Raw genomic sequence first — 56058 nt, 5'->3', positions numbered from 1 at the left:
AGCGCCGCCAGGATCCCGACGGTGATCGAGTAGCCCTTCTCCACGACGAGCACCGCCATCACGGCGGCGGCGAAGCCGCTCGTGGAGCCGACGGAGAGGTCGATCTCCCCCAGGAGCAGCACCAGCACGATGCCCAGGGAGATGACCCCCACCGGAGCCGCGAACTGGGTGATGCTCACCAGGTTGCGCGAGGAGAGGAAGACCGGCTCCATCGCATAGAAGACCAGGCTGATCAGGATCAGGCCGAGCACGACGGGCAGCACGCCGAGCTCGCCGGTGCGCAGCTTGCTCAGCGACGACCGCGCGTAGCCCGCGAAGCCCTTGTCCTGGATCAGCCGCTCGTCGGCCAGGTCTGCCGCGACGGGTGAGGATTCGGTCAGCTGGTCAGCCATGGTCTTCTCCGGGGGTACGGCGGTGGGCGCGAGTGGCGACGACGTTGTCCGAGGCCCCGGTGATCGCTGCGACCAGCTTCTCGGTCGTGACGTCCTCCGTGCGGAACTCGGCCGCGTTGCGGCCCAGTCGCAGGACGACGATCCGGTCGGCGACGGCCTGGACGTCGGCCATGTTGTGGCTGACGAGGATGACGCCGAGCCCGGTCTCGCGCAGGCGCTCGACGAGGTTGAGCACCTCCGCCGTCTGGGCGACGCCCAGGGCGGCGGTCGGCTCGTCGAGGATGACCACCTGGGGCTTACCGACCAGACTGCGCGCGATGGCGACGGTCTGGCGCTGGCCACCGGACAGCGAGGCGATCGGGATTCGGACCGAGGGGATCTTGGCGGAGAGGGTGCGCAGCAGGCGCCACGCCTCCTTCTCCATCTCCACCTCGTCGAGCAGGCCGGCTGCGGAGCGCTCCTGCCCGAGGAACAGGTTGGCCACGACGTCGAGGTTGTCGCACAGGGCCAGGTCCTGGAAGACGGTGGCGATGCCGAGGGCCTGGGCCTGGCTGGGCCCCGAGACGTGCACCGGCTTGCCACCGAAGACCATCTGGCCCTCGTCGGCCTGGTAGACCCCGGCGATCACCTTGACGAGCGTGGACTTGCCGGCCCCGTTGTCGCCGACCAGGGCGACGACCTCGCCCGCGGCGACGTCGAAGTCGACGTCGGTCAGTGCTTGGACGGCCCCGAACCGCTTGTGCACCCCGGTCAGGGAGAGAACCGACTCCCTGACCGGAGCGCCCGCGGCGCCACCCTTGGTGAGCGACGTCATCACTGGAGGCCGGCGGCCTTGCATGCCTCGGCGTAGTCGGCGGTGCAGATGTCCTCGACCGAGTAGAACCCGTCAGCGATGATCGTGTCGTTGACGTTGTCCTGGGTCACGGCGATCGGGTCGAAGATGAACGACGCGACGCCCTCGTAGTCCGTGGTCTCCCCCACGTCCTCGCCGTTGACGAGCGCTACCGCGACCTCGGCGGCCTTCTCGGCCTCGACGGGGATGGGCTTGTAGATCGTCATCGACTGCTGGCCGGCCACGATCCGCTGGATCGCGGCGAGCTCGGCGTCCTGACCGGTGATCGGCGGCAGGGCGTCCTCGGCGACACCGGCACCGGTCAGCGCGGCGACCACGCCGCCGGCCTGGCCGTCGTTGGCGGCGTAGACGCCGGCGACCTTGTCGGCCCCGAGCTTGGTGAGCTGGTCGGTGGTGAACTTCTGCGCGTTCTCCGGGCTCCAGTCGGGGTTGTCGTACTCCGCCAGGATCTGCACGCCGCTCTCGTCGAGCACGCTGTGCGCGCCGGCCTTGAACTGCGCCGCGTTGGGGTCGGTGGGCGAGCCGTTGAGCATCAGGATGCCGCCCTTGTCGCCGACGGCCTCGACGAGCGCCTCGGCCTGCATCTTGCCGACGGTCTCGTTGTCGAAGGACATGTAGTAGTCCGCGCCGTCGATGAAGCGGTCGTAGGCGATGACCGGGATGTCGGCGTCCTGCGCGTCGCGCACCGAGCTGGCGGCCGCCTCGCCGTCGGCGGGGTCGAGGACGATGACGTCGGCCTCCTGCGTGATCGCCGAGTCGACCTGCTGGGCCTGCTTGTCCTTGTCCTGGTCGGCGTTGAAGTAGATGACCTCGCAGTCGTCGCACAGCTCGGCGACCTTCGCCTCGAACAGCGGCTTGTCGAAGGCCTCGTAGCGCGTGGTCTGGGACTCGGGGAGCAGCAGCGCGATGGTCTTGCCGCCGCTGCCCTCCTCGCCGTCGTCGCCGGAGGTGCTGTCGTTGGCGCCGCAGGCAGACAGGCCGGCGGTGCCCACGAGTGCCGCGACGGCGAGTGCCGCGAAGCGGTAGCGAGTGATGGCCATGGGGATCTCCTCGGTCAAGATGGCGCGCGGGCGACGACCCGTGCTGGTAACTCGAGTGTGATCACCGCCGCACGTTGCAGTCAAGTGTTGAACGTAAACCTGTCTAGTTCGCTACCAAACGTGAGGTAATCGCTATTGCTTGACGAATGTTCACCGCATCCACGATGGTTCTCCCATGCCAGCACTTCGGCAGGGCGACCGGCGTGAGCGGGCCCCTGGGTCCACCGGCGCCCTGCGGGCCGCCAACCAGAAGCGGGTGCTCTCCGTGCTCCGCCAGATCCGCGCGCCCGGCGACGACGACGTCACCCAGGCCGAGCTGGCCCGTCTCACCGGCCTGGCACCCGCCACCGTGTCCAACATCGTCCGCGAGCTCACCGCGGCGGGCGTGCTCGACGTCTCCCCCGGCAGCGGTCGCCGCGGCGCCGTCGTCTCCCTCGCCCATTCGGCCGGCCTCGTCGTCGGCATCGACGTCGGCCACAGCCACGTGGCAGTGGCGATCGGCGACCTGCGCGGCGAGCTCGTCATCGAGACCCGCCGCCCCCTCGACCCCTCCACCGGCTATGACGCGGGCCTGGACTTCGCCGCCGAGCTCGCGGAGCGGATGGTCGAGCTGCACGAGGGGCCCGGCGCCGAGATCCGGACGGTCGCGCTGGGGCTGCCCGCCCCCATCACCGACGACGTCGTCCGCTCCTCCGCGATCCTGCCGGGGTGGGTCGGCATCGACGCCCGCAAGGCAGCCTCCGCCCGCTTCGGCGTGCCTGCCCACGTCGAGAACGACGCCAACCTCGGTGCCCTCGCGGAGCACCGCTACGGCGTCGCCCGCGGGCTGGGCACCTCGGTGTTCGTGAAGATCTCCTCCGGTGTCGGCGCCGGGATCATCATCGACAACCGGCTGTTCCACGGCAGCGCGGGGACCGCGGGCGAGCTCGGTCACCTCACCCTCGACGACCAGGGGCCGGTGTGCCGCTGCGGGAGCCGCGGCTGCCTCGAGGCCTACGTCTCCACCGAGACGGTGCTGGCGATGATGTCCGGCCAGCTGCCCGGCGCCTCGCTCGACGACGTCCTGGCGGCGGCCCGCGACGGCAACATGGCCGCCCTGCGCACGCTCGAGGACGCCGGCCTGCACCTGGGCTGGGGCCTCGCCTCGGTCGTCAACCTGCTCAACCCCGACGTGGTGGTGGTGGGCGGCGACCTGGCCCGGGCCGGCGCCCTGCTGCTCGAGTCGGTGCGGATCGGGATGCGGCGCCACGCCCTCGACGCGGTCGCCGCGACCCCCGTCCTGCCGAGCGCGCTGCGTGAGCGTGCCTCGCTCGTCGGCGCGGTGCTGCTCGCCGCCGAGCGCACCGAGCTGCTCCCCGCGGTGGACTGAACGGTCGGCTGAGGCGCCCTGCGGGACCCAGGGCCAGGTGCTGGGCCATGTGGGATGCTGCACGGCATGTCGACCCCTGCGCCGGCGAGCGCCCCGCGTCGCCGCGGACGGCCCGGCCACGACCCCGACACGGTTCTCGCTCAGGCCGTCGCCCTGTTCAACCGCCAGGGCTACGACGCGACCTCGATGAGCGACCTGGCCCGCGAGCTCGGCCTCTCCAAGGCCACGATCTATCACCACGTCCCGAGCAAGACCCATCTGCTCGCCCGCGCGCTCGACGAGGCCCTGGACGCCGTCGAGACCGTGCTCGCCGAGGCGACCGACCCGTCCCACCCGCACCACGATCCCGCCGCCACGGCGTACGAGCGGCTGCGCACCGCGGTGACCCGCAGCGTCGAGACACTGGCCGACCACCTGCCCGCCGTCACCCTCCTGCTGCGGGTGCGCGGCAACAGCGAGGTGGAGCTCGAGGCGCTGCGGCGACGACGTGAGATCGACGAGCGGCTCGCCCGGCTGGTGAGCGACGCGGTCGCCGAGGGGGCACTGCGCGACGACATCGCACCGCTGATGATCAGCCGCCTGCTCTTCGGCACCGTCAACTCCCTGGTGGAGTGGTACCGCCCGCGCGGCGACCGCGAGGACGTCGCGGCGCTGGCCGCGACGGTGACGACGCTGGTCTTCGACGGCCTCACCCACCCCTGAGCGCACCACCTGCTACACCGCCACCTGATTCCCACCACGAGGAGCCGCACCGCATGTATCGACTCACGATCCAGTACTCCGTGCCGACCGACCCCGAGTCGTTCGACAGCTACTACCTCGACAAGCACCTGCCGCTGGTGACGCCGATCGAGGGCCTGCGCAAGCTCACGGTGACCCGCCCACGCCCGCTGGGCGGCGAGAAGACCGTGCACCTGGTCTGCGAGCTCGACTTCGACGACGCCGAGGCGATGAGGGCGGGCCTGGCGTCCCCCGAGATGCAGGCGGCCGCCGTCGACGGGGTCAACCTGGCGACCCCGGCGATCCTGTTCGCCGGCGAGGTCGAGGTCATCGACCTGCCCTAGGTTCGGTGTCCCGTCGTCCTGGGCCGGCGGGTCACGCGTCGAAGTCGACCGTGACCCGCCCGGTCCGGGGACGGGACTGACAGGTCAGCACGAAGCCGGCCCCCAGCTCTTCGGCGGAGAGCGCGTAGTTGCGCGCCATCTCCACCTCACCCTCGACGAGCCGCGCCCGGCAGGTCCCGCACACGCCGCCGCGACAGGCGAACGGCAGGTCGGCCCGGACCAGCTGCGACGCCTCGAGCACCGTCGCCCCGGCAGGCACGGCGACCGTGGTGCGCCGGCCGTCGAGGACCACCTCGACCTCGCTGCCCCCTGCGTCGGTCGCCGGCCCCGCGTCGCGTCGTACGGCGGGAGGGGGCTCGTCGACGAAGAACAGCTCCGAGTGGACGCGCCCGGGCGCCAGCCACGCTCCCCTGCCCGCCCCCTTGCCCGGTGCCGTCAGCACGGCGCGGGCGGACTCCACCATCTCCAGCGGACCGCACAGCCACGCGTCCTCCACCGCCTGCGGCCCGACCAGCACCTCGAGCAGCCGTCGCAGCCGGGCCTCGTCGAGGCGTCCCGAGAAGAGCTCGACCTCCCGGGGCTCGCGGGAGAGGACGTGCACGAGCTCGAAGCGAGGACCGTGCCGGTCCTTGAGGTCGGCGAGCTCCTCGGCGAACATCACCGACGCCGTCGTGCGGTTGCCGTAGAGCAGCGTCGCACTGCCGCCGTTGCGCAGCAGCGTGGTGAGGATCGCCAGCACGGGGGTGATCCCCGAGCCGGCCGCGACGAAGAGGTGCCGCCCGGAGAGGTCGGCGTCGGCCCGGAAGCTGCCGGTGGGCGTCGCGACCTCGACCGCGTCGCCGGGGGCGAGGTCGTGGACCAGCCAGCGGGAGAAGAGGCCGTCGGGGATCTCGCGGACCCCGATCCGCAGGGGCTCGCCGGGGGCGCTGCAGATCGAGTAGCTGCGGCGCTCCTCGCTCCCCTGTCCGTGTCGGCCCTGAACGTGTCGGCCCTGAACGAGCCGGCGCAGGGTCAGCGACTCACCGGGGGCGAAGGCATAGTCGTCGGCGAGCTCGGGCGGCACGTCGAAGGTGACCGCCGCCGCGTCGTCGCACAGCCGGGTGACCTCGGCGACGCGCAGGGTGTGGAACCGGCCCCGTGCCCGCCACGGTCCCACCACGGGTGAGCGCGTCGGCGTCGCGGTCATCAGCGCTCCTTCATGTGCTCGAACACCTCGAGGCAGTGGGTGCACCGCCGCAGCGAGGTGCACGGGGTGGGCCCGAACTCCGAGAGCGCCTCCGTCCGTGCCTCACCGCAGCGTGGGCAGGCCGCGTCGCGCCGAGGGGCGCTCAGCACGAGCGGCACCGGGCCCCCGCCTGCGGATGCGCTGGAGGACGCCCGGCCGGGCGGAGCCACGCCGTGCTCGGCCAGCCGGCGCCGCCCCTCCTCGCTGATCTCGTCGGTCGACCAGGGCGGGTCCAGCACCAGCCGCACCTCCACGTCGCCGAAGCCGGCCGCGCGCAGCACGCGCACCAGGTCGTCGCGCATCGTGTCGGTCGCCGGGCACCCGCTCCAGGTCGGCGCGAGCGAGATCACGACCCGCCCCGAGGCGGTGGCCTCGACGGCTCGCAGCACGCCCAGGTCGGCGAGCGTCAGCATCGGGAGCTCGGGGTCGACCACGGTGCGCGCCGCGGCGACCGCGCGCTCGAGGTCCTCCCCGATCGTCGTCGTCATGCTCACCACCTCCCCCTCGGATGGGCCCGGGCCACGGACTGCATCTCGGCCAGCATCAGCCCGAGCGCCTCGGTGTGGGCTCCGTCGCGCCCTCTCCGGCCCCCGGCGCCGACGCGCTCCCCGGTGGCCGGCCGCTCCACCTCGGCAGCGCGCAGCACCTCGTCGAGCACAGCGTGCACCTCCTCAGCCAGGTCGGCGGGGTCGACACCGACGCCGGCGGCGGCCACGCGAGCCTCGACCGGGTGCGTGGTGAGCAACTCGCCGAGGGCCGGCCAGACCTCCGCCACAGCGTCAAGGAGCCGGCGGCGCGACTCGTCGGTGCCGAGGGCGAGCGTGACGCACCAGCGCGCGGCGTACCCCCGGTGGTAGGCGACCTCGTGCACGCCCTTGGCCGCCACCGCCGCGAGCACCGGGTCGGCGCTCGCGCGCAGCCGCTGCAGCAGCGCCAGCCGCCAGGTCGACAGCACCACCAGCCGGACCACGGTGGCTGCGAAGTCGCCGTTGGGCGCCTCGGCGAGCTGCACGTTGCGGAAGGCCGACGGGTCGCGGAAGAACGCCAGCGCGTCCTCCGCCGGCACGGGCGAGGCGGCCGGCAGGCCGGGTGCGAGGTCGGGCACGATCCCAGGGGCAGCGGCGCAGGCGCGGCTGAGCAGGAGCCTGGCCTGGCCGAGCAGGTCGAGCGCGATGTTGGCCAGCGCGACGTCCTCCTCCAGGTCGGGCGCGCGGCTGCACCACTGCGAGAGCCGGTGCGCGTGGACCAGCGCGTCGTCGCCGAGCATCAGCGCATAGGTCGCCAGGTCGCCCGGGTCCACCCCGTCCGGCACGGTCGTGTCGACGCCGTCCAGGGGGTCGCTGAACCCGGTGCCGAAGGCCCAGTGGGCGGAGTCGGCCAATGAGGAGTCGGCCAATGAGGAGTCGGCCGGCGAGTCGACGTGCCCCGGGGCACCGGCGACGAGCCCGTCGTACACCGAGTCCGCGACCGGCTGGCGTCCTGCCACCTCGACGTCGTCCATCGTCGGCCTCACAGGTGCGGGACGTCTGCGGGGACGTCGTAGAACGTCGGGTGCCGATAGGCCTTGTCCCCGCTCGGAGCGAAGAACGGGTCCTTCTCGTCCGGGCTCGACGCGGTCACGTCGCTCGCCAGCACCACCCACACGCTGACCCCCTCGTTGCGCCGCGTGTAGACGTCGCGCGCGTGCCGCAGCGCCATCTCCGCGTCGGCGGCATGAAGCGACCCCACGTGCACGTGGTTCAGCCCCCGCTTCGCCCGCACGAACACCTCGTACAAGGCCCACTCACCCACGACCCGTCACTCCCTCGACCATTTCCTCGGTGTGTCGCGGAGCCGGTGACGGCTCGGCGACCTGGGCTGTACGGCGGGCGAAGGCGCTCGCCGCCTCCCGCACCCATGCCCCCTCGTCGTGGGCGTGTTGGCGGTGCGCGATGCGCTGCGCGTTGCAGGGCCCGTTGCCGGAGACGACGGCGCGGAACTCGTCCCAGTCGGGCTGGCCGAAGTCGTGCGCGCCGCGCTCGTCGTTCCACCGCAGGTCGGGGTCGGGCAGCGTGACGCCCAGCGCGGCGGCCTGCGGGACGGTCATGTCGACGAACCGCTGGCGCAGGTCGTCGTTGGTGTCGCGCTTGATCCCCCACGCCATCGACTGCGCGGTGTTGGGCGAGTCCGCATCCGGGGGCCCGAACATCATCAGCGCCGGCCACCAGAACCGGTCCACCGACTCCTGCACCATCGCGCGCTGATCGTCGGTCCCGCCCATCATCGTCATCAAGAGCTCGAAGCCCTGCCGCTGGTGGAACGACTCCTCCTTGCAGATCCGCACCATCGCCCGGCCGTAGGGCCCGTACGACGTGCGGCACAGGGGCACCTGGTTGCAGATCGCCGCGCCGTCCACCAGCCAGCCGATCGTGCCGACGTCGGCATAGGACAGCGCCGGGTAGTTGAAGATGGAGGAGTACTTCTGCCGTCCGTCGAGCAGCATCTGCGTGAGCTCTGCCCGCGAGACGCCCAGCGTCTCGCACGCGGAGTAGAGGTAGAGCCCGTGTCCCGCCTCGTCCTGCACCTTGGCGAGCAGGATCGCCTTGCGGCGCAGCGACGGCGCCCTGGTCAGCCAGTTGCCCTCCGGCTGCATCCCGATGATCTCGGAGTGCGCGTGCTGGGCCATCTGGCGCACCAGCGTGCGGCGATAGCCGTCGGGCATCCAGTCGCGGGGCTCGATGCGCTCGGCGCGCGCGATGATCGCGTCGAAGTCAGCCTGCAGCCCTGCTGCGTCGGCCTGGCGAGGCTCGGCCTGTGTCCCTGCGCTCATGCACCCCTCCTGCATTACCGACCGCTCGGTCGGTAATCAGTGTGGCACGCGTCACAACAGCGGGCAAGGCGGCGGCGGCCCTGTCAGATTTCCCGGTCAACACACGAAACCCCCACTTCCCACGCGAAGGATCACGTGGGAAGTGGGGGTTCTGTGTGGTCAGTACGACGCGCGGACGGCGCGCGTCACTCCCACTCGATCGTGCCCGGCGGCTTCGACGTGACGTCCAGCGTCACCCGGTTGACCTCGGCCACCTCGTTGGTGATCCGGGTCGAGATCCGCTCCAGCACGTCGTACGGCAGCCGCGCCCAGTCGGCGGTCATCGCGTCCTCGGACGTCACCGGGCGGATCACCACGGGGTGGCCGTAGGTGCGGCCGTCGCCCTGGACGCCGACCGAGCGGACGTCGGCGAGGAGCACGACGGGCATCTGCCAGATGTCGCGGTCGAGGCCGGCGCGGGTGAGCTCCTCGCGGGCGATGGCGTCGGCGTCGCGCAGGATCTCGAGACGGTCCTGGGTGACCTCGCCGATGATCCGGATGCCCAGGCCGGGGCCGGGGAACGGCTGGCGCCACACGATCTCGGACGGCAGTCCGAGCTGCTCGCCGACGAGGCGGACCTCGTCCTTGAAGAGCGTGCGCAGCGGCTCGATCAGCTCGAACTCGAGGTCGTCGGGCAGGCCGCCGACGTTGTGGTGGGACTTGATGTTGGAGGTGCCGGCACCGCCGCCGGACTCCACGACGTCGGGGTAGAGCGTGCCCTGCACCAGGAAGGCGACCTTGTCGCCGGCCTCCGCCGCATCACCCAGCACGGCCGCCTCGGCGCCCTCGAAGGCGCGGATGAACTCCCGGCCGATGATCTTGCGCTTCTCCTCGGGGTCGGTGACCCCGGCGAGCGCCCGCAGGAACGTCTCCGCGGCATCGACGACGTGCAGCGAGACGCCGGTGGCGGCGACGAAGTCGCGCTCGACCTGCTCGGCCTCGCCCTTGCGCAGCAGCCCGTGGTCGACGAAGACGCAGGTCAGCTGGTCGCCGATCGCGCGCTGCACCATCGCCGCGGCGACCGCGGAGTCGACGCCCCCGGAGAGGCCGCAGATGGCGCGGCCGGCGTCGCCGACCTGCGCACGGATGGACTCGATCTGCTCCTCGACGATGTTGACCATCGTCCAGGTGGGCCGGCAGCCGGCGATGTCGAGGAGGAAGCGCTCCAGCACCTGCTGGCCGTGCTCGCTGTGCAGCACCTCCGGGTGCCACTGCACGCCGGCCAGGCCGCGCGAGGTGTCCTCGAAGGCGGCGACCGGGGTGACGTCGGTCGAGGCGAGTACGTCGAAGCCGGCGGGCGCCGCGGTCACGGAGTCGCCGTGCGACATCCAGACCCGGTGCGCTGCCGGGATGTCGGCGAGCAGCGTGCCGCCGTCGCCGATGGTGACCTCGGTGCGGCCGTACTCCCGCACACCGGTCGGCGAGACCTCGCCGCCCAGGCCCTTGGCCATCAGCTGGAAGCCGTAGCACATCCCGAACGCCGGGACCCCGGAGGTGAAGATGGCCGGGTCGATCGACGGCGCGCCCTCGGCGTACACCGACGACGGGCCACCGCTCAGGATGATCGCCTTCGGCTCACGGGCGAGCATCTCGGCCACCGGCATCGTGTGCGGCACGATCTCGGAGTAGACCTTCGCCTCGCGCACCCGGCGGGCGATGAGCTGGGCGTACTGCGCCCCGAAGTCCACGACGAGGACGAGGTCATGGTCGTGCGGTGTCACGGTGGACATCGACAAGGCGCCCTTTCGACGGCGTACGGCGGTCGGGCGAGTCTATCGAGCAACGGCCCCGGAAAGCGCATCAGGGCCCGGCCGGGGAGGGAGGGTGGCCGGGCCCTGACGGTCCACGCCACTGAGGACAGGGCTTGGACAGCGGACCCGGCTTGTGGGAGGGAGCATGACTGCCGGGTCCGACTGCTCAACGAGGTCTGGAAACCCGGGTTACGGGGCGGGCAGAAATACTTTGCCCGGGGCGGGATCGGCCCCGATCACACCGTCCTCAGGCGTCCTCCGCCGGCTCCTTCATGCCCTCCGAGCACTGCCAGCCCGTGCTCTTCCCGTGCTCGTTCTCGGCGCTCACGCAGTAGCCCTTGCGATCCCCCACCACGACCCGCAGCCGGACCCCGTCGGAGGTGGTGAAGTCCTTGTCGGCCACCGTCACGCTCTCGCCGGGGTCGAGCGAGACGGGCTCGCCCTCGCCGTACAGGACGACGTGGCGCGCCTGGCGCTCCATCATCAGGTTGACGTCCTCGTACATCGGGCGGTCGCGGTCGGTGCGATCGTCCAGCATCATCGCCAGGGGCGTCAGAGCGGCGAGCAGGGCGAACGCCCCCACCAGCGCGAGGAGGAAGCCCTTGTCGGTGTGCGGAGCGGTGCGCATGGGGACATCCTGCCGCGCCGCGCCCGCCGACCCGTCACCGCCTCCGCGACACACCGCGGAAATGGTCGAGGCAGTGACGGGTCGCGATCAGCTGACGCCGACGATGGGGAGCCGCAGGGCGCCGGGGGCGGTGGGCGGTACGGCGGGCGAGCGCGGCTCGACGGCGTCGACGCGCTGGTAGGCCGCCCCGGGCTCGGGGCGGGGGTCGGCCTCGCCCTTGTTGGGCCAGAACGCCATCGCCCGCTCGGCCTGGGCGGTGATCGTCAGCGACGGGTTCACGCCGAGGTTGGCCGAGATCGTCGAGCCGTCCACGATGTGCAGCCCGGGATAGTTGTGCATCCGCTGGTAGGGGTCCACGACTCCCGTGCGCGGCGTCGCGCCGATCGTGCAGCCGCCGATGAAGTGCGCGGTCATCGGCCGGTTGAAGGGCTCCCCGATGGTGCCGCCCGGCGTCCCCTTGAGGATCCGCGCCATCCGCCGGACGGCCTCGTTGGCCGCCGGGATCCAGGTCGGGTTGGGCGCGCCGTGCCCCTGCTCGGAGGTCAGGCGCCAGCCGATCGGCGTCCGGCGGATGGTGGTGCTGATGGAGTTGTCGAGGGTCTGCATGACCAGCGCGATCACCGTGCGCTCCGACCAGTGCTTGAGGTCGTAGAGACCCAGCACGTTGCGCTTCTCCTTCCACAGCTCCTTGAGCCAGACCCGCCAGCGCGGCAGCGGGCCGTCGCCGTCGGTGAGCACGGTCTGCAGCAGCGCCATCGCGTTGGAGCCCTTGCCGTAGCGCACCGGCTCGATGTGGGTGTCGGCGTCGGGGTGGAACGACGAGGTGATCGCCACGCCCTGGCTGTAGTCGGTCGACAGGTCCGGTGCGAGCGCCCCGAGGATCGCCTCGGAGTTGGTGCGGGTCAGCAGCCCCAGCCGGTCGGAGATCTCCGGGAGGTCGCCGGTCGCCTTGAGCTTGTGCAGCAGCTTCTGGGTGCCGAGCGCGGCCGCGGAGAAGATCACCTGCTCCGCGGTGAAGGTGCGTACGGCGCGGCGCCGCGAGGCCTTCGCCTTGGTCCAGCGCGCGTCGACGCGATAGCCGCCGCCGGCCATCGGGCGAACCCGGGTGACCGTGGTCAGCGGGTGGACGACCGCGCCGGCCTGCTCGGCGAGGTAGAGGTAGTTCTTCACCAGGGTGTTCTTGGCGTTGTGGCGACAGCCGGTCATGCACTCGCCGCAGCCGATGCACGCCGTACGCTCCGGACCGGCGCCGCCGAAGTAGGGGTCGGCCACCGTGTCACCCGACGCCTCGGCCGCCGACTCGCCACCGGGGCCGTCCGGACCCGACGGGCCGCCGAAGAAGACCCCGACCGGCGTCGGGGTGAACGTGTCGGCCACGCCCATCTCCTCGGCGACCTGCAGCATCACCTCGTCCGACGGCGTGTGGAGCGGGTTCTGCACCACACCGAGCATCCGCTTGGCCTGGTCGTAGAAGGGCGCCAGCTCGGACTTCCAGTCGGTGATGCCGGCCCAGGCCGGGTCGTTGAAGAAGCGGTCGCGGGGCTCGTAGAGCGTGTTGGCATAGACCAGAGAGCCACCCCCGACCCCGGCGCCGGCCAGGATCACGCAGTCCTTGACCGCGTCGATGCGCTGGATGCCGTAGCAGCCCGCCTCGGGGAGGTAGAGCCAGCGCTTGAGGTCCCACGAGTTGCGGGCGAAGTCCTTGTCCTCGAAGCGCGCGCCGGCCTCGAGCACCGCGACCCTGTAGCCCTTCTCGGTGAGCCGCAGCGCCGAGACCGAGCCGCCGAAGCCCGAGCCGATGATCAGGACGTCGTAGTCGAACTTCTGGTGCTTGCTCACGCCCTACCCAGCTTCTTCATCAGCCGCAGGTTGGCCGTCATCACCTTGGCGTAGGTGCTGTCGGACATCCCGAGCATCGGCGCGAAGCGGATCAGCCGCTGCACCGCCACCGACTGGGTCTCGGTGTAGCGCAGGATGCCCTCGCTGCCCTGGCGGCGGCCCATGCCGGACTGGCGCATGCCGCCCATCGGGGCGTCGATGCTGGCGAACGTGGCTCCGAAGGCCTCGTTGATGTTGACCGTGCCGCACTTGATGTGGCGCGCGATCGCCCGGGCCCGCTTGGTGTCCCGGCTGTAGACCGAGGCGTTGAGGCCGTACTCCCCCGCGTTGGCGCGCGCGACGGCGTCGGCCTCGTCGTGGAAGCGGTAGAGCGCGATGACCGGCCCGAAGGTCTCGTCACCGAAGCAGGTCATCTCGGGGGTGACGCCCTCGAGGATGGTCGGCTCGAAGAAGAAGGGGCCGAGGTCGGGGCGGGCCCGGCCGCCGGCGAGCACCCGAGCGCCCTTGGCCACCGCGTCGTTCACGTGCGCCTGGACGACGTCGAGCTGCTCCTGCGAGATCAGCGAGCCCATGTCGACGCCCCACTCGAGGCTCGCGCCGAGCGTCATCGCCTCGGTGCGCGCGACGAACCGCTCCACGAAGCGGTCGTAGACCTGGTCGGCGACGAACATCCGCTCCATCGAGACGCACAGCTGCCCCGCGTTGGAGAAGCTGGCGCGCACCGCGCCCTCGGCGGCCTTCTCGAGGTCGGCGTCGCGCAGCACCAGCAGCGGGTTCTTGCCGCCGAGCTCGAGCGAGCAGCCGATCAGCCGCTCGGCGCACTGGGCGGCGACGCGCTTGCCGGTCGCGGTGGAGCCGGTGAAGCAGACGTAGTCGGCGCGTCCGATGATCCCGGTGCCGACCCGGGAGCCGGGACCGGCCACGACCTGCCACAGGTCCGGCGGGAAGCCCGCCTCCTCCAGGAGCTGGGCGGCCAGCAGAGCGGAGAGCATCGTCTGCGCGTCGGGCTTGGAGACGACGGCGTTGCCGGCCATCAGCGCGGGGAGGCCGTCGCACAGCGCCATCGTGAAGGGGTAGTTCCACGGCGAGATGATGCCGACGACACCCTTGGCGACGTGGTTGACCTCGACCCGGGTGAGCCCGGGCACGACGCCGAGGCGACGCTCGGTGCCGAGGTGCTCGGAGGAGGTGCGGGCGTAGTAGCGCGCGGTCAGCGCGATGTGCATCGGCTCGTCGAAGGCGTGCTTGCGGGCCTTGCCGGACTCCAGCACGATCAGGTCGACGATCTCGTCCTGGCGATCGAGCACCAGGTCGTGCAGCCGCATCAGCGCCGCCTCCCGGTCCTCCACCGAGGTGCGCGACCAGGCCGCCTGGGCCCGGCGGGCACGCACGAACGCCTCCTCGACGTCCGCGTCGCTCGACTGCGGGATGTGCGCCAGCGGCTGACCGCTCAGCGGGGAGCTGACCGGCTTGGTCTCTCCGGAGGTGGAGAGGATGCGCCGGGTCAGCGCGTTGACGTAGTCGGGCTCGAGGGCGTACGCCGCCGTCGGGTCGTGCTCGGGGTCGGCCGGTCCGTGCAGCAGCGGGTCGTTTCCCCGGGGGCTCTGGGCGCTCATGTACCGAGAGTATGTGACGCCCGTCTCCGAAACTACCCTCGGGTAGCCCCCAGGGGCCGAGTGTCGGGTTTGACACACTGTCTGGACTTGTAAAGCCGTTTCGCTCTAGGGGCGCCGCCGCCGCGGGCCTACATCGCCGGCGCCGCCGGATAGATCGTCTTGAGCTCGGTGTACGTCGCCAGCCCCTCCGGCCCGAACTCCCGCCCGATGCCGGAGGCCTTGTGCCCGCCGAAGGGCGCGGCGAAGTCCATCGTGTAGGTGTTCACGCCGTAGGTCCCGGCTCGCACCCGGCGCGCCACGTCGAGGCCGGCGGCCTGGTCCCCGGTCCACACGGTCCCGGCGAGCCCGTAGTCGGAGTCGTTGGCGATCCGGACCGCGTCGTCCACGTCGTCGTAGGCGATCACCGAGAGCACCGGCCCGAAGATCTCCTCCTGGGCGATCCGCATCCCGTTGTCGACGTCGGCGAAGACCGTGGGCCGGACATACCAGCCGCGGTCCAGCCCGTCGGGCATGCCGTTGCCGCCGACGACCAGGCGGGCCCCCTCCTCCTGGCCGAGCGCGACGTACTTCTCGACCCGCTCCTGCTGGCGCTGTGCGACCATCGGGCCCACCTCGGTGGCCGGGTCGGTCGGGTCGCCGACGACCATCCCGGACACGGTCTCGGCGAGTGCGTCCACCACCGCCGCGTAGTTGCGGCGACTGGCCAGGATCCGGGTCTGGGCGACGCAGGCCTGGCCGCTGTTCATCAGCGCGGTGAACTTCAGCCCCTCCATCGTCGCGGCGAGGTCGGCGTCGTCGAGGACGATCGCGGCCGACTTGCCACCGAGCTCGAGGCTGACCCGCTTGAGCTGCTGGCCACACACCGACGCGATGCTGCGCCCCGCCGCCGTCGAGCCGGTGAACGCGACCTTGTCGATGCCGGGGTGCGCGACCAGGTGCTCCCCCACCTCGCGGCCGGCGGCCACGAAGTTGACGACGCCTGCGGGCACTCCCGCCTCGTGGAGCAGCTCGGCCATCAGGTAGGTGTCGAGCGGCGACTCCGGAGCCGGCTTCACCACCACCGTGCAGCCGGCCAGCAGCGCCGGGGCCACCTTGGACATCGTGGTGAACTGCGGGACGTTCCACGGCGGGATCGCCGCCACCACGCCGACCGGCTCGCGCCGTACGATCACGTCGCCGCCGAGGGCGCCGGCGCGGGTCTCCTCCCAGGGGAAGTCGCGGGCGATGCCGATGAAGGTCTCGAGCATCATCCACGGGGCGGGCGACTGCGCGAGGTTGGCGAACGACGTGGGCGAGCCCATCTCGAGCGTGATCAGGTCGGCCATCTCGGCCAGCCGCGCGGCGTAGAGGTTCGAGAAGCGCTGCATCACCTCGATCCGCTCCTCCGGCGCCAGCCGGGGCCACGGGCCCTCGTCGAAGGCGCGCCGCGCGGCCGCAACCGCCCGGTCGACGTCGGCCGGAGCGCCGGCGGGCACCCGCGCGACGACCTGCTCGGTGTGCGGCGAGACGACCTCGAGGGTCGCGCCGGTCGACGGGGCGACCCACGCGCCGTCGATGTAGAAGGTGTCGCGGTCGAAGCTCAAGGCAGTGCCTTCCTCAGGATGCGGTCAGGGGGGTACGGCGCGTCAGGGGGCGGTCGTGAACCAGTCGGTGAAGCCGCTGGGGTCGTGGCGCCCGATGGCGAAGTGCTCCATCAGCCCCCAGCCCTCGACCGTGCGTCCGCCCTCGTGCAGCAGGGCGCGCCCGACGTGGTCGATGCAGCCGAACATCAGCCGCCCGACGACGGCCTCGTCGGTCATGTCGTAGGTCACCCGCTCGACGTGCTTCTCGCCCTTCCACATGCCGTGCAGCCAGTCGGGGTCGCCGCCGTAGCCACCGCCGACGTGCAGCGGGGCGGCCAGCAGCGCGGAGACCTCGAGCTCGAGGGTCTCGCCCGCCGGCGTGGTGCAGGTGATGGTCGCGCCGGTCGGCATCCGGGTGCCGGAGGTGTAGTGCACCTGCACCCGCGGCCAGCCGAGCTGCTCGATGCGGCCATCGGCGTGGACGCGGTGGCAGTCGTTGAGCGTGCGGTAGCCCGACGGGTCCTCCTGGAGGATCAGCACCACCGCGAAGTCGTCGAAGCGCATCGGCACGTAGAGCCACCACATGCCGTCGAACGGCGGATCGGCCGGCGCGCCCGCGGGCTCGCTCTCCCCGACCGGCCGGATCCCCCAGGACCGGTCGCGGGTGCCGACCCAGCGGTCGGGCGTCACGTCGATGCGCTCCCCGTCGACGTCGACGTGGCCCGACCAGGTGCCGACCTGGGCGAAGCGCTGCGCGTCGAGCGTCACCCGCGCCCCGGAGCGCAGCACGTGCGGCTGCTCCTGGATGACCGGGAAGGATCCCTCCCAGGTCAGGTCGGCGGCGATGCCCTCGGTCTCCTCGACCGTGATCCGCAGCCGCTGCAGGGGCTCGGCGACCTCGAGGCGATAGCCGCCGACGTGCTGGTTGAGCCGGTCGCCGTCGATCAGGTCGCCGAAGTGCAGGGCGGTCTGCTTCCCGCCCCGGTTCAGGAGCAGGAAGGCGTCCTTGGTGCCGAGGTTGGGGTAGTAGCCCAGGCCCGTGATCAGGAACAGGTCCCCGCTGCGGTCGTGGGCGTTGAAGTAGCAGCGGTCGTAGAAGTTGCGGTCGCTGCTGGCCGGCCAGGCCATCGGCAGCGGCGCCTGGTGCAGCGGGTATTCATCCAGCGGTCCGACCATCACTGCTCACCTGCCTCGTCGAGCAGGCGCTCGAGCAGCCCGCGGTGGTGGAAGAGCGCGTCGACCTCGTCGGGCATCTCGATCTCCCCGAAGTGCACCTGCCGGGCCCCTGTGCGCATGAACACCACGCCCCACTGCACGGCGGCGTAGACGTGGAACCAGGTGAGATCGCCGGTCTCGACGCCGGTGAGGTCGGTGTACGTCGCGCGCACGTCCTCCTCGCGCAGGAAGTGCGGCATGCCCGGCATCTCCAGCATCCCGGTGATGTGCTCGAAGACCTGGTGGCAGAAGACCATCCAGCCCAGGTCGAGCTCACGCGGGCCGATCGCCGCCAGCTCCCAGTCGAGCACGCCCACCGGGGTGAAGTCGTCGTAGAGCACGTTGCCGATCCGCGAGTCGCCCCAGCACAGCACGGTGTCCCCGCGGTCCTCGGGCCAGTTGCGCAGCAGCCACGCCAGGCCGCGCTCCACGAGCGGCGAGGGACCGATGTCGCGGGCGGCGAACTCGTACCACTCCCGGGTCCGCGCCACGTGCCGGTGCAGCGGCGTCTCCCCGGGCTGGTCGGGGTCGAGGAAGGCGAAGGTCGTCGCGGCGTCGGGGATCGCGTGCAGCTGTGCGACCACGGCCACGGTGGCGTCCTGGACCTGGCGCTGGCGCTCCTCGCCGGCGTCGAAGAGCCAGTTGTCACCGAAGTTGTAGGGCAGCACGTCGGGTGGGACGACACCGTCCACGCGGTCCATCAGGAAGAACGGCGTGCCGAGCACGTCGCCGGTCGGCTCCAGCCAGCGCACGCGGGGCACGGGGACCTCGGTGAGCTCCCCCGCGAGCCGCATCGCGTCGTACTGGTGGTCGAGGCGATAGCTGGCGAAGACCGGGTAGTCCTCCTGGCGCGGGGCGACGCGGGCGACGAAGCCGTGGGTACGACGCTCCCTGCCGCCCGCCTCATCGGTCTCGGTCCAGTCGACGTCGACGACCAGGGTCTCGCTCGACATGCCGTTGGCGTCGATCCCGTCCCCGATCCGCACGGCCGGGTCGGCGCCCGGGGGCAGCAGCGTCGCGAGCCAGTCGGCGAGGAGACCGGGCACCGCCTCGGCGTCGCGGGCGCTGCGGCGCAGCTTCATATCGGCGGGTGGTGGCGTCTGCGTCATGCACGCATCCCTTGCTCCGGATGTGACCTGCGTCTCAGGCACCGCCTCAGCATCGGATAGAACACGTTCTAGTGTCAACGCTCGACTGTGACGCACCAGCCACCGGATCAGACAACCGGGCGACCCTTCGCGCCGTCTCATAGGTGTGAGCGCACGAGCACGCCGGGGCGCGGCCACCATCGGCCTGGTGGCAGTGCTGGCCGGCGCGCTGAGTGTGGGCCACGTGCCGGCACCGCAGGGGGCGGACGGGACGAAGGGTGCCGGCCGCGTGGTGGTCGTCGACCCGCAGGCGGACTCCACGCCTCGGCTCTCGCACACCCCGCGGCCCACGCCCGCCCCCGCTGCTGCTCGCGCGAGATCGGCGAGCATCGTGCTGAGCGGCGACCTGCTGTGGCACGACACCGTCTGGATGAGCGCCGCCGAGGACCACCGGCGCACCGGACGCGGTCGCCGCCTCGACCTGGACCCGATGTTCGGCGCGCTGCGTCCGGTGGTCGCCGGAGCCGACGTCGCGGTCTGCCACGAGGAGGTGCCGTTCGCCGGCCCCGGCGAGCCCTGGCGCAGCTATCCGGTCTTCGCCGCACCTCCCGAGATCGCCGGCTGGATCGCCACGATGGGCTGGGACGCGTGCGTCACCGCCTCGAACCACAGCATCGACCAGGGGTACGACGGGCTGGTGCGCACCGCGGACCTCCTCGGCGCTGCGGGAGTGCGGCACGTCGGCACCTTCCGGAGCCCCGCCGAGCGGCGTCGGCCGGTCATCGTGACGACCGACGACGGCGTGCGGGTCGGGCTCGTCGCCGGCACCTACGGGCTCAACGGCTTCACGCTGCCCGACGACAAGCAGTGGGCGGTGTCGTCGTGGGACACCGACCAGCTCCTCGCCCAGGCTCGGCGGGCGCGCCGAGCTGGCGCCGACGTGGTGGTGGTCAAGCTGCACGCCGGCGACGAGTACTCCCCGCTCCCCAACGCCGAGCAGATCGCCCGGGTCCGGCGGCTGACGGCGTCGCCCCACGTCGACCTGGTCGTCGGTGATCACGCGCACGTCGTCCAGCCGATCACGAGGGTCAACGGGAAGTGGGTCGTCTACGGCATGGGCAACATGGTGGCCCAGCAGGAGACCTCGCGGCCGCGCACATACGAGGGCATCACGGTCCGGTTCACGTTCACCGAGCGCGTGGACGGCTTCCGGGTGACGCGGGCGGAGTACCTGCCGACCATGTGGAGCCACTACGCCGCGGGACGTCCGATCCGGATCCTGCGGGTGGTGCGGATGCTGGCGAGCGACGCCGGCGACACGGCGCGACTCCGCGAGGCGCGGCGCGAGGTGCGGGCCGCGGTCGACGGGCTGGGTGCGACACCCGGGCTGCTGGAGCGCTGAGCGCCCCGCCGACATCGCTCAGCCGCGCACGCGGGGGCCGAGATCGGTGCGGTGATCGTGGTGCATCGAGTGGGTCGCCCGCGTCGAGGCCACCTCCGCCGGGTCGAGGTCGGCGATCGCCAGCCCCTCCTCCCCGCCGAGCCGGGCCAGCGGCCGGCCCTCGGGGTCGTAGACCGCGGAGCCGCCGATGAACTCCGCGGACCCGCAGCGCCCGGTCAGCCCGGAGAACACGACGTACATCCCGTTCTCCAGGGCCCGGGCGGGGTAGTAGAGGTCGCGGCGGTGCGCTCCGCCGGGGAAGTACGCCGCGGAGTTGAGGTAGCCCAGCGCGCCGTCGTCGGCCGCGGCCCGGGCGTGCTCGGGGAAGCAGCCGTCGTAGCAGACGCTCAAGCCCAGCTCGACGCCGTCGACGGTGATCGAGGCGCCGTGGCCGCCGGGGACGAAGAAGTCGCGCTCGAGGGCGTCGAGGTGCTGCTTGTCGTACGGCGCGGTGACGGCGCCGTCGGGGCGGACGACCAGCTGGGCGAGGGTGCGGTGGCCACCGGTTCGCTGCAGCGCCGTACTCACCACCACGACGCAGTCCGCAGCGCCGGCGGCCGAGCGCAGCGGGTCGAGCCAGGCGCCGCCGAGCTCGTCGTCACCGGGCACCCGACCCGCGAACGCCTCGACGTCGTAGCCGGTGAGGAACGCCTCGGGCAGCACCAGCAGGCGCACGCCCTGGCCACCGGCGAGTTCGGTCAGCCGGGCGGCCGTCGCTATGTTGCGCGCGACGTCGCCCGCGACCGAGACGGCCTGCCCGGCCGCGACCCGCAGCGGCCCCAGCCGGGTCACCCGACGACGACCTCGATGCGCTGGAACTCCTTGAGGTCGGTGTAGCCGGTGGTGGCCATCGCCCGCTTGAGCGCGCCGACGAGGTTCATCGTGCCGTCGGCCGTGCGAGAGGGACCGAAGAGGATCTCCTGCAGGGTGCCGACCGGCTCGAACTCGACGCGCTCGCCGCGCGGCAGCTCGCTGTGCCAGGCCTCGGCGCCCCAGTGGAAGCTGCGACCGGGCGCGTCGGTCGCGCGCGCGAACGGCGAGCCGACCATCACCGCGTCGGCGCCGCAGGCGACGGCCTTGGTCAGGTCGCCGGAGCGGCCGATCGAGCCGTCGGCGATGACGTGGACGTAGCGCCCGCCGGACTCGTCGAGGTAGTCGCGGCGCGCGGCCGCGACGTCGGCGACGGCCGAGGCCATCGGGACGGCCACGCCGAGCACGGTGCGGGTGGTGTGGGCCGCTCCCCCGCCGAAGCCGACGAGCACGCCCGCGGCACCGGTGCGCATCAGGTGCAGCGCCGCCTGGTAGGTCGCGCAGCCCCCGACGATGACCGGGACGTCGAGCTCGTAGATGAACTCCTTGAGGTTCAGCGGCTCGGCCTGCGAGGAGACGTGCTCGGCCGAGACCGTGGTCCCGCGGATCACGAACATGTCGACGCCCGCGTCGACGACGGTCTTGGCGAACTCCTTGGTGTGCTGCGGGGAGAGCGCGCCGGCCACCGTCACGCCGGCGTCGCGGATCTGCTGGAGGCGGGCGGTGATCAGCTCGGCCTTGATCGGCTCGGCATACATCTGCTGCATCCGGCGGGTGGCGTCGATGCCGCGCAGGCCCGAGACCTCCTCGAGCAGCGGCAGCGGGTCCTCGTAGCGCGTCCACAGCCCCTCGAGGTTGAGCACGCCGAGCCCGCCGTACTCACCGAAGGCGATCGCGGTCTCCGGCGACATCACCGAGTCCATCGGCGCGGCCATGATCGGCAGGTCGAAGCGGTAGGCGTCGATCTGCCAGGCGATGCTCACCTCCTCGGGGTCACGGGTACGCCGCGAGGGGACGATCGCGATGTCGTCGAAGGAGTAGGCGCGCCGGCCGCGCTTGGCCCGGCCGATCTCGATGTCGGTCATGTGATTCCTTCGGTGGTCGAGCCTGTCGAGACTCGGTGGTCGAGCCTGTCGAGACTCGGTGGTCGAGCCTGTCGAGACTCAGATTCCGTGGTAGTTGGGCGACTCGACGGTCATCTGCACGTCGTGGGGGTGGCTCTCCTTGAGCGAGGCCGCGGTGATGCGCACGAAGCGGCCCTTCTCCTGCAGCTCCGGCACGGTGCGCGCACCGACGTAGAACATCGACTGCGTCAGCCCACCCACGAGCTGGTGGGCGACGGCGCCGAGCTGGCCGCGGTAGGCGACCTGGCCCTCGATGCCCTCGGGGATGATCTTGTCGTCGCTGACGACCTCGGCCTGGAAGTAGCGGTCCTTGGAGTAGGACTTCTTGCTCCGGCTCGACATCGCGCCGAGCGAGCCCATGCCGCGGTAGGCCTTGAACTGCTTGCCGTTGACGAAGACCAGCTCGCCCGGCGACTCGTCGCAGCCGGCGAGCATCGAGCCCAGCATCACCGCGTCGGCCCCGGCGACCAGGGCCTTCGCGATCTCACCGGAGTGCTTCATGCCGCCGTCGGCGATGACCGGGACGCCGGCCGGCTTGCAGGCCAGCGACGCCTCGTAGACGGCCGTGACCTGGGGGGCGCCCACGCCGGTGACCACGCGCGTCGTACAGATCGAGCCGGGTCCGACGCCGACCTTGACGGCGTCCACGCCCGCGTCGACGAACGCCTGGGCGCCGGCGCGGGTGGCGACGTTGCCGCCGATCACCTGCACGTGGCGGGTGGCCGGGTCGGTCTTGAGGCGCCGGACCATGTCGAGCAGCATCCGGACGTGGCCGTGGGCGGTGTCGGCGACCAGCACGTCGGCGCCGGCCTCGATCAGGCGGGTGGCCCGCTCCCAGGCGTCGCCGAAGTAGCCGATCGCGGCGCCGACCATCAGCCGGCCGTCCGCGTCGTTGCTGGCGTGCGGGAACTGCTCGGACTTCACGAAGTCCTTGACCGTGATCAGTCCGGCGAGGCGACCCTGGTCGTCGACCAGCGGCAGCCGCTCCTTCTTGTGGCGGCGCAGCAGCAGGGTCGCGTCGTCGCGCGAGATCCCGATCGGGCCGGTGACCAGGCCCTCGCTGGTCATCACCTCGGCGACCTTGGTGGTCGCCCACTCCGCGACGGGCGTGAAGCGCAGGTCGCGGTTGGTGATGATGCCGAGCAGGCGCTGGCCCGCGTCGACGACCGGCAGCCCGGAGACCCGGAACTCGCCGCAGATCTTGTCGAGCTCCTCCAGCGTCGCGTCGGGGCCGATGGTGATCGGGTTGGAGATGATCCCGGTCTGGGTCCGCTTGACCAGGTCCACCTGGTAGGCCTGGTCCTCGATCGAGAGGTTGCGGTGCAGCACCCCCAGGCCGCCCTGGCGGGCCATCGCGATGGCCATCCGGGACTCGGTCACGGTGTCCATCGCGGCGGAGACCAGCGGCACCTTCAGGCTGATCTCGCGGGTGAGCCGCGAGGTGGTGTCGATCTCGGAGGGCGCCAGGTCGGACTCACCGGGCAGCAGCAGGACGTCGTCGTAGGTCAGGCCGAGCGCCGCGAACTTCTCGGGGACACCGTCGGTTGCGCCAGCGGGAGCAGAGGTCAAGGTGGCACGAGCCTTTCGTGTGGCGGAAGCCCCCAGTCTATCGGCGCCCGGGCTCAGAGCCCCAACGGCTTGAGGTCGCGGACCGGCACGCGGACGGTCAGCACGTCGGCGGCCATCCGGATCCGGCCGCGCAGGCCCGCCGCGAGCACCATCGGCAGCACCGCCTGGTTGTCCGCGCGGGTCGCCAGCACGATCTCCGAGGCGCCCTGGGCACAGGCCAGCCGGGCGGCGTCGGTGAGGAGCCGGGTCCCGATCCCGCGGCGCTGCCAGGCGGGGTCCACGCGCAGGCTGACCTCGCGCACACCGGGCTCGTCCTTCTCGGCCTGCACCTGCGCCATCCCCACGACGGCCTGCTCGACGATCGCGGAGACGGTGTCGCCCACCACGTCGTACGACGCAGTGGCGCCGGTGCCGAGCCGCCGGGTCAGGTTGGGGACCATCGCGGCCTCCCGACTGCGGTGCAGCACGTCGGTGACCAGGTCGGCCATCGCCGCGCCACGGGCGTGCTCGGTCGCGGTGAACGGGGCCGTCCGCCGGACCTGGACCTGGATGTCGCCGACGGTCAGGTCCATCACGTCCTGGACCGGGGCGTCCGGCCCGGCCGGGTCGGCCTCGGCGTCGAAGAGCTGCGCCACCACCTCGGGGAAGCCCGCGGGGTTGGCCAGGATCGTGCGAGCTGCCTGCACGTAGCGCGCAGGCTGGTCGACCAGCGCCGCCTCGGTGCACGCCAGGACCTGCACCATGGTGGCCCCCGATCCCTCGACCAGGCCGGTCAGGTCCGCGATCCCCCAGTCGTCGGGCGTGCGGAGCACCAGCTCGTCGGTCACCGACCCCACGCCAGGGAAGATCTGCAGTCCCAGGATGTTGACGCCCGCGTCCCCGCAGCTGCGGGCCAGCACCGCCAGGGCCCCGGGCCGGTCGGGCATGTTCGTACGGACTCTCCAGAGCATCGTGTCCCTTTCCCCTCCACCGACGACAGGCGCCCAGCCTCCGCCCGTGGCGTTGCCGACCCGGGTCCCCCGTGTTTCAGCGGCGTGACGGGTGGCGTGAGCGTGCGCACACCGCTGTTCGCCGTACGGCTGGGGCAGGCGCCGGGAGGGCCGCCGTTTGGTCCCCAACGGCGGCATTTTCAGGCGGAGACATGTCGTCTCTGCCCAATCGGCGAGGTCCGCAGCGACGTACGGCGCGCCGCGGGCGGGCGGCGGGCCGGTCGGGGGTAGTGAGGGTCGCCGATTGGTCAGAGACGACAGGTCCAGGACGCTTTTCGCTTCCGTTGGGGACCAAACGGCGGCCGTTGCTCCCCGCCGCCGCACGCCGACCGAAATGCAGCACTCCCCGGCCGATACCCGGCCGGGGAGTGCTGGTGGTGCTCAGTGCGAGGTGCGGATCAGTGGCCGTGGCCGTGCCCGTGGCCAGCGGCCGGGGCGTCGTCCTCTTCCTCGGGCTTCTCGACGACCAGGGTCTCGGTCGTGAGGAGCATGGCGGCGATCGAGGTCGCGTTGACCAGCGCCGAGCGGGTGACCTTGACCGGGTCCAGGACGCCCTGCGCGACGAGGTCGCCGTACTCACCGGTGGCGGCGTTGTAGCCGTTGCCGATGCCGAGCTCGCGGACCTTGGTGGTCACGACGTAGCCGTTCTCGCCACCGTTCTCGGCGATCCAGCGCAGCGGCTCGTCGGCAGCCTTGCGTACGACGCGCACGCCGGCCGCCTCGTCGCCGGTGAGGCCGAGGTTGTCCTCGAGGACCTTGACCGCGTGGATGAGGGCGGAGCCGCCACCGGCGACGATGCCCTCCTCGATCGCGGCGCGCGTCGCGGAGACGGCGTCCTCGATGCGGTGCTTCTTCTCCTTCAGCTCCACCTCGGTGGCGGCGCCGACCTTGATCACGCAGACACCGCCGGCCAGCTTCGCGAGGCGCTCCTGGAGCTTCTCACGGTCCCAGTCGGAGTCGGTGTTCTCGATCTCGGCCTTGATCTGGTTGACGCGACCCTCGACCTCGGCGGCGTCACCGGCGCCGTCGACGATCGTGGTGTTGTCCTTGGTGATCACGACGCGACGGGCCTTGCCCAGCACCTCGAGACCGACCTGGTCGAGCTTGAGCCCGACCTCGGGGGCGATGACCTGGCCACCGGTGAGGGTGGCGATGTCCTGCATCATCGCCTTGCGGCGGTCACCGAAGGCGGGAGCCTTGACGGCGACGGCGTTGAACGTGCCGCGGATCTTGTTGACCACCAGCGTCGACAGGGCCTCGCCCTCGACGTCCTCGGCGAGGATGAAGAGCGGCTTGCCGGACTGGATGACCTTCTCCAGCAGCGGGAGGATCTCGGCGACGGCCGAGATCTTGCCCTGGTGCAGCAGGATGTAGGGGTCGTCGAGGACGGCCTCCATCCGCTCGGGGTCGGTGACGAAGTACTGCGAGATGTAGCCCTTGTCGAACTGCATCCCCTCGGTGAACTCCAGCTCGGTGCCCATGGTGTTGGACTCCTCGACGGTGATCACGCCGTCCTTGCCGACCTTGTCGAACGCCTCGGCGAGCAGCTCGCCGATCACGCTGTCGCGCGAGGAGATCGTGGCGACCGAGGCCATGTCCTCCTTGGACTCGACCTCGCGGGCGGCGTCGCGCAGCGCGTCGCCGACGGCCTCGGCCGCGGCGTCCATGCCGCGCTTGAGGCCCATCGGGTTGACGCCGGCGGCCACGGCGCGCAGGCCCTCGTGCACCATCGCCTGGGCGAGGACCGTCGCGGTCGTCGTACCGTCACCGGCGATGTCGTTGGTCTTGGTGGCGACCTCCTTGCACAGCTGTGCACCGAGGTTCTCGAACGGGTCGTCCAGCTCGATCTCACGAGCGACGGTCACACCGTCGTTGGTGATGGTCGGGGCGCCCCACTTCTTGTCGAGGACGACGTAGCGGCCCTTCGGGCCGAGCGTCACCTTGACGGCGTTGGCGAGAGCGTCGACGCCGCGCTCGAGCGCGCGGCGGGCGTTCTCGTCGAACTCCAGGATCTTGGGCATGGCTCTCCTCGTGAAAGCGATCGGGCCGTGTGCCCGAGGCCGCGCGTCAGCACGTCCTCAGGCACACGACCCAGGGAAAATCAGGAAACGATGGCGAGGACGTCGCGCCCGGAGAGGATGAGGAACTCCTCGCCGGCGTACTTGACCTCGGTGCCGCCGTACTTGCTGTAGATGACCTTGTCGCCCACGGAGATGTCCATGGGGATGCGCTCGTCGCCGTCCTCGTTGAAGCGGCCGGGGCCAACGGCCACGACCTCGCCCTCCTGGGGCTTCTCCTTGGCGGTGTCGGGGATGACCAGGCCGGAAGCCGTGGTCTGCTCGGCGTCGAGGGGCTTGACGACGATGCGGTCCTCGAGAGGCTTGATGTTGACCGACACGATGTCGACCTCCACTTTCTCCACTAGGTCTGACTCGAAAGTGGGAGCGCTCTTCAATCGAGACCGCTCCCGGCACGTGTTGAGCCTGCTCGGAGGTACGCCGTCGCGGGGGTCGCACCACGTTGCAAGCACTGGCACCCTCATGGTGAGAGTGCCAGAACAGACGTTAGCACTCGACCCAACGGAGTGCCAGAACACCTCCAGTCCAGTAGCCCGTGACAGGATCCCCGCGTGGACCTCGACGACTTCCGCTGGCTGCTCACCGACCCCGGACAGCGGGTCCTGGAGCAGGCCACGCATGCCTATGCCGACGCGCTGGGCGACCCCGTCCGCTCCGCCTCCGCCGTACGACGCCTCGAGGCCAACCCGGCCCACGCCGCGGCGGCGCTCACCCAGGTCCAGCTGCGCGCCCGCGCCGTGGCGAAGTTCGGCGAGCGGGCGGTGCGGATGTACTTCACCCCCGACGCGCTCGAGCAGGCCACCCGGCACCGGGTCGCCCAGCACCGCGCCGCCCGGATCGCCGCGGCCGCCCCGTCCTCGGTCATCGACCTGGGCTGCGGGATCGGCGGCGACCTGATCGCGTTCTGCGAGGCGGGCCTGACCGCCGCGGGGATCGACCAGGACCCGGTCCGCGTGGCGGTGGCCGAGGCCAACCTCGCCGCGCTCGGACTCGAGGGCGCGGTGATGGTGGCCGACGTCACCGCCGTCGACACCGAGGCGTTCGGCGTGGCCTTCGCCGACCCGGCGCGCCGCTCGGCCCGGGGCCGGGTCTTCGACGTCGAGGGCTGGACCCCGCCCTGGTCGTTCGTGACCTCGCTGCTCGCGCGGCGCTCCGTGGTCAAGGTCGCCCCCGGGATCCCCCACGAGCTGGTCCCCGACGGCGTCGAGGCGGAGTGGGTCAGCGACGCCGGCGACGTGAAGGAGGCCGCACTGTGGTCGCCGTACCTCGCCACCGCCGCGCGGCGCGCGACCGTGATCGGCGACGGCGGGCTGGCCACGCTGACCGAGGAGGACGACCCGTTCCAGGGTCACGACCGGCCGGTGCGGGAGCTGGGCCGCTACCTCTACGAGCCGGACGGGGCGGTGATCCGTGCGGGCCTGGTCACAGCGGTGGCCGCGCTCGTCGGCGGCGGGCTGCTCGACGAGCACATCGCCTACGTCACCGGCGACGATGCGTTCCGCACGCCGTTCGCGCGGGGCTACGAGGTCCTCGAGGAGCTGCCCTACCGCGAGAAGCCGCTCAAGGCGGCGCTGCGCGAGCGGGGCGTGGGACGGCTGACGATCAAGAAGCGCGGCGTCGACATCGTCCCCGAGCAGCTGCGCAAGCGCTTGGCGCTCGCGGGCGACCACGAGGCGACGCTGGTGCTGACCCGGCTCGACGGCAAGGGCGTGGCGCTGCTCGTGCGCCCCCTGTAGGAGAGATGCCGAACGGCCGGACGGTGATCGCTCACCGCCCGGCCGTTCGTGTGTTGCTGGAGCTGCTGGTGCTGCCGCTGGATCAGACCCCGGCGGGGGCCGCCCGGCGAGCCGGGGGAAGGTCGGCGTTCTTGACCTTCTTGGCGTGCCACATGCCGAGCCCGGCGAGGATCAGCAGGGCGGCGCCACCGACGAAGGCGGCGATCGCGGCGTAGCCGGCGATGGTGCCCATCGTGGCGAAGGCGAAGCCGTAGAGCAGCAGGCCGCGCAGCGTGTTGCCCATGAACAGGCTCTGACGCAGGGCGCCGAGCTCCTCGACCTGGGCCGGGTCGGCGTCGGGGTTGGCCTTGAGGGCCATGAACTCGCCGCTGACCTCTTCGTAGGTGCGACCGTCGCTGGAGGCGTTCATGTGGACCAGGATGTAGTGGTCGGCGAAGGCGCGGGCCTGGTCACCGGTGGTGAGCTGCTGGCCGGCGTACTGGTCGAGAGCCTCGTGCTGCTCCTCGGTCTCCAGCGCCTCCTTCTCCGGCATCGTGATGTCCTGCATCGCCAGCTGGTCGTGCACCTGGTCGCCGATGAAGACGTTGGCCCAGGTGAGCAGACCGCCGGCGGCGATCAGGACGACGGCCAGCAGGACGCCGGTCCACGAGATGAGCTTGTCGAGGGTGGAGCGCATGGGTTTCTCCTTAGCGAGATGCAGGGAACCCAACGTCCCTGCGGTGATGAGTTGAACGCTAAACGGGTTTCGCGGCCGCTCTCAGGGCCATGGGGACCCACCTGGAACGGCAGCAAGACCCCCACCGGTCGGGACAATCCGGGCCCGACAGGCCCCCCGATTAGGGACCGAAAGACCCTATTGAGCGTGGCGCCAGGGCGCGTGCGCCAGGGCTCAGCAGCGCGGGGGCCGCAGGCCGGCGACGCGCACCGGCGGCCGGCCGATCGCCCGCATCCGCCCCGTCAGCACGTCGACCAGCGCCCGCATCGCGCCGTCGGTCACGCCGTACGTCGCCAGCCGGACCCGTGCGCTCGACCGCGCCAGGACGTACGGCGTGTCCAGCGCGACCGCGACGTGGCTGCCCGCGCGGGGACGGTCGCCGTACCCCAGCAGGTCGACGCGCGTGCCTCCCCGCCCCACCCGCAGACCGGCGCGCCGCGCCGCGCGGACCAGCACCGGCCGAGCCCCCGCGTCGCCGACGAGGGTGATGGTGCGTCCCACCAGCCGACCCCGACAGGGCCCGCGCAGGAGGGTCACGGCAGCCCGCGACAGGGCCGCGGACGCCCGGGCGTCGGGCACGCGACCGGGCGCCGGCGGGTGATCCGACTGGTGGCGCAGCAGCGCGACCTGCCGGGCTGCCGCTTGCTGCAGACGGCCCCGCGTGAGACGGCCACTGCGCACCGCACGGACCAGCCCCGCGCGGGCCGCGGCGGGATCGGGCGGCATCAGCACGACGTCGGCGCCGGCGCGCACCGCGGCCACGGCGGCGGCGGCGCTGTCGTGAGTGGCGGCGACGCCGGCCATGTCCAGGGCGTCGGTGACGACCAGTCCGTCGAAGCCCAGCCGCTCGCGCAGCAGCCCGGTGATCACCGGCCGCGAGAGCGACGACGGGACTCCAGGGTCGACCGCGCGCACGTCCAGGTGGGCGATCATCACCGACGAGGCGCCGGCGGCCACGAGTCGGCGGAACGGCACCAGGTCGACCGCGGCGAGCCGACGCAGGGATCGACGCTGGACCGGGAGCACCTGATGGCTGTTGGCGCTCACCGAGCCGTGGCCGGGGAAGTGCTTGGCGACGGGCACGACGCCGCCGGCGCTCAGTCCTTCGACGCCGGCGAGCACCTGGCGGGCCACCACCTCGGGGTCGGACCCGGCCGAGCGGGAGCCGATCGTCGGGTCCTGGGGGCCGACCGTCACGTCGGCGACCGGGGCCAGGTCGACGGTGAAGCCGAGGCCGCGCAGCTGCCGGCCGAGCACCTCGTGGGCCGCGGCGGTGAGCGAGACGTCACGGGCGGCCCCCGTCGACATGAACGCCGGCAGCGGGGTGACGCCGTGGCGCAGCCGAGCGACCAGGCCGCCCTCCTGGTCGACAGCGACGAACAGCGGCCAGCCGCGCGAGCGCGCCGAGCTGTGCAGCGTCCGGTTGGCGGTGCGGATCGCGGCGGCGGAGGCGACGTTCTCCTCGAACGCCACGACCCCGCCGAGATGGAGCCGGCGCACCAGGTCGACCGGCGCGCGTGTGCCGTCGTACCTCGCCACGATCAGCTGGCCGGCGAGCGCCGGCAGCGGCAGGCGACGTACGTCGCGCGCGGCGCGGTCGAGCTCCTCGGCGGTCGGCCCCCAGCCGGCACGCAGACCGAGGGCCGCTGCGGGCGAGGTCGGCGCCGACCGGGTCCCGTCGGTGTCGGTCACCGCCGACTCGTCCGTGGTCGGGCGCTCTCCCGCACCGTCCCCCGGCGTCGCCGAGCAGCCTGCGAGCAGCAGGAGCGAGGCGAGGAGGAGTCCGGTGCGGGAGCGCATCACCCGTCAGCCGAGGAGGGCCTTCTCCGCCCCGATCGTGGTGTCGTCGCCGTGGCCGGTGTGGACGACCGTCTCCTCGGGCAGGCCGTAGAGCTTGGCCCGGATCGAGGACTCCAGCGTCGGCCGGTCCGAGTGGCTGCGCCCGGTGGCACCCGGCCCACCCTGGAAGAGGGTGTCGCCGGTGAAGACGCAGTCGAGCTCGGGGGCATAGAGGCACACCGCGCCCGGCGCGTGGCCGGGCGTGTGCAGCACCCGGAGCGTGGTGCCGGCCACCTCGATGTCCTGGCCGTCGGCCATGTCCACGTCCCACAGCTCGTCGGTGTGGGTCAGCTCCCACAGCACCCGGTCGTCGGGGTGCAGCAGGATCGGCGCGACCACGCGCTCGCGCAGCGCGGGCGCGACGCGGACGTGGTCGTCGTGCGCGTGGGTGCACACGATCGCGCGGACCTTGCGCTCCCCCACCACCGCGAGGATCGCCTCGACGTCGTGGGGCGCGTCGATGACCACGCACTCGCGGTCGTCGCCCACCACCCAGATGTTGTTGTCGACCTGGTGGGTCTCGCCGTCGAGGCTGAAGGTGCCAGAGACGACCGCGTGGTCGACGCGCAGCGAGCCGGTGCTCTGGTCGCTCATCAGAGGATCACCACCGAGCGCAGCACGTCGCCGTGGTGCATCCGCTCGAACGCCGCCTCGACGCCGTCGATCGCGATCTCCTCGGTGACGAAGCCGTCGAGGTCGAGGCGCCCCTGCTGGTAGAGGTCCACGAGCATCGGGAAGTCGCGGCTGGGCAGGCAGTCGCCGTACCAGCTGGACTTGAGCGAGCCGCCGCGACCGAACACGTCGATGAGCGGGATCTCGGGGATCTGCATGTCGGGCGTGGGGACGCCCACGAGGACGACGGTGCCGGCGAGGTCGCGGGCGTAGAACGCCTGCTTCCAGGTCTCCGGACGACCAACGGCCTCGATCACGACGTCGGCGCCGTCGGCACCGTCGTAGGTCTCCGCGGCGATCCGCTTGATCTCCTCGACCGGGTCGACCTTCGAGGAGTCGACGGTGTGCGTCGCGCCCATCGCCTTGGCCTTCTCGAGCTTCTTGGCGTCGATGTCCACCGCGATGATCGGGCTCGCACCGGCCAGCGCGGAGCCGGCGATCGCGGCCACGCCGACGCCGCCACAGCCGATGACGGCGACGGACTTGCCGCGGGTGACGGCGCCGGTGTTGATCGCCGCACCGATGCCGGCCATCACGCCGCAGCCGAGCAGGCCGACGGCCGCGGGGCGGGCCTCGGGGTCGACCTTGGTGCACTGACCGGCGGCGACCAGGGTCTTCTCCGCGAACGCGCCGATGCCCAGCGCCGGGGAGAGCTCGGTGCCGTCCTCGAGGGTCATCTTCTGGGTGGCGTTGTGGGTGTTGAAGCAGTACTGCAGGTCGCCGCGCTTGCAGGCCCGGCACTCGCCGCATACCGCGCGCCAGTTGAGGACGACGAAGTCGCCCGGCGCGACGTCGGTGACGTCGTCGCCGACCGCCTCGACGATGCCTGCGGCCTCGTGGCCGAGCAGGAACGGGAACTCGTCGTTGATGCCGCCCTCGCGGTAGTGCAGGTCGGTGTGGCAGACCCCGCAGGCCTGGATCTTGACCAGCGCCTCGCCCGGGCCCGGGTCCGGGACCAGGATCGTCTCGAGGCTGACCGGCTGTCCCTTGGCGCGCGCGACGACGCCCTTGACCTTGTGCATGGTGTCTCCTTCGTGAAAGTCGTGTGCCCCCACGCTAATCAGCGGCACAATGCAACCTGCTGCTGCCCGGTCGCGTCTTGGTCGCGAAAGGGTGGTAGGAGACATGCACTTCGTCGCTGACACGGGGCCTGAGAGGCCCGATGTGGGAGTGGGGGTGGCCGTGGCCGAGCGGGCCCGACCGCAGGACGCCGAGTTCTCGGCGTACATGGCCGCGCGCCAGCCCAGCCTGCTGCGCACGGCCTACCTGCTGACCGGGGACCGGCACACGGCCGAGGACCTCGTCCAGACCGCTCTCGCCAAGCTGTACCTGTCGTGGGACAAGGTCCAGCACCGCGAGCTGATCGACGGCTACGTCCGACGGATCATGGTCAACGAGCACAACTCCCTGTGGCGCCGGGCGTGGAAGCGCCGCGAGTTCGCCACCGACGAGGTGCCCGAGACCTACCACGTCGTCGACGAGTACGACGACGGGCGCGGCTCGGCGCTGTGGGAGTTCGTGCAGACGCTGCCCCGCAAGCAGCGCGCGGTCGTCGTCCTGCGCTACTACGAGGAGCTGAGCGAGGCCGAGACCGCCGACATCCTGGGCATCTCCGTGGGGACCGTGAAGTCCCAGGCGAGCCGGGCCCTGGCCGCCCTGCGCACCCGCGCACCCCAGGCCCTGGACCCGCGCCACTTCGAGGAGGGGCGATGAGCCCGATGAACGACGACCGAATCGCCGAGCTGCTCGGCGACGACCTGCACCGCCAGGTCGCGGGGATGCACGAGGCCCCGCTGACCCTTGGCGACGTGCGGGGGCGGGCCGGGCGGATCCGGCGCAACCGGCGGATCGCTGCTGGGGCGGGGGCGCTCGCGGCGCTGGCCGTGGTCGCACCGACCGTGCTGCTGCTCGGCGGCAACGGGACGCAGTCGAAGGAGATCGACCCGGTGACGCCGACCGAGGTGGTCGAGCGGGAGCCGGTGCGGACGACGCTGACGTCCGAGACCCTGGAGGGGCTGGAGCGCGGCGAGGACCCGGCGATCGAGTACTTCACGCCGGAGGGGGTGGTGCTGCCCGGGGAGGGGCTGGTCGAGCTCGACCAGAGCTATCAGGCGATGGTCTGGAGCGAGGCCGACGGCCAGTGGTGGGCGCTGAGCCCGTCGCGCGACGAGGTGCGCTACCTCTCGGAGGACTTCTCGCCGCAGGGCGGGTCGGCGACGAACCAGGACCTCGTCACCAGCGACGACCGGTCGACGGCGGCGTGGACCGCCACCGAGGCTGGTGGGCAGACGCTGTACCTGCGCTCGCTGACGGAGGCCGGGCAGGGGTCCGCGAGGGGCTTCCCTGTGTCGCCGCTCGTGCAGGCGCTCGGAGTGCTGGGCGACGACCGGGTCGTCTATGCCCGCGGCGAAGGCGAGGACGTCGACTTCGCGATCGCGGGCCCGGGCGAGTCCGACACGACGCTCGACGGGGTGGTGGCCGTGCAGGCGACCGCGTCGGCCGAGGACCTGGTCGCCGTCCAGACGGCGGTGCCCGGCGAGGACGGCGAGGGCGCCTGCTTCGGGGTCATCGACGTCGCAGCCGACCCGGGGGTGCCCGCGTGGGACCAGTGCACCTACAAGCTCCGCAGCTTCAGCCCCGACGGGCGCTACGTCCTGGCCGACTCGGTCTACAGCGAGGGGCTGGGCTCCCGGGAGCTCTATGTCCTCGACGCCCGCAGCGGCGAGCTCGTCGCGTCGTACGAGCAGCCCCGGAACGGACAGCTGACGCTCGTCCAGGCCGCCTGGGAGCCGGAGGGCACGGTGCTGGCTACCGTGATCGACGGCGACCAGCACCGGCTGGTGCGCCTGGGCACCGACGGTCTCGTCGAGCAGGCCGCCGACACCGCCACCGGCCCCTACGAGGACCTGTACTACTACCTGGGTGCAGACCGCAGTCCGTGACTGCGGCTCCGCCGTCGGCGACTGGCGTGCGTCGATTGGTCAGAGACGACGGGGGCGGGCCGGAAATCGTCGCCGTTTGGTCCCCAACGGCATGCGTCGGCGCCACCCGGCCAGGAGACCCCGCCGATTGGTCAGAGACGACATGCCATCTCCCGAAATCACTGCCGTTGGGGACCAAACGGCAGGGCCGAGCCTGCGAGGACTACGCCACCACCGTGGTGATCGGCTGGGAGGAGTCGGCGGGGAGGTCGAGGGCCGAGGGGGGCCGGCCGCGGGTGACCAGCTCGGCGCCGAGGGCGGCGACCATGGCGCCGTTGTCGGTGCACAGGCCGGGGCGCGGGACGCGGACGCGGATGCCCTTGGCGGCGGCGCGCTCCTCGGCCATGGCGCGCAGACGGGAGTTGGCGGCCACCCCGCCGCCGATGAGGATGTCCTCGATGCCCTCGCTCACCGCGGCGTCGAGGGCCTTGCGGACCAGCACGTCGCAGACGGCCTCCTGGAACGACGCGGCGACGTCGGCGACGGGGACCGGCTGGCCGGAGCGCTCGCGGGCCTCGACCCAGCGGGCGACCGAGGTCTTGAGGCCGGAGAACGAGAAGTCGAAGCGGTGCCGCTCCAGGTCGCGGCGGGCGGTCAGTCCGCGGGGGAAGTCGATGTAGACGCTGTCGCCCTCGCGGGCGGCCCGGTCGATGTGCGGCCCGCCGGGGAAAGGCAGGCCCAGCAGCCGCGCCACCTTGTCGAAGGCCTCGCCCGCGGCGTCGTCGATGGTGGATCCCATTGGCTCGACGCCCACCGTGACGTCCTCGACGCGCAGCAGGCTCGAGTGCCCTCCGGAGACCAGCATCGCCAGGCACGGCTCGGGCAGCGGGCCGTGCTCGAGCTGGTCGACCGCGACGTGGGCGGCGAGGTGGTTGACGCCGTAGATCGGCTTGCCCAGCCCCAGCGCCAGGGCCTTCGCGGCGGCGACGCCGACCAGCAGCGCCCCCGCCAGCCCCGGACCGCTCGTCACCGCGATCGCATCGACGTCACGCAGCTGGATCCCGGCGGTCTCGCAGGCCCGCTCGATCGTCGGCACCATCGCCTCGAGGTGCGCCCGGCTGGCCACCTCGGGCACCACGCCGCCGAAGCGGGCATGCTCCTCGACGCTGCTCGCGACCGCGTCGGCGAGCAGCGTGTGGCCGCGGACGATGCCCACGCCGGTCTCGTCGCAGGAGGTCTCGATGCCGAGGACGAGGGGCTGGTCACTGGCAGGCATGGTGCCCATTGTGCCGGGAGCCGGACCGAGAGACGGACGAGGCCGGTGTTAGGCCCCACGGCTGAGGGGTAACGCACTCCTGGCGAGGGAGGGAGCCCCCATGACCGTCATCGGATTCCACGCGTCCCACGAGCAGGTGTCCCCACGCCAGCTGCTCCACGACGTACGACGAGCCGAGCAGGCCGGCTTCTCCGCCGCCATGAGCTCGGACCACTTCAGCCCCTGGAGCGCGCGCCAGGGCCAGTCCGGGTTCGCCTGGTCGTGGCTGGGCGCGGCCCTGGCGACGACCGACCTGCCGTTCGGCGTGGTCAACGCGCCGGGTCAGCGCTACCACCCGGCGATCATCGCGCAGGCGATCAGCACGCTCGGCGGCATGTTCCCGGGCCGGTTCTGGACCGCCCTGGGCTCCGGGGAGGCCTCCAATGAGCACATCACCGGTGACGCGTGGCCCGCCAAGGGGGTCCGCGACGCCCGGCTGCGCGAGTGCGTCGACGTGATCCGCCGGCTGCTCGCCGGCGAGGAGGTGACCCATCACGGCCTGGTCGTCGTCGACCGGGCGCGGCTGTGGGATCCGCCGGAGCCGGCCCCGCACCTGGTCACGGCGGCGGTGAGCGTCGAGACGGCGCAGCGCGGAGCGGAGTGGGCCGACGGGCTGCTCACGCTCAACCAGCCGCACCAGCACCTGCGCCGGATGGTCGACGCCTACCGCGACGCCGGCGGCAGCGGGCCGCTGCGGCTGCAGGTGCACCTGTCCTGGGCGGCCACCGAGGCGGAGGCCGAGGCGCTGGCTCACGACCAGTGGCGCAGCAACGTGTTCGCACCGCCCGCCACGTGGGACATCGACACCGCGGAGGTCTTCGACGTGGTCAGCGAGCACGTGCCGCTCGCCGCCGTCCGGGACGCGGTGCACATCTCCGCCGACCTGGGGCAGCAGACGGCGTGGCTGCAGGAGTACCTCGACCTCGGCTTCGACGAGCTCTACCTGCACCACGTGGGGCAGGACCAGGCCGCCTTCATCGACGCGTTCGGCGAGCACGTGCTCCCGCAGCTGGGCGGCTGAGCGCCGTGCGGCTCGCGGAGACCAGCGACCTGTGGTGGAAGACCGCGGTCGTCTACTGCCTCGACGTGCAGACGTTCATGGACTGGGACGACGACGGCAACGGCGACCTCGTCGGCCTGACCGAGCGCGTCGACTACCTCGCCGAGCTCGGCGTCACCTGCCTGTGGCTGATGCCGTTCTACCCGACCACCGACCGCGACGACGGCTACGACATCACCGACTACTACGGCGTCGACCCGCGTCTGGGCACGCACGGGGACCTCGTCGAGGCGATCCGCACGGCCAAGGACCGCGGGATGCGGGTGATCGTCGACCTCGTCGTCAACCACACCTCCGACCAGCACCCGTGGTTCCTCTCGGCGCGCGCGAGCAAGGACTCGCCGTACCGCGACTTCTACGTCTGGCGCTCCGACCCGCCGCCCGACACCTCCGACCAGGTGGTCTTCCCCGACCAGGAGGACTCGATCTGGGAGTACGACGAGACGACCGGCGAGTGGTACCTCCACCACTTCTACGCCCACCAGCCCGACCTCAACGTCAGCAACGAGGCGGTCCGCGACGAGATCGCGAAGATGATGGGCTTCTGGCTGCAGCTCGGCGTCTCCGGCTTCCGGGTCGACGCGGTGCCGTTCCTCATCGACAACGACGGCGGCCAGGGCGCGGACGGTGCCGGCGGCCCAGGGGGTAAGGACGACGGGGAGCTGCCCGACCCGCACGACTACCTGCGCGCGCTGCGGGCGTTCCTGAGCCGCCGCGCCGGGGAGGCGATCCTCCTGGGCGAGGTCAACCTGCCACACAAGGAGCAGGTTGCGTTCTTCGGGGAGGGTGACGGCGACCAGCTGACGATGATGTTCGACTTCGTCGTGATGCAGCAGCTCTACCTCTCCCTGGCCCGTGGCGACGCCCGCCCGCTGGCGCAGGCGCTGGCCGCACGACCACCGCTGCCGGTCCACTCGCAGTGGGGCACCTTCCTGCGCAACCACGACGAGCTCACCCTCGACCAGCTCACCGACGACGAGCGCCAAGAGGTCTTCGCCGCCTTCGGCCCGGAGAAGTCCATGCAGCTCTTCGACCGCGGCCTGCGGCGCCGGCTGCCGCCGATGCTCGACGGCGACCCCGACCGGCTGCGGCTGGCCTACAGCCTGCTGTTCTCGCTGCCGGGCACGCCGGTGCTGTTCTACGGCGAGGAGATCGGGATGGGCGAGAACCTCGACATCCCGGGCCGGCTGGCGGTGCGCTCCCCGATGCAGTGGAGCGACGAGGCCAACGCCGGCTTCTCCCGCGCGCCCGCCGACCAGCTGCCGCGCCCGGTCACCGCCGGACGGTTCGGCCCCGAGCACGTCAACGTGGCCGCCCAGCGCAAGGACCCCGACTCGTTGCTCAACTTCCTGCGGCTGATGATCCACACCTACCGGCAGTCGCCCGAGCTGGGCTGGGCCGACCTGGAGATCCTCGATCAGCCCTGTCCCGCGGTCCTCGCGCACGAGTGCCGGTGGGGAGACCGACGGCTGGTGGCGGTGCACAACCTGGGCGCCCAGCCGCAGCAGGTCCCGCTGCAGCTGGCGGACTGCGAGGGGCTCCAGCTGGTGGACGTGCTCGGCGAGGACGACGCCGACCTCGACGGAGACCGCACGACCGTCGCCCTGCCGGCATACGGCTACCGCTGGCTGCGACTCACCCCGCCGGACGGCAAGCGGCTGGTCTAGGCGCTGACCGAGGGCCAGACGTTGCCCCACGCGTCGACGCGCAGCCGCACCCGGTCGTCGGTGCGGCTCAGCGCGTTGACGAGCCAGCCGATCCCCCAGAGCCCGCCGGTGATCAGGGTGAGCAGGGCGTGCAGCACGTGCGAGACCGGGCGGCGTACGGCGATGATCACGGAGTCGTGGTCCTGGCGCAGGATCACCGCGCCCTTGAGGACGAGGTCGTCGATCGCCTTGCCGAGGATGACCGTGCGCTGCTGGTCGGTGAGCTGCGGGTCGCGGTCGAGCAGCTCGGGTGACTCCAGGCGCTGAGGCCGTACGGCGTAGACGGCGCGGGCCCAGCGCTTGCCGTTCCAGGCCGTCCATCGACCGCGGCGCCAGCGTAGGGTCCCCGTCGCCGTCCTGGTTCTGGCCATGGGGCGAAGATACGCGAGGCGCGCTCAGCCCAGCGGCCGGGCCAGCACCAGCGCGTCGGAGCCGTCGCGGTAGTAGCGCCGGCGTCGGTCCAGCTCGCTGAAGCCGCGGTCCGCATAGAACGCCCGCGCACCTGCGTTGGCCTCGCTGACCTCGAGCAGCATCCGGTCCGCGCCGCGGCTTCGCGCTGCCTCGAGCCCCGCGTCGAGCAGCGACGCAGCGACGCCGCCGCGCTGGAGGTCCGGGCGCACGCCGATCCGCTGGAGGTCGGCGACGTCGCCCAGCACCATCACCACCGCATAGCCGGCCAGCTCTCCGTCCCGCTCGTCGACGAGCGCATGGCGGGTCTCGCCGGTGAGCTCGTCGCGGACCTGGTCGACGCTCCACGCCTCCGTGCCGAAGAGGTCCGCCTCGAGGGCGGCCACCGCCCGAGCGTCGGCGGCCACGGCCGACCTGATCACGAGAGGGGCCTGATCACGAGACCGGCTTGCGTGCCGCCATCTCGACGGCGTCGGGACGGCGCAGGTAGAGCGGCTCCGGGTCGTGCAGTTCGGCCAGCTCCTCGGCGACGGCGCGGGCCAGCCAGCCGGCGGACGGCCGGGTCGGTCCGACGGCGTGCGGGAACGCGTCGGGGTAGAGCACCGCGCCCTCCCCCACGCACGGCTGCTCGCTCGCGGCGTCGGCGGGCCGCACCACCTGCGGCTCATCGAGGCGCACCCCGTGCTCGTCGTACGACGCGAGGTAGACCTCCTTGCGACGGGCGTCGGTCGTCACCACGAACGGCCCCTCGACGGCGCCGGTGTGCGCGGCCTCGACGGCGAGCACGTCGAGCGAGCACACGCCGTACACCGGGATCTCGAGGACCATCGCGAGCGTGCGGGCGGTGACCAGGCCGACGCGCAGACCGGTGAAGGGGCCGGGGCCGACCCCGACGGCGATCGCGGTGAGGTCCTCGCGGACCAGGCCGGCGTCGGCGAGGACCTGCTCGATCAGCGGCGCCAGCTGCTCGCCGTGCTTCATCGGGCGCTCCGAGACGCGCTCGGCGACGACGTCCTCGCCGTCGTGGAGCGCGACGGTGACGAGCGGGGTGGCGGTGTCGAAGGCGAGCAGCACGGGGACGAGGCTACTGACCGCGCTCGTGGGGGTGGACTCCAGTGGGCCAGGAGACGCCGGTCCAGCGCTCGCCGACCGGGTGCAGGTCGACGCGCCGCGGGTCGAGGGCATCGGGGTCAAGGTCGTCGGGGTCCGGCATCGTCGGCGCGTCGCCGGTGGCGCGGTGGATGCGGATCTCGAGGCGGTCCTCGGCCAGCACCTCCGCGAGCCCCTCGCCCCACTCGACCACCGTGACGGCGTCGTCGAGCGAGGTGTCGAGGTCGAGGTCGTCGAGCTCGGCGATCCCGCCGAGACGGTAGGCGTCGACGTGCACCAGGTCGGGCCCCTCGGCCAGCGAGGGGTGCACCCGGGCGATCACGAACGTCGGCGAGGTGACCCCGCCGCGCACGCCGAGCCCCGCGCCGAGCCCCTGGGTGAACGTCGTCTTGCCTGCGCCGAGCCCACCGCTGAGCACGAGGAGGTCGCCCGCCCGCAGCAGCCGACCGATCCGCTCGCCGAGGGCCTGCATCGTCGCCGCGTCGGGCACGTCGTACGACGCGTCCGGGCCGCTCATGTCGCCACCTCCAAGGTCCGCTCCAGCTCGACGTACGGCGTGCGGCGGCCGCGCTCCACGAAGCCGTGATCGGCCCAGAACCCGACGGTGCGGGGCAGCTCCTCGCGGGCCAGGACGGCGAGCGCGCGTGCTCCGTCGGCGGTGGCCAGGCCGGCGGCCGCCTCCACGAGCGCGGTCGCGACGCCGCGGTGCTGCATGGCCGGCAGCACCCCGAAGCGGCGCAGGAACACCACGTCCGCGACGGGGTCGAAGAGCAGCGAGCCCACCGCCTCGCCGCCGATCTCGGCCAGCATGCCCCCGTGCGCCTCCAGCACGAGCGCCAGCGACTCGCGGGTCTCGTGCAGGGCGTCGGCGGGCGGGTCGAGCGGCGGACGGGCACCGAAGGCGGCGCGCACCACGTGCAGCATCGCGTCGCTTGCCTCCATCCCGACCCGGCGAACGGTCATCGCCACCTCGGCGTCGGTGGCGGTCATCGCGACGCCACCTTCGCGGCCTCGGCGAGCAGCTGGTCGAGCGCCGCGTTGACCTGCTCGTGGCGCTCGAGGATCACCATGTGGCCGGCGCCCTCACACTCGACGAGCGTGGAGCTCTCGATGCGCGAGTGCAGCTTGCGGCTGTGTCCGATCGAGGTCATCTTGTCGCGGGTGCCGCCGATGATCGTGGTGGGCACCACCGACAGCGCGTGCACGGTCTCGAACTTGTCGAGGCTGCCGAAGTTGGGGAAGAACTCGGCCAGCACCTCGAAGGGCGTGGCCGCCAGCATCTCGTCGACGAAGCGGACATAGGTGTCGGGGACGTCGTCGCCGAACGCGAAGGCATCGGTGGTGACGGTCGCGATCCGCTTCGCCAGGCCCCGCGCCCAATCGACGGTGCGGTGCCCGCGGGCCAGGAACGCGACCGCGCGCGTCGCCAACTGTCCGCCGACCGTGCGCGGGAGCAACGGCAGCAGCACCCGGTGCGGGTCGAGCCCCCCGGCGGTGGTCGAGATCAGCGCGACGCCGACGACCTTGGTGCCGAACAGCTCCGGGCGCTCCTCGGCGAGCGCGGAGATCGTCATCCCGCCCATCGAGTGCCCGACCAGGACCACCGGACCGGGAGCCACCTCGTCGATGACCCGCGCGAGGTCCTTGCCGAGCTGCTCGATGGTGGCGTTGCCCTCGGTCGAGCGCCCCGAGCGGCCGTGGGAGCGCTGGTCGTAGTAGACCGTGCGGACCAGCCCGCGGTAGCCAGCGCGTTGGAAGTGCCAGCAGTCGAGGTTCAGCGCATAGCCGTGGGCGAACACCACCGTGAGGGGCGGCCCGGGGTCGTCGGTGCGGCGCAGCGCCAGCCGGTCGTCGTCGGTGGGGACGTACTCGTCGACCTCGACGTGCAGCGGAACGCCGTCGTCGGCCACCACGGTGAGGCCCGGCGAGCGCAGCGTGCCGAACGGCGTGTCCTCGCCGGCCCCGCTCCGGGCCACGATCTGGCGGTGGCGGGCCATGCCGATCGCGGTGCCCGCCAGCGCGACGCCCGCGGCGCCCGCGGCGATGCCGAAGACCCTGCCCTTGACCGTCATCGGGCCTCCTCGCCGGTGTCGCCGTCCAGGTAGCGCCTGACCAGCCTGCCACCGATGCGGGTGACGATCTCGTAGTTGATGGTGTCGCACGCCTCGGCCCAGTCCTGGGCGGTGGGCTCCCCGTGCTCTCCGGTCCCGAACAGCACGACCGGATCCCCAGCCTGCGGCTGGTCGCCGTCGAGGTCGACGACGAACTGGTCCATGCAGACCCGTCCGCGCACCGGGCGGCGCCGGCCCGCGACGTACACCTCGGCGCGGGAGCTGGCGTGGCGCGGGACGCCGTCGCCGTACCCCGCCGGCACGAGACCGAGGGTGGTCGGCCGGTCGGCGTGCCAGGTGTGGCCGTAGGAGACGCCCGCCCCGGTGTCGACCGCCTTGACCATCACCAGGCGCGCCTGCGCGGTCATGGCGGGGACCAGACCGACGTCCGGGGTGACGCCCGGGGCTGGGTCGAGGCCATAGCTGGCGATGCCGCAGCGGACGAGGTCGAAGCGCGAGGACGGCCGCAGGATGGCCGCGGCGGAGTTGGCGAGGTGGCGGACCTCGGGGCGCAGACCGGCGGCCTCGGCGATCGTCAGCGCGTCGGTGAAGACCCGCTCCTGGGCGTCGTTGGCCGGGTGCCCGGGGTCGTCGCTGGCGACGAAGTGCGACCAGATGCCGGTGATCCGCAGGGTCCCCTGCTCCTCGGCGGCGCGGGCGGCGCGCACCAGGACCGGCCAGTCCTCGAAGGTCGAGCCGCCGCGTGAGAGACCGGTGTCGATCTTGAGCTGGACGCGGGCGGACGTGCCGGCGTCCCGGGCCGCGGCGGCGATCTCGTCGAGCTCGGTTGTCGTGTAGGCGGTCACGTCCACGTCGTGGGCGATCGCGGCGGCGTAGTCCTCGCCGGGGGCACTCAACCAGCACAGCAGCGGTCCGGTGTCACCGTCGGTGCGCAGCGCGAGCGCCTCGTCGAGCGTCGCGACGCCCAGCCAGTCGGCGCCGGCCTCTCGGGCCGCTCGCGCGACGGGCAGCATCCCGTGGCCGTACCCGTCCGCCTTCACCACCGTCATCATCAGCGCCGGGGCCGTGAGCGCGCGCAGGAGACGCACGTTGTGGCGGATCGCCGCGAGGTCCACGACGATCTCCGCGCGAGCGGAGGGAGGGCTCATGGCCCCGATCCTCTCAGGTGCGGGCGGTTCAGACGTACGGCGGCAGGGTGCGCACGGCCGCCGGGATGGCTCGCGCCACGTCGAGGGCGACGATCGGGCCGGGCGCGTCCCCGCCGTCTGTCGAGGCCAGGGTGGCGGCCGACCCGTGCAGCCACGAGCCCACCGAGGCCGCGTCGTACGGCGTGAGGCCGGCGGCGAGCAGCGCGCCGACGAGGCCGGCCAGCACGTCGCCGGCGCCGGCGGTCGCGAGCCACGGCAGACCGGTGGTGGTCACCCGCACCCGCCCGTCCGGGCCGGTCACGACCGTGTGCCGGCCCTTGAGCGCGACCACCGCACCGAACCGCTCGGCGGCGTCCCGGGCATGGCGCAGCGGTGCCGCCTCGACGGCCTCGCGCTCGGCGCCGAGCATCCGGGCGAGCTCGCCGGCGTGGGGGGTTAGCACGGCGGGCACCGGCAGCGGGCCGCGCACCTGGGCGAGCGCGTCGGCGTCGACGACGATCGGGACCCCGTCGGCGACGGCCTCCTCGAGATGCTGAGCGGCCGTCTCGTCGCCGCCCGAGCCGACCGTCCAGGCCTGGACCCGACCGGCGCCCACCACCTCGGGGTGGGCGGCCCGCACCCGGTCGGCGACCGCCTCGTCGCCCACGAAGCGGACCATGCCCACCAGCCCAGAGGCCGCCCCTGCGACGCAGAGCAGGGCCGCGCCGGGATAGCGCGGCGAGCCGGCGCGGACCCCGACCACGCCGCGGGTGTACTTGTGCGCGTCCTGCGCCGGCCGCGGCAGCAGGCGCGCGACGTCGGCGGGCTGCAGCGACTCCACGTCGCCGGGCGGCAGGTCGAGTCCGATGTCGACCAGCTGAACGCTCCCGCAGGCCGCCGCGGCCGGGTCGACGAGGTGGGCGATCTTGTGGGTGCCGAAGGTGACGGTCAGGTCGGCCCGGACGTGCGCCCCGGCCACCTCCCCGGTGTCGACGTCCACACCGGAGGGCACGTCGACCGCGACCACGCGCGCCCCGTCGTACGCCGCCAGCGCGGCCGCCGCGTCGTCGCGCAACGGCGGTCGCCCCCCGATGCCGACCACCCCGTCGATGACGACGTCCACCGCGGGGCGAGATGTGGGTCGTGTGCCCGAGGGCGCGCCGGAGCGCGTCGGTGGGCACGCGACCCGGCCGCCGGCAGCCGTCAGCGCCGCCAGCCCGGCCTCGTGGACCCGTTCGGAGAGGAGCACGGCTTCGACCGCGCAGCCCCGCCTGGCCAGCATCGCTCCCGCGAAGAGCGCGTCTCCCCCGTTGTCGCCGCTGCCGACCAGGAGCGCCACCCGCCGGCCGTACGCCGTGCCCAGCAGGTCGAGCACCGCATGCGCCAGCCCGGCCGCCGCCCGCTGCATCAGCACGCCGTCCGGCAGCGTCGCCATCAGCTCGGCCTCCGCCGCCCGCACCTGCTCGACCGTGTGCGCAGTCCTCATGCTCCTCAACCTAGCCCGCACCCCCGTTGGTCGAGCAGGTTGCGCAACCCCGCTCGTTGGTCGAGCAGGTTGCGCAGTCCCACTCGCTGGTCGAGCAGGTTGCGCAGCAACCGACCTTGAGACCCCCGGCGCCCTCGTTGGTCGAGCAGGTTGCGCAGCAACCGACGTCGAGACCCACCCCGCGAAAAAAGTTCTCCACAGTCTGCGCGTCGCGCCGCTTCTGGGCGGGGTCACTGTCGGCGGTCCCTGATCCAATAGGTCCATGACCCAGACAGCCGCCCCCGACACCGCCGCCGCGGTGCTCGAGGCTGCCCGGGCACGCCGCACCGGGGCGGACCGCCTCGAGGCAGAGCAGCTCCAGCTCGCCGTGGACTGGGCCGCGATGCACTCGGTCGACTCCCTCACCGACGCCGCAATGGCCCACGACGGGTACGGCGACCACGGCCTCCCCATCGCCGGGCCCGGTGCACCTTTGGTCGCGGAGTTCGCGATCACCGAGTTCGCCCTCGCCGTCGGCATGTCCACCGACGCCGGTGGCCGCTACGTCGGCCAAGCCGTCGAGCTCAGGTATCGCCTCCCGAAGGTGTGGAAGCGGGTCTGTGCCGGTGACCTGGTGGCGTGGAAGGCGCGCCGCATCGCCGACGCCACGATGAGCCTCGTGCCCGCTGGTTGCGGCGTTCGTGGACCGTCACGTCGCCTCGGTCGCGCACAAGATCGGCATCGCCGCGCTGGACCGGCTGATCGAGGAGGCCCGGGTCCAGTTCCAACCCGAGGACGCCGAACAACGCCGCCGCAACGCGGCTGACGGCCGGTGCTTCGATGTGGACACCGACCAGGTGTCCTACGACGGCACCATGCAGATCCGCGGCGAGCTCGACATCGCCGACGCGATGGACCTCGACGCCGCCGTCACCGCAGGAGCCGAAGCCCAACGCGCACTCGGCTCGGAGGAGCCCCTCGATGTCCGCCGGGCCAAGGCAGCCGGCGACCTGGCCCGCCGCCAGCTGGCGTTCGACCTCAACACCAACGCCGGCGACGAGGCCGCACCTGATCAGTGCGGTGGATCCGACTCACCCAGTGCTCCCGATCAACCGCGCTCATCCTCCGCCGAAGCTCCTGGAGCCCCGGCCCCCACTCACGGAACGACGCGGCGTCCGCGTCAGGTGGTGCTCTACGTCCACCTCTCCCACGACGCCCTGCGCACCCGCCACCTGGATGGCGGCCGCGCGCACCTCGCGCGGGTGGAGAACACCCGCTCCTTCATCTCTGTCGACCAGGTCCGCGACTGGTGCGCCAACCCCGACACCCAGATCACCGTGAAGCCGGTCATCGATCTCGAGGACCACGTCCACGTCAACGCCTACGAAGTCCCCGACCGGCTGGTCGAACGCATCGCGTTGATCAACCACTCGTGCGTGTTCCCGTGGTGCACCCGACCAGCCAGGAAGCTCACGCCTGACGGGCATCGTGCGGACTGTGACCACGTTCGAGAACACGCAGCCGGTGGAGCTACGTGTTCCTGCAACCTGGCGCCGCTGTGTCGGCGGCATCACCGGCACAAGACCCACTCGCCGTGGACCTACACCGTCATCGACCCCGGCACGTTCCTATGGACGAGTCCGCAGGGGTATCAGTACCTGCGTGATCACAGCGGGACGCTTGACGTGACCCGTGAGCGGTCGCGCGCCGTACCTCCGGATCAGTAGCTGCATCGCCCCGGGACCCCGTCGTTGGCAGCATCCGGCGGGGGTTTCGGCGTGTCTGCGTGGGTCTCGACGTCGGTTGCTGCGCAACCTGCTCGACCAACGACCGGGCTGCGCAACCTGATCGACCAGCGATCGGACGGAGGGGGACGCCGGCAGCCTCAGGACTCCAGGACCACCACAGCCGAGGCGATGCCGGCGTCGTGGGACAGCGACAGATGCACATGGTTCACGCCCAAGGCAGCAGCCCGAGCCGCGACGGTGCCGCGCAGGACGAACTGCGGCCGGCCGGTCGACTCCGAGACCACCTCTGCGTCGTGCCAGGCCATCCCCACCGGGGCGCCCAGGGCCTTGGCCAGCGCCTCCTTGGCGGCGAACCGCGCAGCGAGGCTGGCCACAGGTCGGTCGACCTCGTCGCCGCAGAACAGCCGGCCGCGCAGGGCGGGGGTGCGAGCGAGCGACTCCTCGAACCGGCCGATGTCGGCCACGTCGATGCCGACGCCGATGACGGGCACGCGCTACTCGACCGTGACGGACTTGGCGAGGTTGCGGGGCTGGTCGACGTCGTGGCCCATCACCGTCGCCAGCTCGCAGGCGAACAGCTGCAGCGGCACGACCGCCACCAGGGGCTGCAGGAGCACGGGCACCTTGGGGAGCCGGATCAGCACGTCGGCGTACGGCTCGATCGCGGTGTCGCCCTCCTCGGCCAGGCAGATCGTGCGCGCCCCGCGGGCCCGGACCTCCTGGATGCCGCTGAGCATCTTGCCGTGCAGCTGGTCGCGCCCACGCGGGGGTACGACGCACAGCACCGGTATGCCCTCCTCGACCAGCGCGATCGGGCCGTGCTTGAGCTCCCCGGCCGCGAACCCCTCGGCATGGAGGTAGGCCAGCTCCTTGAGCTTGAGCGCGCCCTCGAGCGCCACCGGATAGCCGGCATGGCGCCCCAGGAACAGCACCGAGCGGCTCTCGACATGGTCCGCGGCCAGCGCGTAGACCTGCTCGGCCCCGTCCAGCACCTGCTGGATGTGGGCCGGCATCGTCTCGAGCTGGTCGAGGACCTCGGTGATCTCGTCGCCGTAGCGGGTGCCCTTGACCTGGGCGAGGTAGAGCGCGAGCAGATAGCAGGCGACGAGCTGGGTGAGGAAGCCCTTGGTGGAGGCGACACCGATCTCAGGGCCGGCGTGGGTATAGATGACCGCGTCGGACTCACGCGGGATCGTCGAGCCGTTGGTGTTGCAGATCGCCAGCACCTTCGAGCGCTGGACCCGGGCGTGCCGGATCGCCTGGAGCGTGTCGGCGGTCTCACCGGACTGGCTGATCGCCACGACCAGCGTCGAGTGGTCGAGGATCGGGTCGCGGTAGCGGAACTCCGAGGCCAGCTCGACCTCGACCGGCGTGCGCGTCCAGTGCTCGATGGCGTACTTCGCGACCATCCCGGCATAGAACGACGTCCCGCACGCGATGATGATGATCTTGTCGATCTCGCGCAGCTCGTCGTCGTCGAGACGCACCTCGTCGAGGTGCAGCAGCCCGTCCGGCGTACGACGCCCCAACAGCGAGTCCGCGACCGCCCGGGGCTGCTCGAAGATCTCCTTGCGCATGAACCAGTCGTGACCGTCCTTCTCGGCGGCCGACAGGTCCCAGTCCACGTGGTACGGCGTGCCCTCCGCGGGCGAGCCGTCGAAGCCGGTCACGCGGACATCGTCGGCGGTGATCGTTACGACCTGGTCCTGGCCGAGCTCCAGCGCCTCGCGGGTGTGCTCGATGAACGCCGCCACGTCCGACCCGAGGAAGTTCTCTCCCTCGCCGAGCCCCACCACCAGCGGCGAGTTGCGGCGAGCGGCCACCACCCGGTCGGCGTCCTGCGCGTCCACTGCGACCAGCGTGAAGGCTCCCTCGAGCTGACGACACACGTGCTGCATGGCGGCGGTCAGGTCGAGGCCGGCCTCCAGCTGGAGCTCGAGCAGATGGGCCGCGACCTCCGTGTCGGTCTCCGAGGCCAGCACGTGGTCGTCGTCCTCGAGCACCGTGCGCAGCTCGGCGAAGTTCTCGATGATCCCGTTGTGCACCAGCGCGACCCGCCCGGTCGGCCCGAGGTGCGGGTGCGCGTTGACGTCGGTCGGTGCCCCGTGGGTGGCCCAGCGGGTGTGACCGATGCCGACGTGCGCCTGCGGCAGCGGCGCGTCCACCAGCGCCTTCTCCAGGTTGGCGAGCTTGCCCGCCTGCTTCTCGGCGCGGATGGTCCCATCGTGCAGCAGCGCGATGCCGGCGGAGTCGTAGCCGCGATACTCCAGACGCCGCAACCCCTCGATGACGACGCCCTGCGCCTGCTGCTGACCGATGTAGCCCACGATTCCGCACATGGTGAGGGAGTTTACGGCCGCCGGGCGTCCATGAGGGCGCCGCCTCGGGGTCCCCCCGCCCCCTCCTGCAACAATGCGGGGCATGTCTGCCACCGGGTCGGTTCGCGACCCCGCACCGGACCCTGCTCCCGGCGGCCCTGCTTCTGGTGGTCCTGCTCCCGGCGGCCCCGCTCCCGGTGGTCACTCCCCCAGCGGCACCGGCGAGCACCACCCGGACGCCGGCCGCGAGACCTCGCCGTACGTCGAGCTCGACCGAGCCGCCTGGGCCGCCCTCGGGCAGTCGCAGTCCGAGGACCCGCTCACCCACGAGGAGGTCCGCCAGCTGCGCGGACTCGGCGACTCCCTCGACCTCGACGAGGTGCGCCAGGTCTATCTCCCGCTCTCACGCCTGTTGAGCACCTACGTCGAGGCGGCCGGGCAGCTGCATCGCAAGCAGCAGGAGTTCCTCCAGCGCGCCCAGCCGCCGCGCACCCCCTTCGTCATCGGGCTGGCCGGCTCGGTCGCGGTGGGGAAGTCGACGACGGCGCGCGTGCTCCAGCAGATGCTCGCTCACTGGCCCGAGCACCCCAACGTCGCCCTGGTGACCACCGACGGCTTCCTGCTCCCCAACGCCGAGCTCGACCGGCGCGGGCTGCTGCAGCGCAAGGGCTTCCCCGAGTCCTACGACCGGCGGGCGCTGCTGAAGTTCGTCGTCGACATCAAGTCGGGCCGCGAGGAGGTCGAGGCGCCGACCTACGACCACTTCATCTACGACGTCGTGCCCGACCAGAAGGTCGTCATCCGGCGTCCCGACATCGTCATCATCGAGGGCCTCAACGTCCTGCAGCCGGCGCGCGTGCGCGACGACGGCCGCACCAGCCTCGCGGTCAGCGACTTCTTCGACTTCAGCGTCTACGTGGACGCCGGCACCAGCGACATCCGCCGCTGGTACGTCGAGCGCTTCCTGCGGCTGCGCGAGACGGCGTTCCAGGACCCCGGCTCCTACTTCGCCCGCTACGCCGCGCTGACCACCGACGAGGCGATCGCCGAGGCCGAGCGGATCTGGGACACCATCAACGGCCCCAACCTGACCGAGAACGTGCTGCCCACCCGCTCGCGTGCCACGCTGGTGCTGCGCAAGGACCGCGACCACTCGGTGCGCTACGTGCGGTTGCGCAAGCTCTGAGCCAGCACCTGCGTCCGGCGCAGGAAGTCGATCGAGCCCGTCCGGGTCAGCGCGTCGGGAACCCCGACGTCACGCACCACCACCACGGCGACGACCTCGCCGCCGACGTCCAGGGACAGCACGTCGACCGACACCCGCGGGGGCAGGCAGGGGCCCGCCGACGTCAACGTCACCGAGCGCGTGGTCAGCCAGCCCGCATGGCCCTGCACCCGGACGGGCGAGGCCCGAGCCCGAGCCCGAACGGAGCCTTGCCCGGAATGAGAGGCAGAGGCAGCGTCCCGCTCGCCGACGAAGTCCGTCACCACCTGCGCCCACCTGCGGCTCAGCCGCACACCGGCCGCGCGCGGCGGCACGTCGCGCACCCGGGGCACCACCCCGGCGAACGCGCGGCTGCTCCACCGCGGATCGTCGGCGCACCAGCCCCGGCGGAAGAAGACCGGCCCGGTGACCACGAGCGCCTCTCCCCTCTGCCGCCGATAGCCGGCCACTGCCTCGGGGGCCGCGGCGCTCCAGGCGGCGTCCGGAAGCGCCAGTCCCACCCGCAGCGGCTCGCTGCCGGGCACCGCACGCACCACGTGCCGCGCCCCTGCCCCGGCCGCACCGACCTCCCCATCGCCCGACCGGCCGGCGGAAGGCCCATCAGGAGACCCGCCCGTCGGTCCGAGCGCGAGCGTCAGCGCCGCTGCGAGCGTGCTCGCGACCGTCATCGCCGCCACCAGCCCGGCGATGACGGTGATCCTCTCGAGTGTGCTCCGTGCGCGCCCCACCCTGCGACGCTAGGCGATCACGCAGCCGGCTCGCTCGGCTCATCCACAGGGTCGCCGGATCGGCTCCACGAGCCGGCGATCCCCGCCGCCGGCCCCTGCGATCCCTCCGGAGATGGCGACGGCGTCAGCCGAGGTACTTGACCAGCTGCGGCAGCGCCTCGGTCGGCACCTTGGCGTGCATCCCCTCGCCGATCGCCTGCATCTTCCACTGCCCGCCGTCGCGGTAGAGCCGCGTCATCACGAGCCCCGTGAACGGCATCCCGCCGGCCAGCGTGTAGCGCGCGAGCTCGCCGTCGGCCTGGTCGACGAGCCGGCAGAACGCGTTCTGCACCTGCTCGAAGCTCTGCCCCGAATAGCTGGTGACGATCAGCACGATGTTGTCGACCTGCGCGGGGACCTTGGTCAGGTCGATGACGATGACCTCGTCGTCGCCCTCCCCCTCGCCGGTGAGGTTGTCCCCCTGGTGGTGGACCGAGCCGTCCTTGCTGCGCAGGCTGTTGTAGAACGCGATGTCGACGGCCTTGCCGCGCGAGAACATGACGGCCGAGGCGTCGAGGTCGATGTCGACCTCCTTACTCTTGAGGAAGCCGCCCTTCTTGATCGGGTCCCAGCCCAGCCCCATCCGGATCACGGTCAGCGCCTGGCCGCCGTCCTTGGTGAGCTGCACCTTCTGCCCCTTGGACAGCGACACGGGCCGGCCCTTGGTGAGGCTGACCTCGCCGGTCGAGGCGGCCGCCGGGGACGCCCCGGACGAGGGCTGCGACGCCCCGAACCCCGGCTGCGGCGCCGCGAACCCGGGCTGCGGCGCAGCCGGCGGCTGAGCCGAAGGCGTGGGGTACGACGGAGCAGCGGGCGGCTGAGCCGAAGGCGTGGGGTAAGAAGGAGCAGCGGGCGCCGGCGCGGGCGGAGCAGCCGGGGCAGCCGGGGCAGCCGGGGCAGCCGGAGCGGCCGGGGCGTCGTCCACCGAGACCCCGTGGTCGGTGATCAGGTCGGCCAGCCCACCGTCGTACCCCCGGCCGACGGCCCGGACCTTCCACGCCCCACCGCGCCGGTAGAGCTCCAGCGCGACCACGATCGTCTCCCGGTCGAGGCCGGTCATCGCGAACTCCGCGAGAGTCCCCTGCGGGCCGGCGACCCGGGCCACCGGCTGGCCGACCTGGCCGAAGACGCGGCCCTGGTCGTCGAGCGAGGTGACCAGCCGGACCGCGTGCACGTCGGCCGGCACCTGCGTCAGGTCGACGCGCACCTGCCACGGCTGGCCACCGGCCGGCGGGACACACGTCACGCCCGGCCCCTGGGGCTGGTTGTAGAACACGAAGTCGGCGTCGGTGCGCACCTTGCCCGCCTCCGTCACCAGCAGCGCGGAGAGGTCGGCCGCGGCGGCGACGTCGACGGTCACAGTCAGGTCGGTCTGGTCGAGCGGGGCGTTGCCGCCCTTGGTCAGCTGGATCACGGTGCTCAGGGGTCCCCTCGGCGTGGGTGGTTCGGTGCAGGTGGATCCGCAGTGGATCGGTGCCCTGAACCTATCCGAGACGCTTCTGGAACTCCCCGAGCCGCTCGACCGGGCGGAAGCCCAGCGCCTCGTTCACCCCCACCATGTGCGCGTTGACCTCGGCGTTCCAGGTCACCACGTGGCTGACGTCGGGACGCTCCCGCTGCAGCAGCCGCAGGGTGGCGACCTTGACGGCCAGCCCGAGCCGGTGCCCGCGGTGGTCGCGGCGCACGAGCGTCCCCCACTGATAGGCCCGCCCCCTCTCGGACACCGGCTCGTCCTCCTCGGACGGGCCCGCGGGCAGGCAGACCAGGTCCGTGTAGGCGACCACCGACCCGTCCGCGTCCAGCGCGACGGCGTTGAGCTTCGTGCGCCCCTGCCGCTCGATCAGCGCCTCCTGCTCGCGCAGGGCCGCCACCTCCGCAGCCTCCGGCTCCACGTCGAGGTCCCCGGTGGGCGCCTCGGTCATCAGCGTGGCGCTGAGCTCCACCCAGCCCTGGACCAGCTCGTCGGGGACCGGCCCGACCCACGAGCGCAGGGTGTACGCCGCGTGGTGCGGCGCCGCCTCCCGCGCCAGCCGGTCCAGGAGCGCCTCGTCCACCGGGAGGTCGAGGCGTCGCTGCACGTCCCCGAGTCCGAACGCGAACCCGTGCCGGGTCGCGAAGTCGGCGCCGGACGTGCCCGCCCCGTCGGCCGGCGCGTCGTACGACCAGGCCGACTCGGCGTCGAGGATCGTGCGCCTGTGCTCCCGGGCGAGGACCTCGAGGTGCGCGAGCATGGCCGACCCGAGGCCGCGCCGTCGCTGCCCCGGCAGGGTGTGCACCGCCACCCGCGCGTGATCAGTGTTGTCGAGCATCGGCAGCTCGAGCGTCCCGGCCACCACCGCCTCGCCCTCCAGCCGGCCGAGGAAGAGCCCGAGCCACCGGCGGCGCTCCTCGCTCTCCAGCGCCGCCCGCAGCTCCGCGCGTCGCCACGGCGACGCCCCCTCGCGCCCATCACGCTCCGCTGCGGCGTACGTCGCGTGCCAGGCGGCGAGCAGCTCCGCGAACCGCGGATCGTCCGGGTCGACCCGGACGATCTCCAGCTGCCGCACGCGTCCCGGTTCCTCCATGGCGGCAGGCTACGGTGGCCGCTTCGAGGACCACCCACCGACATCGAGAGGTCGTGCACGTTGAGCCACCCGAGCGACCTGCTCCGATGACGACCGCGCGCACCGTCCCCGTCACCACCGAGATGGACGGCGACGAGCTCGACGCCGAGGACGCCTGGCACCTGGTCCGACGCCACGGGCTGCGCGAGACGATCGTCGACTCGTTCGTGCGCTTCCGCTTCGGCGACGGGTTCACCAACAGTCGCGCCCTCGCCCTGCAGGCCTGCCTGGCGGTGGTGCCGTTCCTGCTGGCGCTGACCGGCCTCGCCGCCGACCTCGACGAGGAGCGACCCGCACGCGTCATCGCCCGCACCATCGAGGCCGTCTCCCCCGGCACCGGCGAGCAGGACGCGCTGGCCAGCGCGGTCACCGGCGACGAGAGCAGCGAGGAGGCCGGCGAGCTGGCGCTGGTGCTCGGCCTCGCCTTCGCGCTGATGTCGATGACGACCGCGATGGCACAGGTCGAGCGGGGCACCAACCGCATCTACGGCATCCGGCGCGACCGACCCGCGCTCGCCAAGTACGGCAGATCGGCGGTGCTCACGGCTCTGCTCGCCGTCCCGGTCGGGACCGGCTTCCTGCTGCTGGTCGCCGGCGGAGCGTTCGCGGACGCCATGGCCGCCGACTACGGCTGGTCCTCGCGTCTGCAGCTGTGGTGGAACGTCCTGCGCTGGCCCGCGGGCCTGTCCCTGGTGGTCCTCGCTGTGGCCGTGCTCCTCGACCACGCGCCCCGCCGCCGCCAGCCGTCGCTGTCCTGGCTGGCCCTGGGCGCCACGATCACCGTCGCGCTCACGCTGGTGGCGACCACCGGGCTCGCCGCCTACGTCAAGCTCAGCGGGTCGTTCGGCTCGATCTACGGCCCGCTCGCCGGCGTCTTCGCGCTGCTGCTGTGGGCGCTGCTGTCCTCGATGGCGCTCTTCTACGGCGCGGCGGTGTGCGCCCAGATGGAGGCCTACCGTGCCGGCGAGGACGACCCGTCGTACGACGACCCGGGCCGGCCGCACCACCACCGGGCCACGCAGCCGATCGACGCGCGCCACGGAGAAGCCGAGGCCGAGCTCGGCTAGAGCGTGAGACGCTCGCGCACGACGCCGGCCAACCGGTCGGCGACTGCCTGGGCGTGCTCGGCGCTGGCCGCCTCGACCATGACCCGCACGAGCGCCTCCGTCCCTGAGGGGCGCAGGAGCACGCGTCCCTGCCCGGACAGGGCGGCGGTCTCGGCCGCCACCGCCTCGGCGAGGTGGGGGTCTGTCGCGGCCCGGGCCTTGTCGACCCCGGCGACGTTGACCAGCACCTGGGGCAGTCGCCTCATCACGGCGGCGAGCTTCTGCACGCTCTGCCCCGTCTGGGCCATCCGCTCCAGCACGTGCAGGGCGGTGAGGATGCCGTCACCGGTCGTGGCGTACTCGGTCATGATCACGTGCCCCGACTGCTCACCTCCGAGGGTGAAGCCGTGCGCGTTCATCTCCTCGAGCACGTAGCGGTCGCCGACCTTGGTCTGGCGGACCTCGATGCCCTCGGCATGCATCGCCTGGACGAAGCCGAGGTTGCTCATCACGGTGCCGACGACGGTGTCGCCCGCGAGCCGACCACCGTCGCGCATGGCCAACGCCAGGATCGCGAGGATCTGGTCGCCGTCGATGACGGTGCCCTCGTGGTCGACCGCCAGACAGCGGTCGGCGTCACCGTCGAGGGCGAAGCCGATGTCCGCGCCGTCCTTCACCACGGCCTCCCGGAGCGGGCCCAGGTGGGTGGAGCCACAGCCGTCGTTGATGTTCAGCCCGTCGGGCTGGGCGTGGATCGCGGTCACCTCGGCGCCGGCGTCGGTCAGCGCGCGCGGTCCCGCCTCCGAGGCGGCACCTTCGGCGCAGTCGAGCACCACGCGCAGCCCGGTGAGCGGCTTGGTCGTCGTGCGGACCAGGTGCGCGGCATACTGCGCGACCGCGTCGGGGTAGGGCGTCACCCGTCCCACCGAGCCGCCGGTCGGCCGCTCCCACGGCTCGCGCATGCGCTTCTCGATCGCGACCTCGACCGCGTCGTCGAGCTTGACCCCGCCCCGGGCCAGGAACTTGATGCCGTTGTCGGGCATCGGGTTGTGCGAGGCGGAGAGCATCACACCGAGATCCGCGTCGAGCACGTCGGTGAGGAAGGCGACACCCGGGGTCGGCAGGACGCCGAGGAGCAGGACGTCGACTCCCGCCGAGGCCAGCCCCGCGACCACCGCGGCCTCGAGGAACTGCCCCGAGATCCGCGTGTCGCGACCGACCACGGCCACGGGACGGTGACCGGCGAACTCGCCACGGTCGGCGAGCACATGAGCTGCAGCAACGGAAAGGTCCAGGGCCAGCTCCGCGGTCAGATGACCGTTGGCCAGGCCCCGGACCCCGTCCGTGCCAAATAGGCGCGTCATGAAATCCTGACGCAGCCGGTCAGCGCTTGCTGAACTGCGGCGCCTTGCGCGCCTTCTTGAGACCAGCCTTCTTGCGCTCGATGACGCGGGCGTCACGCGTGAGCAGCCCGGCCTTCTTGAGCGAGGGGCGGTTGGTCTCGACGTCGATCGCGTTCAGGCAGCGGGCCACGCCGAGGCGCAGCGCGCCGGCCTGACCGGTGATGCCACCGCCGTGGATGCGGGCGATCACGTCGAAGCGGCCCTCGAGCTGCAGGTTCGCGAAGGGCTCGTTGACAACCTGCTGGTGCAGCTTGTTCGGGAAGTAGGAGTCGAGGGTGCGACCGTTGACCGTCCACTGACC

The 56058-nt window shown here is 72.3% G+C and carries 53 protein-coding genes (2 of these 53 only partly in view); 12 read left to right on the top strand and 41 right to left on the bottom strand.

Annotated elements, in window-relative coordinates; translation table 11 throughout:
- The 3 genes in view from ACYU7L_RS20495 to ACYU7L_RS20485 are tightly spaced (each overlapping or abutting the next) and all read right to left on the bottom strand, a layout consistent with a single transcriptional unit that may run on beyond the window.
- Positions 1-392, bottom strand: partial view of a sugar ABC transporter permease gene (locus ACYU7L_RS20495; RefSeq protein WP_460800445.1) — the start only. The gene continues 859 nt to the left of window position 1, outside the view; only the first 392 of its 1251 coding nucleotides appear in the window; it begins with the start codon at positions 390-392; its stop codon lies off the left edge, out of view.
- A complete protein-coding gene (locus ACYU7L_RS20490; protein WP_460800443.1) occupies positions 385-1206 on the bottom strand; it encodes an ATP-binding cassette domain-containing protein in 822 nt (273 codons plus the stop codon). The genes ACYU7L_RS20495 and ACYU7L_RS20490 overlap by 8 nt, the downstream gene beginning before the upstream one ends.
- Positions 1206-2285, bottom strand: a complete 1080-nt coding sequence (locus ACYU7L_RS20485) for a substrate-binding domain-containing protein (protein ID WP_460800441.1) — start codon at positions 2283-2285, stop codon at positions 1206-1208. The genes ACYU7L_RS20490 and ACYU7L_RS20485 overlap by 1 nt, the downstream gene beginning before the upstream one ends.
- Before the next feature lie 175 nt (positions 2286-2460).
- On the opposite strand from ACYU7L_RS20485, the gene ACYU7L_RS20480 reads away from it, so the two are divergent.
- The 3 genes from ACYU7L_RS20480 to ACYU7L_RS20470 all read left to right on the top strand — a co-directional run bounded on the left by ACYU7L_RS20480 (position 2461) and on the right by ACYU7L_RS20470 (position 4718).
- Complete coding sequence (locus ACYU7L_RS20480) at positions 2461-3654, top strand: ROK family protein (protein WP_460800438.1); 1194 nt, start codon at positions 2461-2463, stop codon at positions 3652-3654.
- A 66-nt stretch (positions 3655-3720) separates the two neighbouring features.
- Complete coding sequence (locus ACYU7L_RS20475) at positions 3721-4356, top strand: TetR/AcrR family transcriptional regulator (protein ID WP_460800436.1); 636 nt, start codon at positions 3721-3723, stop codon at positions 4354-4356.
- A gap of 53 nt (positions 4357-4409) precedes the next feature.
- The gene (locus ACYU7L_RS20470; protein WP_460800433.1) at positions 4410-4718 is read left to right on the top strand and encodes an EthD family reductase; all 309 of its coding nucleotides are present in this window, start codon (positions 4410-4412) and stop codon (positions 4716-4718) included.
- Between the two features lie 31 nt (positions 4719-4749).
- Here the strand turns inward: ACYU7L_RS20470 and ACYU7L_RS20465 are convergent, their stop codons facing one another.
- From ACYU7L_RS20465 to ACYU7L_RS20410, 12 genes are all read right to left on the bottom strand, one after another.
- A complete protein-coding gene (locus ACYU7L_RS20465; protein WP_460800431.1) occupies positions 4750-5904 on the bottom strand; it encodes a 2Fe-2S iron-sulfur cluster-binding protein in 1155 nt (384 codons plus the stop codon).
- The gene (gene paaD / locus ACYU7L_RS20460; RefSeq protein ID WP_460800428.1) at positions 5904-6431 is read right to left on the bottom strand and encodes a 1,2-phenylacetyl-CoA epoxidase subunit PaaD; all 528 of its coding nucleotides are present in this window, start codon (positions 6429-6431) and stop codon (positions 5904-5906) included. The genes ACYU7L_RS20465 and paaD overlap by 1 nt, the downstream gene beginning before the upstream one ends.
- Positions 6432-6433: 2 nt before the next feature.
- A complete protein-coding gene (paaC, locus tag ACYU7L_RS20455; RefSeq protein WP_460800427.1) occupies positions 6434-7444 on the bottom strand; it encodes a 1,2-phenylacetyl-CoA epoxidase subunit PaaC in 1011 nt (336 codons plus the stop codon).
- Positions 7445-7452: 8 nt separating this feature from the next.
- Entirely contained in the window at positions 7453-7734 is a 282-nt protein-coding gene (paaB, locus tag ACYU7L_RS20450; RefSeq protein WP_460800425.1) for a 1,2-phenylacetyl-CoA epoxidase subunit PaaB, read from the bottom strand.
- Complete coding sequence (gene paaA / locus ACYU7L_RS20445) at positions 7727-8752, bottom strand: 1,2-phenylacetyl-CoA epoxidase subunit PaaA (protein ID WP_460800423.1); 1026 nt, start codon at positions 8750-8752, stop codon at positions 7727-7729. The genes paaB and paaA overlap by 8 nt, the downstream gene beginning before the upstream one ends.
- A 185-nt stretch (positions 8753-8937) precedes the next feature.
- Complete coding sequence (guaA, locus tag ACYU7L_RS20440; protein ID WP_460800421.1) at positions 8938-10521, bottom strand: glutamine-hydrolyzing GMP synthase; 1584 nt, start codon at positions 10519-10521, stop codon at positions 8938-8940.
- A gap of 268 nt (positions 10522-10789) precedes the next feature.
- Positions 10790-11170, bottom strand: a complete 381-nt coding sequence (locus tag ACYU7L_RS20435; protein WP_460800419.1) for a hypothetical protein — start codon at positions 11168-11170, stop codon at positions 10790-10792.
- 87 nt (positions 11171-11257) lie between these two features.
- Positions 11258-13009, bottom strand: a complete 1752-nt coding sequence (locus ACYU7L_RS20430; protein ID WP_460800416.1) for a GMC oxidoreductase — start codon at positions 13007-13009, stop codon at positions 11258-11260.
- On the bottom strand, positions 13006-14625 hold the full coding sequence (locus tag ACYU7L_RS20425) for a succinic semialdehyde dehydrogenase (protein WP_460800414.1): 1620 nt from the start codon (positions 14623-14625) through the stop codon (positions 13006-13008). The genes ACYU7L_RS20430 and ACYU7L_RS20425 overlap by 4 nt, the downstream gene beginning before the upstream one ends.
- Positions 14626-14753: 128 nt before the next feature.
- Positions 14754-16208 carry an aldehyde dehydrogenase gene (locus ACYU7L_RS20420; protein ID WP_460800412.1) on the bottom strand — a complete coding sequence of 485 codons (1455 nt, stop codon included), beginning with the start codon at positions 16206-16208 and terminating at the stop codon, positions 14754-14756.
- 42 nt (positions 16209-16250) lie between these two features.
- Positions 16251-17363 carry a hypothetical protein gene (locus tag ACYU7L_RS20415; RefSeq protein WP_460800410.1) on the bottom strand — a complete coding sequence of 371 codons (1113 nt, stop codon included), beginning with the start codon at positions 17361-17363 and terminating at the stop codon, positions 16251-16253.
- Positions 17363-18511 (bottom strand): phosphotransferase family protein, encoded by a 1149-nt coding sequence (locus ACYU7L_RS20410; protein ID WP_460800407.1) that lies wholly within the window; start codon positions 18509-18511, stop codon positions 17363-17365. Before ACYU7L_RS20410 ends, ACYU7L_RS20415 begins: the two co-directional genes overlap by 1 nt.
- Before the next feature lie 145 nt (positions 18512-18656).
- On the opposite strand from ACYU7L_RS20410, the gene ACYU7L_RS20405 reads away from it, so the two are divergent.
- Entirely contained in the window at positions 18657-19892 is a 1236-nt protein-coding gene (locus ACYU7L_RS20405; RefSeq protein ID WP_460800405.1) for a CapA family protein, read from the top strand.
- Positions 19893-19910: 18 nt separating this feature from the next.
- On the opposite strand, the gene ACYU7L_RS20400 is transcribed toward ACYU7L_RS20405, so the two are convergent.
- The 6 genes from ACYU7L_RS20400 to groES form a co-directional block, all read right to left on the bottom strand.
- Positions 19911-20723, bottom strand: a complete 813-nt coding sequence (locus ACYU7L_RS20400) for a carbon-nitrogen hydrolase family protein (protein WP_460800403.1) — start codon at positions 20721-20723, stop codon at positions 19911-19913.
- Entirely contained in the window at positions 20720-21826 is a 1107-nt protein-coding gene (locus ACYU7L_RS20395; RefSeq protein WP_460800401.1) for a GuaB3 family IMP dehydrogenase-related protein, read from the bottom strand. Before ACYU7L_RS20395 ends, ACYU7L_RS20400 begins: the two co-directional genes overlap by 4 nt.
- Before the next feature lie 78 nt (positions 21827-21904).
- Entirely contained in the window at positions 21905-23434 is a 1530-nt protein-coding gene (gene guaB, locus ACYU7L_RS20390; protein WP_460800400.1) for an IMP dehydrogenase, read from the bottom strand.
- A gap of 53 nt (positions 23435-23487) precedes the next feature.
- Positions 23488-24360 (bottom strand): GNAT family N-acetyltransferase, encoded by an 873-nt coding sequence (locus ACYU7L_RS20385; protein ID WP_460800398.1) that lies wholly within the window; start codon positions 24358-24360, stop codon positions 23488-23490.
- A gap of 461 nt (positions 24361-24821) precedes the next feature.
- Positions 24822-26444 carry a chaperonin GroEL gene (groL, locus tag ACYU7L_RS20380; protein ID WP_460800396.1) on the bottom strand — a complete coding sequence of 541 codons (1623 nt, stop codon included), beginning with the start codon at positions 26442-26444 and terminating at the stop codon, positions 24822-24824.
- Between the two features lie 80 nt (positions 26445-26524).
- A complete protein-coding gene (gene groES / locus ACYU7L_RS20375) occupies positions 26525-26821 on the bottom strand; it encodes a co-chaperone GroES (RefSeq protein ID WP_460801730.1) in 297 nt (98 codons plus the stop codon).
- A gap of 231 nt (positions 26822-27052) precedes the next feature.
- Between groES and ACYU7L_RS20370 the strand changes: the two genes are divergently transcribed.
- The gene (locus ACYU7L_RS20370) at positions 27053-28237 is read left to right on the top strand and encodes a class I SAM-dependent methyltransferase (protein ID WP_460800394.1); all 1185 of its coding nucleotides are present in this window, start codon (positions 27053-27055) and stop codon (positions 28235-28237) included.
- Positions 28238-28319: 82 nt separating this feature from the next.
- Here the strand turns inward: ACYU7L_RS20370 and ACYU7L_RS20365 are convergent, their stop codons facing one another.
- The 4 genes from ACYU7L_RS20365 to ACYU7L_RS20350 form a co-directional block, all read right to left on the bottom strand.
- Complete coding sequence (locus ACYU7L_RS20365) at positions 28320-28913, bottom strand: hypothetical protein (protein ID WP_460800393.1); 594 nt, start codon at positions 28911-28913, stop codon at positions 28320-28322.
- Between the two features lie 213 nt (positions 28914-29126).
- A complete protein-coding gene (locus ACYU7L_RS20360) occupies positions 29127-30752 on the bottom strand; it encodes a glycoside hydrolase family 3 protein (RefSeq protein WP_460800391.1) in 1626 nt (541 codons plus the stop codon).
- Positions 30753-30758: 6 nt separating this feature from the next.
- The gene (locus tag ACYU7L_RS20355; RefSeq protein WP_460800390.1) at positions 30759-31385 is read right to left on the bottom strand and encodes an MBL fold metallo-hydrolase; all 627 of its coding nucleotides are present in this window, start codon (positions 31383-31385) and stop codon (positions 30759-30761) included.
- Positions 31385-32485, bottom strand: coding sequence for an S-(hydroxymethyl)mycothiol dehydrogenase (locus tag ACYU7L_RS20350; protein ID WP_460800389.1), 1101 nt, complete (start codon positions 32483-32485; stop codon positions 31385-31387). The genes ACYU7L_RS20355 and ACYU7L_RS20350 overlap by 1 nt, the downstream gene beginning before the upstream one ends.
- Before the next feature lie 103 nt (positions 32486-32588).
- Between ACYU7L_RS20350 and ACYU7L_RS20345 the strand changes: the two genes are divergently transcribed.
- Both ACYU7L_RS20345 and ACYU7L_RS20340 read left to right on the top strand, forming a co-directional pair.
- Positions 32589-33176 carry a SigE family RNA polymerase sigma factor gene (locus tag ACYU7L_RS20345; protein WP_460800388.1) on the top strand — a complete coding sequence of 196 codons (588 nt, stop codon included), beginning with the start codon at positions 32589-32591 and terminating at the stop codon, positions 33174-33176.
- Entirely contained in the window at positions 33173-34405 is a 1233-nt protein-coding gene (locus ACYU7L_RS20340; protein ID WP_460800387.1) for a hypothetical protein, read from the top strand. Before ACYU7L_RS20345 ends, ACYU7L_RS20340 begins: the two co-directional genes overlap by 4 nt.
- A gap of 202 nt (positions 34406-34607) precedes the next feature.
- Here the strand turns inward: ACYU7L_RS20340 and tsaD are convergent, their stop codons facing one another.
- Entirely contained in the window at positions 34608-35660 is a 1053-nt protein-coding gene (gene tsaD / locus ACYU7L_RS20335) for a tRNA (adenosine(37)-N6)-threonylcarbamoyltransferase complex transferase subunit TsaD (RefSeq protein WP_460800386.1), read from the bottom strand.
- Positions 35661-35760: 100 nt separating this feature from the next.
- Here tsaD and ACYU7L_RS20330 point away from each other — a divergent pair, with 100 nt between their 5' ends.
- Positions 35761-36720, top strand: a complete 960-nt coding sequence (locus tag ACYU7L_RS20330; protein WP_460800385.1) for a TIGR03885 family FMN-dependent LLM class oxidoreductase — start codon at positions 35761-35763, stop codon at positions 36718-36720.
- 5 nt (positions 36721-36725) lie between these two features.
- A complete protein-coding gene (locus ACYU7L_RS20325; RefSeq protein WP_460800384.1) occupies positions 36726-38426 on the top strand; it encodes an alpha-amylase family protein in 1701 nt (566 codons plus the stop codon).
- Here the strand turns inward: ACYU7L_RS20325 and ACYU7L_RS20320 are convergent.
- Genes ACYU7L_RS20320 through ACYU7L_RS20285 form a run of 8 tightly spaced genes read right to left on the bottom strand, consistent with a single transcriptional unit; the run spans position 38423 to position 44668 of the window.
- Positions 38423-38836, bottom strand: a complete 414-nt coding sequence (locus ACYU7L_RS20320; RefSeq protein WP_460800383.1) for a hypothetical protein — start codon at positions 38834-38836, stop codon at positions 38423-38425. The two genes, ACYU7L_RS20325 and ACYU7L_RS20320, sit on opposite strands and share 4 nt — an antisense overlap.
- Positions 38837-38860: 24 nt before the next feature.
- Positions 38861-39295: a ribosomal protein S18-alanine N-acetyltransferase gene (gene rimI, locus ACYU7L_RS20315; protein WP_460800382.1), complete on the bottom strand. Its 435-nt coding sequence runs from the start codon at positions 39293-39295 to the stop codon at positions 38861-38863.
- Positions 39296-39308: 13 nt separating this feature from the next.
- A complete protein-coding gene (tsaB, locus tag ACYU7L_RS20310; RefSeq protein WP_460800381.1) occupies positions 39309-39947 on the bottom strand; it encodes a tRNA (adenosine(37)-N6)-threonylcarbamoyltransferase complex dimerization subunit type 1 TsaB in 639 nt (212 codons plus the stop codon).
- Between the two features lie 10 nt (positions 39948-39957).
- Complete coding sequence (gene tsaE / locus ACYU7L_RS20305; protein ID WP_460800380.1) at positions 39958-40500, bottom strand: tRNA (adenosine(37)-N6)-threonylcarbamoyltransferase complex ATPase subunit type 1 TsaE; 543 nt, start codon at positions 40498-40500, stop codon at positions 39958-39960.
- On the bottom strand, positions 40497-40973 hold the full coding sequence (locus tag ACYU7L_RS20300) for a GNAT family N-acetyltransferase (protein WP_460800379.1): 477 nt from the start codon (positions 40971-40973) through the stop codon (positions 40497-40499). The genes tsaE and ACYU7L_RS20300 overlap by 4 nt, the downstream gene beginning before the upstream one ends.
- Positions 40970-42055, bottom strand: coding sequence for an alpha/beta fold hydrolase (locus ACYU7L_RS20295; protein WP_460800378.1), 1086 nt, complete (start codon positions 42053-42055; stop codon positions 40970-40972). Before ACYU7L_RS20295 ends, ACYU7L_RS20300 begins: the two co-directional genes overlap by 4 nt.
- Positions 42052-43203, bottom strand: coding sequence for an alanine racemase (alr, locus tag ACYU7L_RS20290; RefSeq protein WP_460800377.1), 1152 nt, complete (start codon positions 43201-43203; stop codon positions 42052-42054). Before alr ends, ACYU7L_RS20295 begins: the two co-directional genes overlap by 4 nt.
- A gap of 28 nt (positions 43204-43231) precedes the next feature.
- Positions 43232-44668, bottom strand: a complete 1437-nt coding sequence (locus ACYU7L_RS20285; protein WP_460800376.1) for an NAD(P)H-hydrate dehydratase — start codon at positions 44666-44668, stop codon at positions 43232-43234.
- A gap of 680 nt (positions 44669-45348) precedes the next feature.
- Here ACYU7L_RS20285 and ACYU7L_RS20280 point away from each other — a divergent pair.
- Positions 45349-46374 (top strand): HNH endonuclease, encoded by a 1026-nt coding sequence (locus ACYU7L_RS20280; RefSeq protein WP_460800375.1) that lies wholly within the window; start codon positions 45349-45351, stop codon positions 46372-46374.
- Between the two features lie 158 nt (positions 46375-46532).
- On the opposite strand, the gene ACYU7L_RS20275 is transcribed toward ACYU7L_RS20280, so the two are convergent.
- Together ACYU7L_RS20275 and glmS are read right to left on the bottom strand one after the other, a co-directional pair.
- Positions 46533-46886 carry a holo-ACP synthase gene (locus tag ACYU7L_RS20275; RefSeq protein ID WP_460800374.1) on the bottom strand — a complete coding sequence of 118 codons (354 nt, stop codon included), beginning with the start codon at positions 46884-46886 and terminating at the stop codon, positions 46533-46535.
- Positions 46887-46889: 3 nt separating this feature from the next.
- The gene (gene glmS, locus ACYU7L_RS20270) at positions 46890-48734 is read right to left on the bottom strand and encodes a glutamine--fructose-6-phosphate transaminase (isomerizing) (protein WP_460800373.1); all 1845 of its coding nucleotides are present in this window, start codon (positions 48732-48734) and stop codon (positions 46890-46892) included.
- Positions 48735-48816: 82 nt separating this feature from the next.
- Between glmS and coaA the strand changes: the two genes are divergently transcribed.
- Positions 48817-49899 (top strand): type I pantothenate kinase, encoded by a 1083-nt coding sequence (coaA, locus tag ACYU7L_RS20265; RefSeq protein WP_460800372.1) that lies wholly within the window; start codon positions 48817-48819, stop codon positions 49897-49899.
- On the opposite strand, the gene ACYU7L_RS20260 is transcribed toward coaA, so the two are convergent.
- The 3 genes from ACYU7L_RS20260 to ACYU7L_RS20250 form a co-directional block, all read right to left on the bottom strand.
- Positions 49875-50666, bottom strand: coding sequence for a hypothetical protein (locus ACYU7L_RS20260; RefSeq protein WP_460800371.1), 792 nt, complete (start codon positions 50664-50666; stop codon positions 49875-49877). The genes coaA and ACYU7L_RS20260 overlap by 25 nt on opposite strands.
- A gap of 124 nt (positions 50667-50790) precedes the next feature.
- Entirely contained in the window at positions 50791-52119 is a 1329-nt protein-coding gene (locus ACYU7L_RS20255; protein WP_460800370.1) for a TerD family protein, read from the bottom strand.
- Positions 52120-52189: 70 nt separating this feature from the next.
- The gene (locus tag ACYU7L_RS20250) at positions 52190-53269 is read right to left on the bottom strand and encodes a GNAT family N-acetyltransferase (protein WP_460800369.1); all 1080 of its coding nucleotides are present in this window, start codon (positions 53267-53269) and stop codon (positions 52190-52192) included.
- 86 nt (positions 53270-53355) lie between these two features.
- On the opposite strand from ACYU7L_RS20250, the gene ACYU7L_RS20245 reads away from it, so the two are divergent.
- Complete coding sequence (locus tag ACYU7L_RS20245) at positions 53356-54375, top strand: YihY/virulence factor BrkB family protein (protein WP_460800368.1); 1020 nt, start codon at positions 53356-53358, stop codon at positions 54373-54375.
- Here ACYU7L_RS20245 and glmM read toward each other — a convergent pair.
- Together glmM and rpsI are read right to left on the bottom strand one after the other, a co-directional pair.
- Positions 54372-55718 carry a phosphoglucosamine mutase gene (glmM, locus tag ACYU7L_RS20240; protein ID WP_460800367.1) on the bottom strand — a complete coding sequence of 449 codons (1347 nt, stop codon included), beginning with the start codon at positions 55716-55718 and terminating at the stop codon, positions 54372-54374. The two genes, ACYU7L_RS20245 and glmM, sit on opposite strands and share 4 nt — an antisense overlap.
- Before the next feature lie 19 nt (positions 55719-55737).
- Positions 55738-56058: the 3' portion of a 30S ribosomal protein S9 gene (gene rpsI / locus ACYU7L_RS20235; protein WP_460800366.1), read on the bottom strand. 186 nt of this gene lie beyond the right edge of the window; the window shows 321 of its 507 coding nt (coding positions 187-507); its start codon lies beyond the right edge, outside the window; its stop codon occupies positions 55738-55740.

This window comes from Nocardioides pacificus, assembly GCF_054775955.1.
The sequence above is the reverse complement of the archived record's forward strand: the minus strand, read 5'-3'. Positions and strand labels throughout refer to the sequence as shown.

Excerpts from the sequence above, each read along its gene's own strand:
- ACYU7L_RS20490 (WP_460800443.1), bottom strand. The coding sequence starts at position 1,206 with ATGACGTCGCTCACCAAGGGTGGCGCCGCGGGCGCTCCGGTCAGGGAG.
- ACYU7L_RS20485 (WP_460800441.1), bottom strand. The coding sequence starts at position 2,285 with ATGGCCATCACTCGCTACCGCTTCGCGGCACTCGCCGTCGCGGCACTC.
- ACYU7L_RS20480 (WP_460800438.1), top strand. The coding sequence starts at position 2,461 with ATGCCAGCACTTCGGCAGGGCGACCGGCGTGAGCGGGCCCCTGGGTCC.
- ACYU7L_RS20475 (WP_460800436.1), top strand. The coding sequence starts at position 3,721 with ATGTCGACCCCTGCGCCGGCGAGCGCCCCGCGTCGCCGCGGACGGCCC.
- ACYU7L_RS20470 (WP_460800433.1), top strand. The coding sequence starts at position 4,410 with ATGTATCGACTCACGATCCAGTACTCCGTGCCGACCGACCCCGAGTCG.
- ACYU7L_RS20465 (WP_460800431.1), bottom strand. The coding sequence starts at position 5,904 with ATGACCGCGACGCCGACGCGCTCACCCGTGGTGGGACCGTGGCGGGCA.
- paaD (WP_460800428.1), bottom strand. The coding sequence starts at position 6,431 with ATGACGACGACGATCGGGGAGGACCTCGAGCGCGCGGTCGCCGCGGCG.
- paaC (WP_460800427.1), bottom strand. The coding sequence starts at position 7,444 with ATGGACGACGTCGAGGTGGCAGGACGCCAGCCGGTCGCGGACTCGGTG.
- paaA (WP_460800423.1), bottom strand. The coding sequence starts at position 8,752 with ATGAGCGCAGGGACACAGGCCGAGCCTCGCCAGGCCGACGCAGCAGGG.
- guaA (WP_460800421.1), bottom strand. The coding sequence starts at position 10,521 with ATGTCCACCGTGACACCGCACGACCATGACCTCGTCCTCGTCGTGGAC.
- ACYU7L_RS20435 (WP_460800419.1), bottom strand. The coding sequence starts at position 11,170 with ATGCGCACCGCTCCGCACACCGACAAGGGCTTCCTCCTCGCGCTGGTG.
- ACYU7L_RS20425 (WP_460800414.1), bottom strand. The coding sequence starts at position 14,625 with ATGAGCGCCCAGAGCCCCCGGGGAAACGACCCGCTGCTGCACGGACCG.
- ACYU7L_RS20415 (WP_460800410.1), bottom strand. The coding sequence starts at position 17,363 with ATGGTCGGACCGCTGGATGAATACCCGCTGCACCAGGCGCCGCTGCCG.
- ACYU7L_RS20410 (WP_460800407.1), bottom strand. The coding sequence starts at position 18,511 with ATGACGCAGACGCCACCACCCGCCGATATGAAGCTGCGCCGCAGCGCC.
- ACYU7L_RS20395 (WP_460800401.1), bottom strand. The coding sequence starts at position 21,826 with ATGACCGACATCGAGATCGGCCGGGCCAAGCGCGGCCGGCGCGCCTAC.
- ACYU7L_RS20385 (WP_460800398.1), bottom strand. The coding sequence starts at position 24,360 with ATGCCCGACCGGCCCGGGGCCCTGGCGGTGCTGGCCCGCAGCTGCGGG.
- groL (WP_460800396.1), bottom strand. The coding sequence starts at position 26,444 with ATGCCCAAGATCCTGGAGTTCGACGAGAACGCCCGCCGCGCGCTCGAG.
- ACYU7L_RS20365 (WP_460800393.1), bottom strand. The coding sequence starts at position 28,913 with ATGCGCTCCACCCTCGACAAGCTCATCTCGTGGACCGGCGTCCTGCTG.
- ACYU7L_RS20360 (WP_460800391.1), bottom strand. The coding sequence starts at position 30,752 with ATGCGCTCCCGCACCGGACTCCTCCTCGCCTCGCTCCTGCTGCTCGCA.
- ACYU7L_RS20355 (WP_460800390.1), bottom strand. The coding sequence starts at position 31,385 with ATGAGCGACCAGAGCACCGGCTCGCTGCGCGTCGACCACGCGGTCGTC.
- ACYU7L_RS20350 (WP_460800389.1), bottom strand. The coding sequence starts at position 32,485 with ATGCACAAGGTCAAGGGCGTCGTCGCGCGCGCCAAGGGACAGCCGGTC.
- ACYU7L_RS20345 (WP_460800388.1), top strand. The coding sequence starts at position 32,589 with ATGCACTTCGTCGCTGACACGGGGCCTGAGAGGCCCGATGTGGGAGTG.
- ACYU7L_RS20340 (WP_460800387.1), top strand. The coding sequence starts at position 33,173 with ATGAGCCCGATGAACGACGACCGAATCGCCGAGCTGCTCGGCGACGAC.
- tsaD (WP_460800386.1), bottom strand. The coding sequence starts at position 35,660 with ATGCCTGCCAGTGACCAGCCCCTCGTCCTCGGCATCGAGACCTCCTGC.
- ACYU7L_RS20330 (WP_460800385.1), top strand. The coding sequence starts at position 35,761 with ATGACCGTCATCGGATTCCACGCGTCCCACGAGCAGGTGTCCCCACGC.
- ACYU7L_RS20320 (WP_460800383.1), bottom strand. The coding sequence starts at position 38,836 with ATGGCCAGAACCAGGACGGCGACGGGGACCCTACGCTGGCGCCGCGGT.
- tsaE (WP_460800380.1), bottom strand. The coding sequence starts at position 40,500 with ATGAGCGGCCCGGACGCGTCGTACGACGTGCCCGACGCGGCGACGATG.
- ACYU7L_RS20300 (WP_460800379.1), bottom strand. The coding sequence starts at position 40,973 with ATGACCGCCACCGACGCCGAGGTGGCGATGACCGTTCGCCGGGTCGGG.
- ACYU7L_RS20295 (WP_460800378.1), bottom strand. The coding sequence starts at position 42,055 with ATGACGGTCAAGGGCAGGGTCTTCGGCATCGCCGCGGGCGCCGCGGGC.
- alr (WP_460800377.1), bottom strand. The coding sequence starts at position 43,203 with ATGAGCCCTCCCTCCGCTCGCGCGGAGATCGTCGTGGACCTCGCGGCG.
- ACYU7L_RS20285 (WP_460800376.1), bottom strand. The coding sequence starts at position 44,668 with ATGAGGACTGCGCACACGGTCGAGCAGGTGCGGGCGGCGGAGGCCGAG.
- glmS (WP_460800373.1), bottom strand. The coding sequence starts at position 48,734 with ATGTGCGGAATCGTGGGCTACATCGGTCAGCAGCAGGCGCAGGGCGTC.
- coaA (WP_460800372.1), top strand. The coding sequence starts at position 48,817 with ATGTCTGCCACCGGGTCGGTTCGCGACCCCGCACCGGACCCTGCTCCC.
- ACYU7L_RS20250 (WP_460800369.1), bottom strand. The coding sequence starts at position 53,269 with ATGGAGGAACCGGGACGCGTGCGGCAGCTGGAGATCGTCCGGGTCGAC.
- ACYU7L_RS20245 (WP_460800368.1), top strand. The coding sequence starts at position 53,356 with ATGACGACCGCGCGCACCGTCCCCGTCACCACCGAGATGGACGGCGAC.
- glmM (WP_460800367.1), bottom strand. The coding sequence starts at position 55,718 with ATGACGCGCCTATTTGGCACGGACGGGGTCCGGGGCCTGGCCAACGGT.